49 protein-coding genes (1 of these 49 only partly in view) are annotated in these 57,003 nt (G+C 61.1%); 31 read left to right on the top strand and 18 right to left on the bottom strand.

Annotated features, from left to right (window positions below):
• The 4 genes from chvE to ACT3UQ_RS11995 form a co-directional block, all read left to right on the top strand.
• Positions 1–331 carry the 3' portion of a multiple monosaccharide ABC transporter substrate-binding protein gene (gene chvE, locus ACT3UQ_RS12010; RefSeq protein ID WP_105553990.1) on the top strand. 836 nt of this gene lie to the left of the window's left edge, so 331 of the gene's 1,167 nt are visible here — the last part of the coding sequence; its start codon lies off the left edge, out of view; the stop codon is at positions 329–331.
• Between the two features lie 99 nt (positions 332–430).
• Complete coding sequence (gene mmsA, locus ACT3UQ_RS12005; protein WP_105553989.1) at positions 431–1,969, top strand: multiple monosaccharide ABC transporter ATP-binding protein; 1,539 nt, start codon at positions 431–433, stop codon at positions 1,967–1,969.
• Positions 1,966–3,147 carry a multiple monosaccharide ABC transporter permease gene (mmsB, locus tag ACT3UQ_RS12000; RefSeq protein ID WP_105553988.1) on the top strand — a complete coding sequence of 394 codons (1,182 nt, stop codon included), beginning with the start codon at positions 1,966–1,968 and terminating at the stop codon, positions 3,145–3,147. The genes mmsA and mmsB overlap by 4 nt, the downstream gene beginning before the upstream one ends.
• Positions 3,148–3,239: 92 nt before the next feature.
• Positions 3,240–4,184, top strand: coding sequence for an aldose 1-epimerase family protein (locus tag ACT3UQ_RS11995; protein WP_105553987.1), 945 nt, complete (start codon positions 3,240–3,242; stop codon positions 4,182–4,184).
• A gap of 21 nt (positions 4,185–4,205) precedes the next feature.
• On the opposite strand, the gene ACT3UQ_RS11990 is transcribed toward ACT3UQ_RS11995, so the two are convergent.
• Genes ACT3UQ_RS11990 through ACT3UQ_RS11975 form a run of 4 tightly spaced genes read right to left on the bottom strand, consistent with a single transcriptional unit; the run spans position 4,206 to position 10,472 of the window.
• Positions 4,206–7,334, bottom strand: coding sequence for a glycoside hydrolase family 2 TIM barrel-domain containing protein (locus ACT3UQ_RS11990; protein ID WP_170947786.1), 3,129 nt, complete (start codon positions 7,332–7,334; stop codon positions 4,206–4,208).
• Positions 7,331–8,206 (bottom strand): carbohydrate ABC transporter permease, encoded by an 876-nt coding sequence (locus ACT3UQ_RS11985; RefSeq protein WP_105553986.1) that lies wholly within the window; start codon positions 8,204–8,206, stop codon positions 7,331–7,333. Before ACT3UQ_RS11985 ends, ACT3UQ_RS11990 begins: the two co-directional genes overlap by 4 nt.
• Positions 8,203–9,120 (bottom strand): carbohydrate ABC transporter permease, encoded by a 918-nt coding sequence (locus tag ACT3UQ_RS11980; RefSeq protein WP_049862759.1) that lies wholly within the window; start codon positions 9,118–9,120, stop codon positions 8,203–8,205. Before ACT3UQ_RS11980 ends, ACT3UQ_RS11985 begins: the two co-directional genes overlap by 4 nt.
• An 11-nt stretch (positions 9,121–9,131) precedes the next feature.
• A complete protein-coding gene (locus tag ACT3UQ_RS11975) occupies positions 9,132–10,472 on the bottom strand; it encodes an ABC transporter substrate-binding protein (RefSeq protein ID WP_013350643.1) in 1,341 nt (446 codons plus the stop codon).
• Between the two features lie 181 nt (positions 10,473–10,653).
• Here ACT3UQ_RS11975 and ACT3UQ_RS11970 point away from each other — a divergent pair, with 181 nt between their 5' ends.
• From ACT3UQ_RS11970 to galE, 5 genes are all read left to right on the top strand, one after another.
• A complete protein-coding gene (locus ACT3UQ_RS11970) occupies positions 10,654–11,256 on the top strand; it encodes a TetR/AcrR family transcriptional regulator (RefSeq protein WP_105553985.1) in 603 nt (200 codons plus the stop codon).
• 298 nt (positions 11,257–11,554) lie between these two features.
• Positions 11,555–12,346, top strand: a complete 792-nt coding sequence (locus ACT3UQ_RS11965; protein WP_096282740.1) for a DeoR/GlpR family DNA-binding transcription regulator — start codon at positions 11,555–11,557, stop codon at positions 12,344–12,346.
• Positions 12,343–13,458, top strand: coding sequence for a galactose-1-phosphate uridylyltransferase (galT, locus tag ACT3UQ_RS11960; protein WP_105553984.1), 1,116 nt, complete (start codon positions 12,343–12,345; stop codon positions 13,456–13,458). The genes ACT3UQ_RS11965 and galT overlap by 4 nt, the downstream gene beginning before the upstream one ends.
• A complete protein-coding gene (gene galK, locus ACT3UQ_RS11955; RefSeq protein WP_105553983.1) occupies positions 13,455–14,651 on the top strand; it encodes a galactokinase in 1,197 nt (398 codons plus the stop codon). The genes galT and galK overlap by 4 nt, the downstream gene beginning before the upstream one ends.
• Complete coding sequence (galE, locus tag ACT3UQ_RS11950; protein WP_105553982.1) at positions 14,648–15,610, top strand: UDP-glucose 4-epimerase GalE; 963 nt, start codon at positions 14,648–14,650, stop codon at positions 15,608–15,610. The genes galK and galE overlap by 4 nt, the downstream gene beginning before the upstream one ends.
• A gap of 12 nt (positions 15,611–15,622) precedes the next feature.
• Here galE and ACT3UQ_RS11945 read toward each other — a convergent pair whose 3' ends face one another.
• Positions 15,623–17,263, bottom strand: a complete 1,641-nt coding sequence (locus ACT3UQ_RS11945) for an amidohydrolase (RefSeq protein WP_105553981.1) — start codon at positions 17,261–17,263, stop codon at positions 15,623–15,625.
• 112 nt (positions 17,264–17,375) lie between these two features.
• On the opposite strand from ACT3UQ_RS11945, the gene ACT3UQ_RS11940 reads away from it, so the two are divergent.
• Positions 17,376–18,041, top strand: a complete 666-nt coding sequence (locus ACT3UQ_RS11940) for a TetR/AcrR family transcriptional regulator C-terminal domain-containing protein (protein ID WP_096255231.1) — start codon at positions 17,376–17,378, stop codon at positions 18,039–18,041.
• Between the two features lie 348 nt (positions 18,042–18,389).
• A complete protein-coding gene (locus ACT3UQ_RS11935) occupies positions 18,390–19,751 on the top strand; it encodes an APC family permease (RefSeq protein WP_096255233.1) in 1,362 nt (453 codons plus the stop codon).
• A 59-nt stretch (positions 19,752–19,810) separates the two neighbouring features.
• On the opposite strand, the gene ACT3UQ_RS11930 is transcribed toward ACT3UQ_RS11935, so the two are convergent.
• Complete coding sequence (locus ACT3UQ_RS11930; protein WP_096255235.1) at positions 19,811–20,605, bottom strand: carbon-nitrogen hydrolase family protein; 795 nt, start codon at positions 20,603–20,605, stop codon at positions 19,811–19,813.
• Between the two features lie 151 nt (positions 20,606–20,756).
• Positions 20,757–21,788, bottom strand: coding sequence for an aldo/keto reductase (locus ACT3UQ_RS11925; RefSeq protein WP_096255237.1), 1,032 nt, complete (start codon positions 21,786–21,788; stop codon positions 20,757–20,759).
• 105 nt (positions 21,789–21,893) lie between these two features.
• Between ACT3UQ_RS11925 and ACT3UQ_RS11920 the strand changes: the two genes are divergently transcribed.
• A complete protein-coding gene (locus tag ACT3UQ_RS11920; protein ID WP_096255239.1) occupies positions 21,894–22,580 on the top strand; it encodes a TetR family transcriptional regulator in 687 nt (228 codons plus the stop codon).
• Between the two features lie 14 nt (positions 22,581–22,594).
• Here ACT3UQ_RS11920 and ACT3UQ_RS11915 read toward each other — a convergent pair whose 3' ends face one another.
• A complete protein-coding gene (locus ACT3UQ_RS11915; RefSeq protein ID WP_105569360.1) occupies positions 22,595–23,182 on the bottom strand; it encodes a TetR family transcriptional regulator in 588 nt (195 codons plus the stop codon).
• Positions 23,183–23,265: 83 nt separating this feature from the next.
• Between ACT3UQ_RS11915 and ACT3UQ_RS11910 the strand changes: the two genes are divergently transcribed.
• Positions 23,266–24,042 carry an SDR family NAD(P)-dependent oxidoreductase gene (locus ACT3UQ_RS11910; RefSeq protein WP_105553979.1) on the top strand — a complete coding sequence of 259 codons (777 nt, stop codon included), beginning with the start codon at positions 23,266–23,268 and terminating at the stop codon, positions 24,040–24,042.
• Between the two features lie 546 nt (positions 24,043–24,588).
• On the opposite strand, the gene ACT3UQ_RS11905 is transcribed toward ACT3UQ_RS11910, so the two are convergent.
• From ACT3UQ_RS11905 to ACT3UQ_RS11890, 4 genes are all read right to left on the bottom strand, one after another.
• Complete coding sequence (locus ACT3UQ_RS11905) at positions 24,589–25,521, bottom strand: 3-keto-5-aminohexanoate cleavage protein (protein WP_105553978.1); 933 nt, start codon at positions 25,519–25,521, stop codon at positions 24,589–24,591.
• Positions 25,522–25,537: 16 nt separating this feature from the next.
• A complete protein-coding gene (locus ACT3UQ_RS11900) occupies positions 25,538–26,314 on the bottom strand; it encodes an SDR family oxidoreductase (protein WP_105553977.1) in 777 nt (258 codons plus the stop codon).
• Between the two features lie 33 nt (positions 26,315–26,347).
• Complete coding sequence (locus ACT3UQ_RS11895) at positions 26,348–27,670, bottom strand: MFS transporter (protein ID WP_105553976.1); 1,323 nt, start codon at positions 27,668–27,670, stop codon at positions 26,348–26,350.
• A 78-nt stretch (positions 27,671–27,748) separates the two neighbouring features.
• Positions 27,749–28,807 (bottom strand): LacI family DNA-binding transcriptional regulator, encoded by a 1,059-nt coding sequence (locus ACT3UQ_RS11890; protein WP_105553975.1) that lies wholly within the window; start codon positions 28,805–28,807, stop codon positions 27,749–27,751.
• Positions 28,808–29,696: 889 nt separating this feature from the next.
• On the opposite strand from ACT3UQ_RS11890, the gene ACT3UQ_RS11885 reads away from it, so the two are divergent.
• From ACT3UQ_RS11885 to lhgO, 11 genes are all read left to right on the top strand, one after another.
• Positions 29,697–30,368: a GntR family transcriptional regulator gene (locus ACT3UQ_RS11885; RefSeq protein WP_219843940.1), complete on the top strand. Its 672-nt coding sequence runs from the start codon at positions 29,697–29,699 to the stop codon at positions 30,366–30,368.
• A 320-nt stretch (positions 30,369–30,688) separates the two neighbouring features.
• Positions 30,689–31,885 carry an iron-containing alcohol dehydrogenase gene (locus ACT3UQ_RS11880; protein ID WP_181148327.1) on the top strand — a complete coding sequence of 399 codons (1,197 nt, stop codon included), beginning with the start codon at positions 30,689–30,691 and terminating at the stop codon, positions 31,883–31,885.
• A gap of 28 nt (positions 31,886–31,913) precedes the next feature.
• Complete coding sequence (locus ACT3UQ_RS11875; RefSeq protein WP_105553973.1) at positions 31,914–33,365, top strand: aldehyde dehydrogenase family protein; 1,452 nt, start codon at positions 31,914–31,916, stop codon at positions 33,363–33,365.
• Positions 33,366–33,392: 27 nt separating this feature from the next.
• Entirely contained in the window at positions 33,393–34,151 is a 759-nt protein-coding gene (locus ACT3UQ_RS11870; RefSeq protein ID WP_105553972.1) for an SDR family oxidoreductase, read from the top strand.
• A gap of 50 nt (positions 34,152–34,201) precedes the next feature.
• Positions 34,202–35,470, top strand: a complete 1,269-nt coding sequence (locus tag ACT3UQ_RS11865; RefSeq protein ID WP_444637167.1) for an ABC transporter substrate-binding protein — start codon at positions 34,202–34,204, stop codon at positions 35,468–35,470.
• Positions 35,471–35,486: 16 nt separating this feature from the next.
• On the top strand, positions 35,487–36,374 hold the full coding sequence (locus ACT3UQ_RS11860) for a branched-chain amino acid ABC transporter permease (protein ID WP_105569362.1): 888 nt from the start codon (positions 35,487–35,489) through the stop codon (positions 36,372–36,374).
• The gene (locus ACT3UQ_RS11855; protein ID WP_105553969.1) at positions 36,371–37,387 is read left to right on the top strand and encodes a branched-chain amino acid ABC transporter permease; all 1,017 of its coding nucleotides are present in this window, start codon (positions 36,371–36,373) and stop codon (positions 37,385–37,387) included. The genes ACT3UQ_RS11860 and ACT3UQ_RS11855 overlap by 4 nt, the downstream gene beginning before the upstream one ends.
• A gap of 5 nt (positions 37,388–37,392) precedes the next feature.
• A complete protein-coding gene (locus tag ACT3UQ_RS11850; protein WP_219843939.1) occupies positions 37,393–38,121 on the top strand; it encodes an ABC transporter ATP-binding protein in 729 nt (242 codons plus the stop codon).
• 21 nt (positions 38,122–38,142) lie between these two features.
• Positions 38,143–38,835 carry an ABC transporter ATP-binding protein gene (locus tag ACT3UQ_RS11845; protein ID WP_258133616.1) on the top strand — a complete coding sequence of 231 codons (693 nt, stop codon included), beginning with the start codon at positions 38,143–38,145 and terminating at the stop codon, positions 38,833–38,835.
• Positions 38,825–39,964: a zinc-dependent alcohol dehydrogenase gene (locus tag ACT3UQ_RS11840; RefSeq protein ID WP_105569363.1), complete on the top strand. Its 1,140-nt coding sequence runs from the start codon at positions 38,825–38,827 to the stop codon at positions 39,962–39,964. Before ACT3UQ_RS11845 ends, ACT3UQ_RS11840 begins: the two co-directional genes overlap by 11 nt.
• A complete protein-coding gene (lhgO, locus tag ACT3UQ_RS11835; protein ID WP_105553966.1) occupies positions 39,957–41,171 on the top strand; it encodes an L-2-hydroxyglutarate oxidase in 1,215 nt (404 codons plus the stop codon). The genes ACT3UQ_RS11840 and lhgO overlap by 8 nt, the downstream gene beginning before the upstream one ends.
• 303 nt (positions 41,172–41,474) lie before the next feature.
• On the opposite strand, the gene ACT3UQ_RS11830 is transcribed toward lhgO, so the two are convergent.
• Entirely contained in the window at positions 41,475–42,077 is a 603-nt protein-coding gene (locus ACT3UQ_RS11830; RefSeq protein WP_444637166.1) for a CHAD domain-containing protein, read from the bottom strand.
• Between the two features lie 486 nt (positions 42,078–42,563).
• A complete protein-coding gene (locus ACT3UQ_RS11825; RefSeq protein WP_105553964.1) occupies positions 42,564–43,337 on the bottom strand; it encodes an IclR family transcriptional regulator in 774 nt (257 codons plus the stop codon).
• Positions 43,338–43,554: 217 nt separating this feature from the next.
• Between ACT3UQ_RS11825 and ACT3UQ_RS11820 the strand changes: the two genes are divergently transcribed.
• Genes ACT3UQ_RS11820 through ACT3UQ_RS11805 form a run of 4 tightly spaced genes read left to right on the top strand, consistent with a single transcriptional unit; the run spans position 43,555 to position 48,718 of the window.
• A complete protein-coding gene (locus tag ACT3UQ_RS11820) occupies positions 43,555–44,940 on the top strand; it encodes an NAD-dependent malic enzyme (protein ID WP_105553963.1) in 1,386 nt (461 codons plus the stop codon).
• Between the two features lie 55 nt (positions 44,941–44,995).
• Entirely contained in the window at positions 44,996–46,624 is a 1,629-nt protein-coding gene (gene aceB, locus ACT3UQ_RS11815) for a malate synthase A (protein WP_105569364.1), read from the top strand.
• Positions 46,621–47,874, top strand: coding sequence for a DUF6986 family protein (locus tag ACT3UQ_RS11810; protein ID WP_105553961.1), 1,254 nt, complete (start codon positions 46,621–46,623; stop codon positions 47,872–47,874). The genes aceB and ACT3UQ_RS11810 overlap by 4 nt, the downstream gene beginning before the upstream one ends.
• A 10-nt stretch (positions 47,875–47,884) precedes the next feature.
• A complete protein-coding gene (locus tag ACT3UQ_RS11805) occupies positions 47,885–48,718 on the top strand; it encodes a bifunctional allantoicase/(S)-ureidoglycine aminohydrolase (RefSeq protein WP_444637165.1) in 834 nt (277 codons plus the stop codon).
• Between the two features lie 97 nt (positions 48,719–48,815).
• Here ACT3UQ_RS11805 and ACT3UQ_RS11800 read toward each other — a convergent pair whose 3' ends face one another.
• Positions 48,816–49,514 carry a maleylpyruvate isomerase family mycothiol-dependent enzyme gene (locus ACT3UQ_RS11800; RefSeq protein ID WP_105569365.1) on the bottom strand — a complete coding sequence of 233 codons (699 nt, stop codon included), beginning with the start codon at positions 49,512–49,514 and terminating at the stop codon, positions 48,816–48,818.
• Between the two features lie 155 nt (positions 49,515–49,669).
• Between ACT3UQ_RS11800 and ACT3UQ_RS11795 the strand changes: the two genes are divergently transcribed.
• On the top strand, positions 49,670–50,239 hold the full coding sequence (locus ACT3UQ_RS11795; RefSeq protein WP_105553959.1) for a plasmid pRiA4b ORF-3 family protein: 570 nt from the start codon (positions 49,670–49,672) through the stop codon (positions 50,237–50,239).
• Between the two features lie 107 nt (positions 50,240–50,346).
• Here ACT3UQ_RS11795 and ACT3UQ_RS11790 read toward each other — a convergent pair whose 3' ends face one another.
• From ACT3UQ_RS11790 to ACT3UQ_RS11780, 3 genes are all read right to left on the bottom strand, one after another.
• Complete coding sequence (locus ACT3UQ_RS11790) at positions 50,347–51,420, bottom strand: Fic family protein (RefSeq protein WP_105553958.1); 1,074 nt, start codon at positions 51,418–51,420, stop codon at positions 50,347–50,349.
• Between the two features lie 471 nt (positions 51,421–51,891).
• Entirely contained in the window at positions 51,892–52,062 is a 171-nt protein-coding gene (locus ACT3UQ_RS11785) for a hypothetical protein (RefSeq protein ID WP_170947924.1), read from the bottom strand.
• Between the two features lie 387 nt (positions 52,063–52,449).
• The gene (locus ACT3UQ_RS11780; RefSeq protein WP_444637164.1) at positions 52,450–52,938 is read right to left on the bottom strand and encodes a DUF2975 domain-containing protein; all 489 of its coding nucleotides are present in this window, start codon (positions 52,936–52,938) and stop codon (positions 52,450–52,452) included.
• A 519-nt stretch (positions 52,939–53,457) separates the two neighbouring features.
• Here ACT3UQ_RS11780 and ACT3UQ_RS11775 point away from each other — a divergent pair.
• Positions 53,458–55,143, top strand: a complete 1,686-nt coding sequence (locus tag ACT3UQ_RS11775) for a formate--tetrahydrofolate ligase (RefSeq protein ID WP_444637163.1) — start codon at positions 53,458–53,460, stop codon at positions 55,141–55,143.
• Positions 55,144–55,237: 94 nt separating this feature from the next.
• Positions 55,238–56,989 (top strand): plasmid pRiA4b ORF-3 family protein, encoded by a 1,752-nt coding sequence (locus tag ACT3UQ_RS11770; protein ID WP_444637162.1) that lies wholly within the window; start codon positions 55,238–55,240, stop codon positions 56,987–56,989.
• Positions 56,990–57,003 lie beyond the last annotated feature (14 nt).

Below are 57,003 nucleotides of genomic sequence, written 5' to 3'. Positions count from 1 at the left end.
CTACGGCAAGTCCATCAAGGACGGCCTGCCGATCATCTCCGGCCAGGACGCCGAAATCGCTTCGGTGAAACTGATCGACGACGGCGTGCAGTACGCGACCATCTTCAAGGACACCCGCAAGCTGGCCTCCCAGGCAGTGACCGCCGTGAAGTCCTACGCCGAAGGCACCGAGCCGGAAGCCAACGACACCGAATCCTATGACAACGGCAAGAAGGTCGTCCCGTCCTTCCTGCTGGACTCCGACATCGTAACCGCCGATAACATCGAGTCGCTGCTCGTTGATTCCGGGTACTACACGGCCGAAGAGGTCAAGGCAGGACAGACCAAGTAGCAGCCGGTCTTCGCTGCGTCGGCGGGATCGCACCGCGCCCCGCCGACGCAGCAGCAGCGCTTCACGCAGTACACAGATCATGACAAGGACGGCTGCACTATGGACAGCACCATCCTGCAGATGCAGGACATCACCAAGACATTCCCCGGGGTCAAGGCCTTGGACGGAGTAAACCTTTCCGTCCAGCAGGGTGAAATCCACGCCATCTGCGGCGAAAACGGGGCCGGGAAATCCACCCTTATGAAGGTGCTTTCCGGCGTCTACCCCCATGGCAGCTATGACGGGAAAATTCTGTTCAACGGCCAGGAGCTGAAGGCCTCAAGCATCAAGGATTCCGAGGCCCAGGGCGTGGTGATCATCCACCAGGAATTGGCCCTCGTGCCCTATCTGTCGGTGGCCGAAAACCTCTTCCTAGGCAACGAGACCAAGCGCGGGGTATTCATCGACTGGAACGAAGCCAACCAGCGGGCGGCCAAGTTATTGGCCCGGGTGGGATTGGCCGAAACACCGGTCACCCCGGTAGGCCAGCTCGGCGTGGGCAAGCAGCAGCTGGTGGAGATCGCCAAGGCGTTGAATAAGGACGTCAAGCTGCTCATCCTCGATGAGCCTACGGCCGCGCTAAATGATGATGACTCCGCACACCTGTTGAATCTGTTGCGTGAACTGCGCGAGCAGGGAATCACCTGCATCATCATCTCGCACAAACTCGGCGAGATCGAAGATATTGCCAACAACACCACGATCATCCGTGATGGGCAGACCGTGGAATCCCTGGATATGGCCGACCCCGCCTCGACGCAGAGCCGCATCATCCAGGGCATGGTGGGCCGCGAGCTGTCGGCACGCTACCCGGAACGCGAACCAGAGATCGGCCAGGTGGTCTTCGAGGTTCGCGACTGGACCGTACGCCACCCCACCCAGCACGATCGCATTGTCGTCGACAAGGCCTCGCTGGACGTGCGCGCCGGCGAAATCGTGGGCATCGCCGGGTTGATGGGCGCCGGACGCACGGAGCTGGCCATGAGCGTATTCGGCCACAGCTACGGCCGCGGGATCTCCGGCACCGTATTGATGGACGGGCGCAAGGTGGACACCTCCACCGTGGGCAAGGCCATCAAGGCGGGTATCGCCTACGTGTCCGAGGACCGCAAGAAGTTCGGCCTGAACCTCATCGAGGACATCCGGGTGAACACCACCGCCGCCGGGCTGGGAAAGATCTCCTCTGCCGGGTTCGTCAACGGCAATAAGGAAATCCAGATTGCCGAGCACTACCGCAAATCGATGCGGATCAAGGCACCGAGCGTACTGGCGAAAACCGGAAACCTCTCCGGCGGCAACCAGCAGAAGGTTGTCCTGGGCAAATGGCTGCATACCGCCCCCGAGCTGCTGATCCTGGATGAGCCGACCCGCGGAATCGACGTCGGCGCGAAATACGAGATCTACACGATCATCAATGAGCTGGCGGCCTCCGGCAAGGCGGTCCTGGTGATTTCTTCCGAACTGCCCGAATTGCTGGGTATCTGCGACCGCATCTACACCCTTGCCTACGGCCGGATGACCGGCCAACTCCCGCGAAGCGAAGCCACCCAGGAACGCCTCATGGAGCTTATGACCATCGAGAAGGAAAACGCCCGATGACACTGAAATCCGAGCTGAAAGACATTTTCACCAAGAATCTGCGCACCAGCGGCATCTATATCGCCTTCGTGCTCATCGTGGTGCTGTTTACCATCATGACCGACGGGTTGCTGCTCAGCCCGATCAACCTGACAAATATCATCCTGCAGTACTCCTACGTGCTGATCTTGGCCTTGGGCATGATCATGGTAATTGTCGCCGGGCATATCGACCTCTCGGTCGGCTCGCTCGTGGCGCTGACCGGCGCGGTCTCCGCGGTATTGGTCATCAAAACCGGGGCCCCGTGGTGGGTAGGCATTCTCGCCGCGGTAGCGGTGGGCGCGCTGTGCGGTGTGTGGCAGGGATTCTGGGTGGCTTATGTAGGCATTCCGGCTTTCATCGTCACCTTGGCCGGCATGCTGCTCTTCCGCGGGTTGACCTATGAGGTGCTGAACAACGTTTCACTTTCCCCCTTCCCTGGCGAATACCAGGAGGTGGCCGGTGGCTTCCTCAATGGCTTGCTCGGCGGCTACGGCTTCGACATGTTCACCGTGCTCATCGGTGTGGTCGCGGTGGCCGGTTTGGTTTGGTCCCAGTATTCCACCCGCCGTGGACGCGTGAAGTTCGGCCAGGATGTCGAGTCGATGGCCATGTTCATCGCGAAGAACGCACTGGCCGCCATCGTGATCCTCTGGTTCTTCTGGCAGATCTCCATCAGCCGCGGCATGCCGATTGTGCTGATGATCCTGGGCGTGCTGGTGATCGGCTACCACGTGCTGACCACGCGGACCGTCTTTGGCCGCCACATCTACGCGATCGGTGGCAACCTCTCGGCCGCGCGCCTTTCCGGCGTGAACGTCAAGAAGGTCAACTTCTGGATCTTCGTGAATATGGGCATGCTCGCCGGTATCGCCGGTGCGGTGTTCTCCTCGCGTTCCAACGGGGCGCAGCCCGGCGCGGGCAATATGTTTGAGCTTGATGCAATTGCCGCCTGTTTCATCGGTGGCGCCTCGACCACCGGTGGTGTGGGCCGGGTGACCGGCGCGATTGTCGGTGGCCTGGTGATGGCGGTGCTCTCCAACGGCATGCAGCTGATGGGTGTTGGCGCTTCCACGCAGCAGATCGTCAAGGGCCTGGTGCTGCTGCTCGCGGTGGCCTTCGACATCTACAACAAGCGCCGCGCAGGTGCGGGCAACTAGCATTTGATTAGCGCCAGGGGCCCTCTCGCACGCAATTGCGGGAGGGCCTGTGCGTGCCCGATGGTTTCCCAGCACAGCAGAAGGATGACGAAATGGATCGCCAAGCAATGCCGCAGCAGGACACCGCCAACGGAACGGTGCTCACGCTGCGAGCCCACGGCTTCACCGCGCAGCTGGCCACGGTGGGCGCCACACTGGTGTCCCTGGACTACGGTGGCCGCCCGCTGGTGCGCGCCTTCGATCCGCATGGCGCGCGCCCGGTGTTCTCCGGCGCCATCCTGGCCCCCTGGCCCAACCGGGTGATCAACGGGGCCTACCACTGGGAAGGCCAGGAGCTGCAGTTGCCGATCACCGAGCCGGAGCGCGGCCACGCGCTGCACGGCCTGGTGGCCGATACCAGCTTCGAGATCACCGGGCGCCGCGGCAGCTCCGCCCAGTTGCGCACCGTGATCGCCCCGAACCCCGGCTACCCCTATGAGGTGCAGCTGGTGATCGACTACCGGCTGGAAGCCGGCGGGCTGCGCACCATCGCCACCGCCACCAACCTCGGGCAGGGCACCGCGCCCTTCGCCTGGGGTTCGCACGCCTACCTGGTCGCACCGGGCAAGAAGGCGGATGAATGGACTTTCACCCTGCCAGCCGGCAAGGTGCAGCTCACCGACGGCGCGCGCCTGCTGCCGCGGGAGGTGGTTCAGGTGGCTGGCACCGAGCTGGATTTCCGCACCCCGAAGCCGATCGGGGACCTCTTCATCGATCATGCCTACACTTCCCTGGCCGCCGACGCGGACGGCTCATTCAGCGCATCGATCACCGACACCAAGGGCCTCGGGTCGCAGATCACCTGGGACGAAGCCTGCCCGTGGGTCCAGATCCACACCGCAGACCGCGATGATCCGGCGCTTGACCGCACCGGGCTGGCCATCGAGCCGATGACCTGCCCGCCCGGCGGCTTCAACTCCGGCCAGGACGTCATCGCGCTGGCCCCGGGCGCCAGCCATGAAGCCAGCTGGCTGATTGGCCCGGTCCAGCCGCGATGAGCGGCAGGGAAGTTCGCGGCGCTACCCGCTCCGCGAGGTTTCGTTCCCTGTCAATCCGGTGATCCGCAGGAGCAAGGAGCGCGCCTCGGGGCGCAGCGCGTCTTCCGGCCAGACATCGGGACCACAGGCCCGGGAACCTACGCCATGCTGGGCCGCATCCAGGTACAGCCAGGAGTTGGTTGGTTCCGGCAGCTCGTGCGGATGGGCAGCGCCGGCAAGCTGCTGTGCCGTGTGGCGGCTGAGCGTGAAACCGGGGCGACGGTCCAATCCGTCGGGCCAGGCCTCGATGCGCAGCCACGGCGCACCGCCCACGCCGAGCTCCAATTCGCGCAAATCGCTGCGGTGCCCTGTTTCCTGCGGACGTGCGTATTCGACCGGCAAATCGTCAATGCTTGCACTGTAGCGGCCTACTCGTGCCGCCAGACGGCTGTCCGGGTAGGATTCGTGCGGGCCCAAGCCGTACCAGGATGCCGAATCGACCTCCTTGCCCAGTTGGAAACGCACGCCGAATCGGGGCCACACCGATGTCCAGCCTCGGCTTGGAACCATATCGATGCGAAGCCACAGGCCGGACTCGTCCAGGCTCCATTGCTCGTCAACTCGGATGGAGCAGGCCTGGTCCGCTGCTGAATACCTGGTCGCCACCTGCACACGGCCCGGACCGGTAGCGACACTGAGCACCCGCGCCTTCAGCCGGTCCAATCCGGCCGCCGTCCAGAGGTCCGCATTTGACGGACCGGGTTCTCCATTGCCCGGGACTCCGTGCTCATCTTCCTGCCAGGGATCAGAATGGTTATAGCTGCCGAAGTGTGCGCCACGGTCATTGTCGGTGGGTGCGCGGAACAACTCCAGCCGCGGCCCATGCACCGGCTGCCCGGCCAACTCCATGAGCTTGCCCTCGGCGAAAACTGCGGCACCAAGCTGCATCCGGCCATTGTCCAGAGGGATCGATGCTCCGCCCGCATCAGCCGAAGAGGGCAACCGTGCGGGTCGCGGCCCCGGCATTGCGGTGGATGGAGCAGCTATCGGCCATTGGGCGCTGGCCACCTCATGGCCCGCGGCCGCCCACGCTGCATCCTCGGCCAGCCGCGCCTCCACGGTTAACCAGTTTTCGCCTGCGGGCAGGGGGTACGGCAAGGCGAGTTCAACCGTGGCAGTTTCGCCAGCTTCCAGCGCGTCGTCAGAGCCGGATACCAAGAATTCTGCACTAGCGACCGGATGCCCGGCCGCTTCCAAGCGCCAGCTGAATGCGAGGTCGCCGCTGTCGGCACTGTGGCGGTCATTCCGGATGCCCAAGCGCACCCGGTGTCCGTCCACGGAGGACAGGGAGAACTTGATCGGGGCGACTACATGCTTGAACTCATGGAGCCCCGGTGAGGCAGTGGAATCGGAGAGGACCAGTCCGTCCATGACGAAGGTGCCATCGTGGAGCTCCTCGCCGAAATCGCCGCCGTAAGCATAGAAGCTCTTGCCATCCGGTGTGCTGGCCTGCAGCCCGTGGTCACGCCATTCCCAGACGAAGCCTCCATGCAACCGGGGATAGCGGTCCACCAGATCCGCATACCGTTGCAATCCTCCGGGCCCATTGCCCATGGCGTGCGCATACTCGCACAACAGGAAGGGCCTGGTCCGCTGGCGCGCGGCCTCTGCGGTGGTGCATCCCAGCAGCGGAGCGGTCATCCGGTCCTCTCCAATTGTCTGCACTTCGGGGAACGAAGCGTACATTCGCGAATACACATCGGTGTATTCTCCGGTGTAGTCGCCTTCATAATGCACCGGGCGGCTGCTATCCCGCGCATGGATCCATGCGGACATCGCGGCAAGGTTGGCCCCGGTGCCGGACTCGTTGCCAAGCGACCACATGATGATTGAGGGATGGTTCTTGTCCCGTTCGAAAGTCCGCTCCATCCGATCAAGATAGGCACTTCGCCAGGCCGGGTCGTCACTGGGATTGCCCTGCCAGCCGTGACGTTCAAATCCGTGGGTTTCCAGATCGTTTTCGAGTATGACCCAGAAACCGAGCTCGTCGGCCAAGTCCAGGAGCCGCGGATGCGGCGGATAGTGGCTGGTGCGAATGGCGTTGACATTGAAGCGCTTCATTAGCATCAGGTCTTCTCGTGCGAATTGCTCATCGAACGCCCGGCCGAGGAGCGGGTGGGTTTCATGCCTGTTCACCCCGTTGAAGACCACTTTGCGATCGTTGACCAGGAACTGGTCGCCTGCAATTCTTACCGTGCGGAAACCTAGCCGCAGGCTGATGGTCTCGCCAGTGCTGGAAACGGTTGCTCCATAGAGTTTTGGCCGCTCAGCGCTCCATGGGGAAACGGCGGGCACTTCCACCTCTCGGATATCCTCGCGGCTTTGCCACACTTCGTCGATTTCCAGTTCGGGAACAACGAAACGTAGCGGGAACGCATCGTCAGCGGCCATGATTTCCGGTGTAATGATTCCGGTACCGGAGGAATAGCCGGTTTTTATCCAGAGGTCGTCAATGCTGCCGTGCGGACGGGCCTTGAGCGTTACCGATCGGAAAATTCCCGGGAGCCACCACTGGTCCTGGTCCTCGACGTAGCTCGAAGCGGAGAATTGGTGCACGCGGACAACGATTGTATTTTCACCGGCGGCTACGGCCGAGCTCACATCGAATTCCTGGGCAAGGCGGCTACCGGTACCCCAGCCAATCATTTGCCCATTGACCCATACCTTGTATCGGGATTCAACGCCGTCGAAGCGCAGCACCAGCCGCTCCATTCCGGAAGTCCAGCTCTGGGGCACTTCGAAGGTCCGCCGGTAGTCGCCGGTAGGATTCTCATCCGGTGGATAGGGCGGGTCGCAAGGGAAGGGAAATTGGACGTTCGTGTACGAAGGGCGTCCGTAGGCGCCATCGGCCTGCAATACCCAGTGCCCAGGGACTGCGATGCTGTCCCAGCTCGAGTCGTCATAGCCAGCATCTGCCATGGACTCGGGAAGCTCGCCTGCCGGCAGCAGTCCGCGCCCTCCGGGCGTGCCCGGTACGCCAGGGAGCCAGCGGAACTTCCACTGTCCATCGAGGCTCAGTTCAGGGGCATCACTGTGGGTCCAGGACGTTGCCGGCAGGCGCCGGCCTCCGCCCGGGGCGGTATCGGACAGATAGGCTGTTGGGGAAGTCATTTAACGGATCCTTCGGTCAGGCCCCCGCGCCAGAAGCGCTGCAGGACGATCATGGCAATGGCCAAGGGAATAGTGGACAGCAAGACGCCGCCGGTGGTCAGCTCGTAGAATTCTGGCAGGCGGTCAACCTGTCCCAGCCAGGTGTTCAGGCCCAGGGTAATTGGATAGAGATCCGAATCGGACAGCATCACCAGGGGAAGGAAATAGTTATTCCAGATTCCGACAAGCTGGAACAGGAATACCGTCACCAGAGCAGGGGACAGGACTCTGAGTCCTATCGTGTGGAAGATCCGCAGTTCGCTTGCGCCATCCAGGCGCGCGGCTTCGAGTAACGCGCTATCCACGGTGCTGGAAGCGTAAACGCGGCAGAGGAACAGGCCGAACGGGGACACCAATGATGGCAGCAGGACACTCCAATAGGTATTGGACAGCCCCATTTCGCTGAACAACAGGAATAGGGGCAAGGCGGTTGCGGTTCCAGGCACGAGAACGCCTCCCAAGACCACACCGAAGACCAGATTGCTTCCGCGGAAACGGTACTTGGCCAGGGCGTATCCGCCAGCTGCAGCAAGGTAAGCGGCAATCAGCGCCCCTGCCCCCGCGTATAGCAACGAGTTCATGAACCAGCGCAGGAAAATTCCGCCGTCATAGGCCAGAACCTGGCCCAGATTTTTCCATAGGACGAAGTCACCGGAGAGGAGGAAACCATTTGTGCTAAACAAGTCCTGGGTCGATTTCGTTGCTGCAACGACGACCCAGTAGACCGGGACCAGGAAATACAATGCGGCTATGGTCAGCAAGGCCGTGACAATCAGAGTCGCTGGTTTTGAAGAGGCGGGCTTTTCGAAGGACTGGCGGCGGATCAGGGTCATGAGGACTTCCTATTGGTCAGGCGCAGGAAGGCGAATGAGAGCGCGAATGCGGCCAAGGCAATGAGAACGGATTGCGCAGCCGCAACATTGTAGTCGTTGTAGGCGAACGCGGTTGTGTAGGCGGAAAGGTTAGGGGTGTATTGGCTGTCGATGGCGGGTGCGACACTCATGAGAACTTGCGCTTCGGCGAAAAGCTGCAAGGTGCCAATGATGGAGAAGACCGTGGTCAAGACCAGTGCCGGGCTGATGAGCGGCAGCTGGATATGCCATGCCACACGCAGTGGACCCGCCCCGTCCAAGCGTGCGGCTTCGTAGATCTCGCCGGGAATTGCCTTGAGCTGCGCGATGACGATCAGCATGTTGTAGCCCGTGTAGCTCCATGTCACGATGTTGGCGATGGACCACAAGATGCTCTGTGGCCCGAGGAAATCGACTTCCAAGCCGACGGCTGAGGCGGCATCGATGATCGGGCTCAGGCCGGGAACATAGAGGAATGACCAGAGGATAGTGGCAATGACCCCCGGCACGCCGTAGGGCAGGAAGTACGCCGCCCGGAAAAAGGCCGGCCATTTGGCGCTCGCCGACTCAAGCAGCAGAGCCAGGACCGTGCAAAGAAGGATCATGATGGGAACCTGCACGATGCCGAACACGATCATGCGGCCAATCGAAGCAACGAAGGCTTCGTCTCCCAGGGCTTGCGCGTAATTGCCGAATCCAGCGAATTCGCTGTGCACGCCGGCTTCTCCGAACAATCCGCGCCGTGTGATACGGGTGAAGCTGGCTTGTATGGCTGCAATGATGGGCAAGATGAAAGTCAGGGTGAAGAGCGCGAGGAAAGGCGCGAGCAACAGCCACGGGGCGAGCTCAAACCTGCTTGGTGAGGGACCACGTTTTCTCCGGGTGCCTCGGGTGATGGTCGGCGTGCTCACGATGCCTCCTTGCGGATCTTCAGGCCCTTGTTGCGGAATGCCGCAATGATTTCCTGCTCTGCGGATACCACCGAATCGACCAAGCTGGTTCCGGCGGCTTTCCGGCGGAATCCGTCGGAAAGGATATTGAAGGATTGCTGGGTGACCGGCCACCAGCTCCAATTGGGATTCTGCGATTTGCTGGCTGGGACAATGACTTGCTTGTTGTACGATTGCCCGCCGAAGAATTCGGAGGGGCCTTCGCGCGACTCGCCGATGATGCCCGGAACCGGTGACCAGCCAATGCCGCTGTGCGCGATTTCGTTGCTGATCCCGGCTTCCGTGGACGTCATCCAGGCGGCGAACTCCAAGGCCTCATGCGGATGGCGGCTATTAGCCAGAACCGCAACCGTCGATCCGCCCAGGTAGCTGGAGCCGTATCCGCCCGGGGTCCACTTCGGCATCGATGCGACCCTCCATTTGCCCTGTCCGCCAGCGACAGAGCTGACAAGCGCATCAGCCCAGTTCCCACTGGTGACAGAGGCGAGCTGGCCGGATGCAGCCGCAGCATACCAAGACGGGCTGAAGGGCGAGATCGCGGTAGTTACGACATCTTCGTCGATGGCCCGGTCGAAGAACCTGGCGACTTCCAGTGTTGCGTCGTCGGTCATATTAATGACCCAGCCGTCGTCGGATGGCCGAAGCCATTGGGCTCCTGCTTGTGCCGCGTAGGACACGAAGTAGGAGGCATCACTGAGGGAGAAGCAGTCGATGTAGCTGTTGGCTTGACGCAGTTCTGACCCGATCTCGGCCCATTGCGCCCATGTTTCCGGGGCGACGGCGCCGACTTTGTCCAGAGTTTCTGGCTGGTAGAACATTGCCATCGGCCCGGAATCCTGAGGCATGCCGAATATTCCGTTGGGAAAACTGACCTGGCCCCACAGTGACGGATCATATCGGTGAGCGTACTGCTGCGCACCGTACGCCGCGAGATCCACGACGCCATTGACGAGCATGAACTCCGGGAGGGTGCGGAATTCGATTTGGGCCAGATCGGGTCCTCCGCCTGCTGCGAGAGCAGAGTAGAGCTTTGGGTATCCGCCTTGATTTCCACTGGGGATCCAAACCGCCTCAACATGGATATTCGGATGCATGGCGTTGAAAGCATCTGCGACTCGCTGGATATCCTTGAGCCAGCTCCAATATGTCAGCCTGACTTTTTCTCCTGGGGCGGCCGGCGCAATGGTTGGCATGGCATCTGCAGACCGGGGGCCTGCGGTGCCGCATGCAGTCATTACGCCCAGGGCGGCGGCGCCCAGGCCGGCCTTGAGAAGGCGGCGTCTTGTTGTCAATGGCATCCGTGCTCACTTAAAAGTAGTTTTCTTTATGGTGCCCGGGACGAGGGCATGTGAAATAGGTTACTGCAAAAATAGAGTGATTACTCAGTTTTGGTCAAATTTCTTGTTTGCCGATCATGCTGGCTTGCTAGGCCGATGCATCATTTTCGAATACTGCTGGGCCTACCTACACTGAGTAACTGTGACGAGCAATGAATCCGGCCGCCGCCGGCGCGGTCCATATGCCAAATCTGCAGCCCGAAGGGAACAGATCGCCCAGGCTGCCCTCCAGGTATTCGGCGCGCGGGGGTATCGCGGCGGAACTGTGCAGGATGTTGCCGACGCGGCAGGCATGAGCCAAACCAGCGTTTTGCACCACTATCCGAACAAGCAGGAACTTCTCATTGCCGCTCTCAAGCGCCGCGACGCCGTCACCGACGGCACGCCGGGCACTGGTGAGCGCTTTGCCCAGTCCATTGTCGAGCAAGCGCAATTCAACGAGGGTGCCGCGGAGTTGATCGAGCTCTACGCAGCCCTTTGCGGGGAATCAACCACTTCTGATCATCCGGCGCGCTCGTATTTCGAGGCCCGCTTCGAGCGCTTGCGCGGCGAGTACGGCGCTGAATTCGAATTCATGAAGAGCATTGGTCGGCTGCGCCCCGGGGTGGACCCGCATGTGGCGGGAGCGTCGCTGCTGGCCCTGTGGGACGGGATCCAAGTGCAGTGGCTCTTGTCTCCCGACGATGTTGACATGGCTGGCACCCTCAAGGCGTATCTGGACCTGGTCATTTTGCCTGAATCATGAGGGGTGTTTGCCGAAATTGGCTCCGGGGCGCCGTAGCCGCGCGAAAATCCAGCTCCCCACTGCGCGCGGACTTGGCGCAAGCAGGGCGAAGCACTTGCAGCGGCACGCCGGAGCGATGATCCCGAAGTATTTTCGGGGCTGATATCTACGTTCTCGGGCTGCCCGGCAAGTGGACGGTTCTGGTTGAAAATATGTTCAAATATGTTCAAATGTGTTCAAATATGTTTGAGTGTGTTTGAATTAGGGTTGTATCGCTTTACGGAGCGTGTTATTTCAACCTGTCTGCCAAGGAGTCCCGATGAGCGAGAACTTCCCAACCCAGCGTCGACGGCGGATTCTGGATAGAGTTCGTGCCAACGGTGCAGTCAAGGTAGCCCAGTTGGCTGAGGAATTTGGCGTTTCGCACATGACAGTGCGCCGTGACCTGGACCGCCTGGTCAAGGACGGCGAATTGCATAAGGTCCACGGAGGCGCACTGCTCCAGGAATCTGCGTCTGCTGAAGAGCCGGGATTCCAGCGCAAGTCAACTCTGCAGTTGCCGCAGAAGGCGGCCATTGCCCGTGCGGCGGCGCAAATGGTTGAACCAGGAATGTCCATCTCCCTTACGTCGGGGACTACGACCTATGAGGTGGCCCGTCTGCTGCGGGCAGTTCCCGACCTCACGATTGTGACCAACTCTCCGCGCATCGCCGACCTCCTACAAGATGCCCCGGCTGCAGGCCAGACCGTGCAGCTCACCGGTGGCCTGCGAACGGTATCCGACGCGTTGGTCGGTCCACTGGCCACTGCGGCCCTGCGGACACTGCACGTCGACCGATGCTTCATGGGGGTCCACGGGTTCAGCGTCCAGGACGGAATCACGACACCGAACATGCTCGAGGTGGAAGTCAATCGACTTTTCCTGGAACGCTGTGACAGCCGCGTGGTCGTCGCGGATTCCAGCAAATGGTGCTTGGCCGGTTTGTACTCCAGTGCTCCATTGCACGAAATCGACACACTCGTCAGCGACGACGGCTTGGACGAGACGGCCGTCGAGGAACTCCGCCAGCACATCGAGAACTTGAAAATTGAAAAGGTGGTCGAATCATGAGCGTTACCGGCAGGATCCCTTCTGGCCTGATATCACACCGGGTCCATCACCTGGCCGATGGCCGCGAGGCGATCTTCTTCGCCGATGCCAATGCCATCGCCCCCGAACCGGCACCCGACACCAGGGCGCTGGATCCGCGCGGGGAACCTGGACAGCTGCGCTACGACCGGTTGACCGGAGACTGGGTAGCCGTCGCGGCCCACCGGCAGTCGCGCACCTACCTTCCGCCCAAGGAAGAATGCCCGCTGTGCCCTAGTACCCAGGGCCGCCACAGCGAGATTCCGGCCGAGGATTTCCACGTGGTGGTTTTCGAGAACCGCTTCCCCTCGCTGGGACCGGATCTGGGCCGGATCCCGGCTGCTGCTCCGGTGCAGGTTCCTGCCCCGGCCTACGGCCGCTGCGAAGTCGTGGTGTTCACCCCGGAGCACGAGGGTTCCTTCGCCTCGCTGGATGATGCCCGGGCGCGCACCGTCATCGACGCGTGGGCGCAGCGTACCGCGGCCCTGTCGGCGATGGAAGGCATTGCCCAGGTGTTCCCATTCGAGAACCGAGGCCAGGATATCGGCGTGACCCTGCACCACCCGCACGGACAGATCTACGCCTACCCCTACCTGACCCCGACCGCCACCAAGATGGCCGCCCAAGCGGTGGCCCACCTGGAGAAGACCGGACGCACCCTGATGGGCGACATCCTGGACTTCGAACGCAAGGAAGGTACGCGCATGGTTGCTGCCGGCGAGCACTTCTCCGTGTTCGTGCCCTTCGCTGCACGCTGGCCGTTGGAAGCGCACCTGGTGCCGCATCGCCACGTGCCGGACTTCGCCGCGCTCAATGAGGCGGAGAAAGACGAGCTGGCCGTGGTGTACCGCGATCTGTTGCGCGGATTCGATGCCCTCTATGAGACTCCCACCCCGTACATTTCCGCCTGGCACCAGGCGCCGGTGGCAGGCAAGGAACGTGAAGCTTCCCGCCTGCACCTGCAGCTGACCAGCCCGCGCCGGGCCGCCGACAAGCTCAAGTTCCTGGCCGGCTCCGAAGCGGCCATGGGTGCATTCATCAACGACGTTCCAGCCGAGCAGACCGCGGCACGACTGCGCGAGGTCATGCCATGAGCATCAGCAACTCCAAGGAAACCACGCAGCGCATGGCCGCTTTGCACCAGAAGTTCGCCAAGATCTACGGGCACCAGCCAGAAGGCATCTGGCGCGCCCCGGGACGGGTTAACCTGATCGGCGAGCACACCGACTACAACATGGGTTTTGTGCTGCCCTTCGCCATCGACAAGAATGCGCTGGTGGCTGTGCGCCGCAAGACGCAGCTCGACGCGGATCGCCAGACACTGGATTTTGCGTCTACCTACGGGTCAGGGGAACACCCGCCGATCACCTCCATCACCTTCGATGAGCTGGTGCCGCGCGCGGTTCCCGGTTGGGCAGCGTACCCGGCGGCCGTGCTCTGGGCGCTGAACCAGCTCGACGGGGTGGAACTCGGCGGGATCCAGCTGCTGGTGGACTCCGATGTTCCGGTGGGTTCGGGACTGTCCTCCTCGCACGCCCTGGAAGTGGCAACCATCGTGGCGTTGGATGACCTCTACGAGTTGGGCCTGTCCAAGGTGCAGATGGCGCAGTTGACCCAGCGCGCCGAGAATGAGTTCGTCGGCGCCCCGACAGGCATCATGGACCAGAGCGCCTCGCTGATGTCCCACGCCCAGCACGCCCTGTTCCTGGACTGCCGTTCCATGGAAACCCAGGCGGTGCCACTGCCGCTGGCACAGCACGATGCGGTGGTGCTGGTGATGGACACCCGGGTGGAGCATTCGCATGTTGATGGCGGGTACGCCGCCCGGCGAGCCAGCTGCGAGCAGGCCGCCGCCGCCTTGGAAGTCCAGTCGCTGCGCGAAGTCACCGTCGTGGCCGAGCTTGAAGCCATCGAGGATCCGGTAGCCAAGCGGAGGGCCATGCACATCGTGACCGAGAACCGCCGCGTGCTGGACACCGTCTTCGCACTGCGCGAAGGGGACCTGGACGCCGTGGGCAAACTGCTGTACCAGTCCCACGAATCCATGCGCGATGACTATGAGATCTCCAGTGAGGAACTGGACGTTGCCGTGGAAGCTGCGATGGCCGCCGGAGCCATTGGCGCGCGCATGACCGGTGGAGGTTTTGGCGGCAGCGCCATCGCATTGATCAAGCGCGAGCACATCGATAAGGTTAGCCAGGCGGTGCGTGAAGCATTTGACCAGGCCGGCTATGTTGAACCGGCTATTTTCACCGTGATCGCAGACGAGGGAGCAGGAAAAGCATGAGTTGGCTAGTGACCGGCGGAGCCGGGTATATCGGATCGCATGTGGTTCGCTCGCTGTCCGCTGCGGGCCTTGACGCGGTGGTCGTGGACTCGATGGCCAGTGGCGTGCGCGGCTTCGTGCCCGATCAGGTTCCGTTCTACCAGCTGAACATCCTGCAGACCGAAAAGCTCGTGGAAATCATGAAGCGCCATGACGTTTCCGGGGTCATCCACCTGGCCGGCTACAAGTACGCGGGCGAATCGGTGAAGCACCCGTTGCTGGCCTTCGAGCAGAACGTCACGGGCACCGCGCATCTGCTGGAAGCCATGGAGAGCTCCCGCGTGCACAATATGGTCTTCTCTTCTTCGGCCGCCGTATACGGCACCCCGGATGAGGACCTGGTTACCGAAGCCACCGGCACCTTCCCCGAATCCCCGTACGGGCAGAGCAAGCTGGTGGGCGAATGGCTGATTCGTGATCAGGGCGTTGCCGCCGGGCTGAAGCACACCTCGCTGCGCTACTTCAATGTGGTCGGTTCGGGCAGCGACGAGCTCTACGACGCCAGCCCGCACAACCTGTTTCCACTGGTCTTCCAGGCATTGAATGCGGGGAAGACTCCGAAGATCTTCGGCACCGACTACGGCACTGCCGATGGCACCTGCGTGCGCGATTATGTGCACGTGGCAGACCTCGCGCTGGCCCATGTCGAGGCCGCGAAGAAGCTTGAGGCGGATGCGCCGCTGGAGCCGGTCTACAACCTGGGTTCCGGCGATGGCGTTTCGGTGCGCCAGATCATGGACGCGGTGGCCAAGGTGACCGGCATCGAGTTCAGCGCCCTCGAAGAGGCCCGCCGCCCCGGGGATCCGGCGCGCATCGTTGCCGATGGCACGTTGGCCGCCCGCGACCTGGACTGGAAGATGCGCCATAGCCTTGAGCAGATGGTGGACAGTGCCTGGCGGGCCTCGGCGCATCGGCGCTGAGCAGGTGCTTACCTAGCTCGCGCTCGCCGGGAGCGGTTCGGGCGAATCGAGTTCCGCATGGGTATCCACTCGAACGCCGTCCAGGTAGGTTCCAAGCACCTCGACGGTACACAGTTCCTCGGGGGAGATCGCCAGCGGATCTGCCGCGAAGACGGAGAGGTCTGCTGGCATGCCCAGAGTCAGGCGCCCGCCGGTCGTGCCGGTGCTTTCATAGACGTTGGCGGTGTAGCCTTCCAACGCCTCTCGTGCCGAGAGCCGGTGGCGTGGTTGTGCGCTGTCGCTGTCGGGCACCTCGGTACGCCGGCGGGTCTGCGCATCGGCCATGATCAACCGCGGGTCAAAGGGGGCGATAGGCCAGTCGGAGCCCAGCGCCAGCACCAGTCCGGCGTCCTTGACGTCGCGTAGCCGGAATGCAAACTGCGCGCGGCGCTCACCGAGGCGCCGGGACCAGGCGTCCGAGCCGTCGGCGCGCACAAAATGGGTGCAATGCGTAGGCTGCATGCTGATGGTTGCGCCCGAAGCCTGCAGCCGGGCGAAGTCCTCATCATTGATTTCTTCCAAATGCTCAATGCGGTGCCGTAATCCATCCTTGGGCAGGGCGGCAATCGCCGAAATGACAAAACCGATGCCCCGATCCCCAATGGCATGCGTGGTGGTGGTAATTCCGGCCGCGGCTAGCGCATTGAGATTCCTGAGGTACTGCTTCGGATCCAAATACAGTGAATCCATGGATTCGCCTTCGGTATCCGGTTCGTAGAGCCACGCGGTGCCGTTGTCCACGGTCCCGTCAATCATGAGCTTTGCGCCGCGCACCTGCCAACGCCGGCCGTGTTGTCCCTGTAGCTCGATGATCCGTTCCAGCGCTTCGGCGCCGTCGCTCGCCATCAGCCAAGGCGCAATCCGCAGCTTGATGGGAAGATCGCCGTACTGTTCGAGGCGTCGGAAGACCTCTAGGGAATCGGGGTCGGCAAAATCGAGCATTTCTCCGCCGGTCAGCCCGCTGGCGGCCATCTCGCGCAGCAGCCGGTAGACGGCGTGCACCTTGTCGTCAATGCTCAAAACGGGCAGGGAGCTCTCGACAAGCGCCATGGCAGCAAACTCCCGCAGGAAGCCGGTGGGATTGCCCTGCAGGTCAACCACGACGCTGGAACCGTCGGTAAAGCTTTCCGTGCCGCTGATGTCCGCAAGCTGAAGCATTGCCTGCGAAGCGAGAGCCGAATGGGCATCGAAGCAGGTGACGTAGCTTGAACGGCCGGGTGCTGCCGCTTCGAGAAACTGCCCGTTGGGTTCGGCCGATCCGAAGATCGCCACATTCAGCCCATGTCCCAAAAGGATCTGATCGGATTCTCGCGTGCGTGCATACTCAGCGAAAAGGTGGGTCGCTTCTTCCACGGTTCGGGCATCGCCGAGGAAAATTCCGCGGGTGACAGACTGACCGAAAACCGGGTGGATATGCGCATCGACGAGCCCCGGGGTGATGGCGGCATCGCCGTGGTCGATAATTTCCGTATCGGCGGTGAGCCAATCCCGCGACTGGTCACGGTTGCCGAGATGCGAGATCACTCCGTCGGTGATTCCCAGTGCGGTTATTTCCTGCTCCTGAGTCAGCGTGTGTATGGTCGCTGCGTACAGCACCGTCTGGGGTCCGTGCATGGTTTCACTCCAAGATATTAATAGTGTTAATTATTTTTGAGTCTAACCTCGGAACCACCGAGTGTCCATGGTTGGATGGAGGTGGAATTGTCGAAGAATCGGGATGGTCTGAATGTCGCAACGAGTCGCCGGCCGGCCGGCCACGCCAATCCTGTCGCAGCAGGGAATTGTCGATGCCGCTTTCGCCCTGCTTCAAGACGTGGGGCCGGAAGAATTTTCCATGGGGCGGCTGGCCCGCGCCTTGGATGTGCGGACACCGGCGCTGTATAACCACGTGGAGAATCGGCAGCATCTGGTGAACCTGATGCGTCGAGACATGGTGCGTTCCATCGACCGAAGCATGCTTGCCGACCTGCCCTGGACCGAAGCGCTCTTCCACTTTGCGGTGTTATTCCGCGAAGCCTTGCTCCGTGTTCCCGCAGCCGTTGAGCTGATTGTCGCTACACCGATCTCCGAAGAGTCCGAATCGGGAGTGATCTACGAAGAGATGGGACGGCTCCTGCGCCGTGCAGGTGTTGCCGTGCCGAGAATCTTGATGGTGATGGTTGCCATTGAGTCGCTGGTGGTCGGCGCGGCATTGGACATCGTGGCACCCGGCGCGCATGTTGCCGCGCTACCCGAGCAGGGCGGTGAAGGCGGTGGCAACAGCCACGGGGAAGTCATGGAAAGCGGGGAAAAATATGCGCGGCAGGCTCGATCCACGGTTAGCGATCAATCCTTTGAATTTGGGCTACGTGCCATGATTGCTGCCATCGAGCGGGAAGTCGCCCAGCCTTAGTCTCGGTCGGGTTGAGCTGTCGCCATGTTTCAAACAAATTAATCTTATAAATTTCTTTTGAACATCGAGGTTGACTGAATGGGCTTCTTCGAGTTTTCCGAGTGATCAAAAAGTTCCAAGTCATTCTGCCTAAGTTGGCCGTAATTGCAGGGCTCAACTCGTTCTCCCGGTCGATCTCATGAGCTTTGAACGCCTTGCTGGCCACTATGACCCCCTTGCTAATGGTGAGGCCTATCACTACATTAAGTGAACGGTCTTCATTATTTTCGATGGTGCGCCTTCGCGTGCTGGAAAGTCCGTCGCTTCACGCGGCGGCAGCAGCGGGGCACCTGCAGAGAGGTAACGGTCATGAAACAGGCTCAGCAATATACGGAGGGCGTGACGGAGGCACCCACGCAGATGAACCGGGTACTGGGGCTTCCAAACCTCGTGCTCTTCGGCATGGTCTACATGGTGCCGCTGACGATCTTCAGTACCTATGGAATCGTCACGGAAATTACCGGCGGGCGGTTGCCGGTGGCCTATCTAATTACCCTGATAGCTATGCTGTTCACCGCCCGTTCCTACGGGCTGATGTCACGGGCATTTCCCGTCGGGGGTTCCGCGTATGTTTATGCACAGCGGTCATTCGGTTCAAATATCGGGTTCATGGCCGGTTGGGCATTGCTGCTTGACTACCTCTTTTTACCCATGATCAACTACCTGCTCTTGGGGATCTACCTCAACGAGTTTTTCCCGTCGATACCTCCGTGGGCCTTCATGCTAGCCGGGATGGCGCTGGTTACCGTGCTGAACATTATCGGCATCGTCTCGGTGGCCCGGACAAATATCGTGATCATCGGCTTCCAGTTCCTGTTCATCATCCTCTTCATCGGATTCTCCCTCGCGTACCTGCGGGGTCAAGCCACGGTAGATCTGTTTGCGCCCCTGCGGGGGACCGGGGACCCGGGTGGCTTTGCTCCGCTTGCCGCGGGAGCGGCAATTTTGTGTCTCTCGTTCTTGGGGTTCGATTCAATCACGACGTTCGCGGAAGAGGCACGCAATCCCAAGCGGGATTTGCCAAGGGCCATCGTGCTCACCACCCTGATCTGCGGATTTCTGTTCGTGGTGCTGGCCTACGTCTCGCATCTTGTCTACCCCAGCCACGAATTTACGAACGCTGATTCCGCTTCCATCCAAGTTGTCTTCGCGGTCGGCGGGCAATTCCTGTCGATCTTCTTCACGGCTGGTTTCATTTGCGGTGCAATGGGTTCTGCCTTGGTATCGCAGGCATCGGTGTCACGGATCCTCTACAGCATGGGCCGCGACGGGGTGCTGCCGCGCCGAGTATTCGGCTATCTTCATCCGCGGTTCAAGACTCCAACATTTGTCATCCTGATCGTTTCCGCCGTCTCACTCACCGCGCTTTTTGCCAGCCTGGAAATGGTGTCCGCCATGATTAGCTTCGGAGCGCTGGTGGCGTTTTCGGCCGTAAACCTCTCGGTCATCAAATATTTCTTCCTGGCCCACCGGCACCGCGGATTGGCAGCCACCATTAATTATCTGGTGCTGCCGCTCATTGGCGTGGCGCTGACTATTTGGTTGTGGACCAGCCTCAGCGCATTGTCCTTGACGTTCGGTCTGGCTTGGATCGTTTTGGGGCTGGGATATCTCGCCTATGTAACCGGTGGATTCAAGCGAAAAGCGCCGATGCTGGATCTTGCCGAGTAAGTCTTGTCTGGCAGGCCCGATCCTTCTGGTTCATGCCAGGAGGAAGCCCGGCCGCCGGCCTACAAGTCCACAGCGTTGGCGAGTACGGGCAGTTGCTTTCGAGCGTGCGCGACCTGATCCAGATCAAGGTCAACTACCAGCAGCTGCGGTTCTGTGCCCGCCTGGGCAATGATCCGGCCCAAGGGGTCCACCACCACGGAATGCCCGACTCCCAATGGTGCGGCGCCCGTAACCTGCCGGCCAATGCTGGCAGGGTCGGCCTGGTCAACGGCCACCACAAAAGTCGTGGAATCCAGGGCTCTGGCCTGAGCCAGAGTGGTCCACTGTTCGGCCTTGCCCTCGCCCTGGCCCCAGGAGGCGGCGACGATATTAACCTTGGCTCCCGCCCGGGCATGGTGGACGAACAATTGGGGGAATCGCAGGTCATAGCAGGTGGCCAGTCCGACAATGGTGCCTTGGTGGTCAAACTGCACCGGAGTGTTTCCGGCGGTCACGGTATCCGACTCGGAAAAACCGAAGGCGTCGTAGAGGTGGATCTTGTCGTAGTGCGTATCGACACCATTGCCTGCGACCAATAAGGTGTTCCGCACCCGGCCTTCTTGGCCCGGGGTGAACATGCCCACGGCGATGGTGATGCCGATGTCGCGGGCCTGCTGGCGGACTAACGTAGCCCACGGCCCGTCTAAACGCTGGGCAAAGTCGGCTAGCGGGTGGCCAAAGGACACCTGCATGGCTTCGGGAAAGACCACCAATGTTGCGCCGGCTGCTTTCGCTTGCCGCGCATGATCACGGATGGTCACCAAGTTTCGCTGCGGATCTGCGGTGCTCAATACCTGAGCCAATGCGATTCTCATGGTGGGCTAGTCCTTCCTCGCCAAATACTGGAAATACCCTACGCTCGAAACTCTACGCAGTAGCGGTGATAAGCGGAAACGGGTGGCAGAGCTGAGCGGTTGAACAGCCAGTGCGGATGAATGCTCCGGGTTTAACCCGCGGGGCTCAGCACTATAAGTTCGCCATCTGCTGTTCTTCGCGGCCCTTGGAAACAGAATAGATGTCTCGTTGACGTTCGCCGTCGACTTGAGCAGCCAAGGCATCCAACTCGTTCATTGATAGTTCGGAGAGCCGAATGTTCAGCGCCTCCAAGTTGTCATCAAAATGGGCACGGAAGCGGGTGCCCGGAATTGGTGAAACGGCCACGCTGTGGCGGTCAGCCTGCTCGTAGACCCAGCTCAGCGCCACCTGCGCCGTGGAGAATCCTTCACGTTCGGCCACGGCCTCGATGACCTTTCGCAGCCGCAGATTCCGCTTCATGCTCGTTGGTTCGAAGCGTGGGAAATTATGCCGGATATCGCCGGACTCCAACTGCTCCAGCGAGTCCACCTGTCCGGTGAAGTAGCCGCGGCCCAGCGAGGCATAGGGAACCAAACCGACCCCGAGCTCGCATGCCGTCGGAAGCAGCCAGCGCTCAATATCCCGGCTGAAGATCGAGTACTCCATCTGAATTGCGGTGATCGGGTGGATTTGATGTGCCCGACGAAGCTCGTTGGAGGTTACCTCGGATAATCCGATGTGTTTGATCTTGCCGGCTTGAACCAGTTCAGCGTAGGCTCCGACGGTCTCCTCGATCGGCACGCGGCTATCAACCCTGTGGTAGTAGTACAGGTCCACTTCGTCGACACCGAGTCGTTGCAGGCTCGCATCGAGACATTCCTTGATGAAGGCCGGATCGCCATTGGCTCGTGGATCGCCCGGGTTTTTTGGGCGAACAATGCCAGCCTTGGTGGCCAGCGTAACTTCATCGCTGCGCGTCTTGAGCACCCGGGACAGCAGGGACTCATTATGTCCTTCGCCGTAAATGTTGGCGGTGTCGAGGAAAGTAACTCCGCTATCGATGACGTGATTTAGGGTGCGCAGAGATTCGTCATCCTCGGCCGAGCCATAGGGTCCGCTAAGTGACATGCTCCCGAACCCTTGACCGGTTATCTGCAGCCCTTGCCCGAGCTCGATGGTGCCTACCTTGATGTCCTGTGCCATGCGAATCCCTCATGTCTGCATTGTTATCTATTATCGAGCCTAACTAAGAGGTCCTAAGTATGACGTCAAAACGGGTTGATTGTTGAGATTCGTTAACTTGCCTCTATGCGACACGCCGAGAATAAATTGTCCCTGATATGGGCGAAGAGACTGAGTCTCAAAAGAGGTCGATCATCTCAGAGTAAAGTTTTTGCCATGGTCCCTGCGGTGCGTGAACGAGTGCGCGAGAAGATGAAGGTCGAGTTGGCAGAACAGATCTATACCCTGTTCGCCGAGCAAGGACTGGAGAACGTTACTGCACAGCAAGCCGCTCAATCAGTGGGCATTTCCCGGGCTACCTTCTTCAGGTATTTCTCCTCGAAGGAAGATGCGGTGATCACCGCCCTAGGTTCGCTGAATGTGCATTTTTCTGAAGCGTTGGCGTCCATGGCCTCTCATCCCGGAGAAAGCCTGCTGGAACTTTTGCGCCGAAGCTTTGAATCGACGGTCGTGGCCGCAGAACAAGACCCAGAAGCCCTACGGGGACGAATTCAGCTGGTGTGGGGGAGTCCCGCGTTGCGCGCCAGCTGGCAAGAATTTAGACGTGAGCAGCAGGCTTCCCTGGCGCAGGCATTATCGTCATTTTGCGCCAACGTTCGTCGGGCGGAAACCTCTGCGCTGCTGGCCATGGCGCTCTATGACCACGCGTTAGTTCGCTGGGTTAGCGCGCCCGAAGAAAGCTTGCGCGAAATCCTAGATGAAGCATTCGACTTTGCCGCCATGATCGATGATCAGTGGGCCGGCGCGAAATAGCTTCCGCAGTGGGGCTACGGCAGGCGAAGAACTTTCATGGCGTTCGTGAGGAACTGAGCGGGGCTGAGTTCGTTGGATTGCGCCCAGCGGATCCACGCAGAGAAGGTGACGCTGCCAAAGGCCACCGAAAGGTAGTGGGCCTCATCTACGCTGAGTCCGCCGTCCACTAGATGCTGCAGCATTCGTCCGTTTTGCGGGGCCATCCGCAGGGGTGCCTGGGCCAACAGTTCGGGTTGTTCTGCGATTAGACGAAGCCGGCCGCGGGTGACTTCCAAATCCGGTAGCGATCGCAGGGCGGCTTGGATTGCCTCATGCATGGCGTCCAGCAACCGCATGTCAGAGCCTTGTGCGACATCCAATGCCTGTTCCGAAATTTCAGCAGCTTCGAGCAGTCCTCCCCACACCAGATCCGCCTTGGACGCGAAGTAGCGGTAGAGGCTTTTGCGTCCAATTCCCGCCTCTTCGGCAATTTGCGCCATGGAGACCGCGCCGTAGCCGTGTTTGGCAAAAAGTTCTAGGGCGGTGCGGGCCACCGATTCCGGATTAATGCTCTGCGGGCGTCCGGAGAGGCGTGTGGTGGAGAGATCCTGAGTGTCCGGCATATCTCAAGTATGACCCATTGAGTTATGACACTCTGTGTCATAATATGAAGTTACTATTGTCTAAGTAATCAGAAAGAGCGGTCATGAGCACGGAAAACGTTTGGCAGGAAAAAATCACCCCGGCACGTTTTGACGGCAAAACCGTCATTGTCACCGGCGCGGGTTCAGGCATCGGCAAGGCGACCGCCCTGCGCGTGGCACAAGAAGGCGGCAAGGTGATCGCGGCAGATATCAGCGGTGAGCGCCTCGGCGAATTGGTCGCAGAAAACCCGGAGCTGAGCATCGTTGCGGTAGCCGGTGACATCACCGATCAGCACGTCGTTGATCGGATCGTTGCCGCTGGCGAAGGCAAGGTCGATGCCCTGGCCAACGTCGCGGGCATTATGGACAAGTTTGAGCCCATCCATGAGGTGGAAGACTCCACCTGGGAGCGCGTGTTCAACGTCAATTTGAATTCGATCCTAAAGCTGACCCGGTCCGTAGTGCCCCTGATGCTAGAGGCCGAAAGCGGCACGGTTGTGAACGTCGCCTCGGAAGCGGGGCTGCGCGGCTCGGCAGCAGGCGTTGCCTACACCGCCTCGAAGCATGCGGTGGTCGGCATGACCAAAAACTCAGCCGTCATGTACGGGAAGAAGGGGATCCGCTTCAACGCAGTCGCCCCTGGTGCGGTGCAGACCAACATCGAGGCGCCGATGGATTCGGCATATGCCCAGCAGGTGATTGCGCCGCTGATGAGCATCATTCCCGGCATGGCAACCGCGGCTCAGTTGGCAGCTTCCATCACCTTCCTGCTCAGCGACGACAGCACCAACATCAATGGTGTGGTGCTTGCCTCGGACACCGGTTGGAGCGCCATCTAGTTTCGCAGATCTAATGCCCCAGTGCCGCTTTAGTACGCAGCTAGTAGGCGCCGGGCTAGGTTGCTGGCCAGAATTGCGAATTTGACCCAGGTGGGCAGAACCACTGAACCGGTGCTTGTTCAACTCGGAGGAGGTCCCCGAGAAATCTTAGTTCCTTGGATAGCAGCCTAATCTTAGGTACCGGTGGGTGGGGTAGACATTGATCCAAAGATCCACCCAGCGCTGCGCCTGGAAATGGCTGCCAAGCGCCCCGCTGGCTGGATCATTGTTCGTACGGTCTTCCACGACAAATCCAATCACAGAGTTTGCCGCGTTTTTAGCTTTGGGGCGCCAATACCGGCAAGAACTTGCCCCATTGAATTTGGGATTCCCCGCGTTGCCCATCGGCGACCGCCGCGGCCTCTTTGAGCGAGGTGGTGACCATACTGAGCGCCGCGCACCTAGGTTGTCCAGCCACTGTTGTTTTGGATCGTCGCGTGACCCGGGTGACGGGCTACGTTCAACCAGACACTGTCGGAGGTTCTGAAAATCACCGGTTCGTGAATCCTAGAATCCGACGTTTTCACGGCCCTTTAGCGTCAACATCTCGCGGGCCTCGTCGGGGGTGGCGACTTCGAAGTTCAGTGCCTCGAGGATGGTACGGATACGGGTTACTTGCTCGGCGTTTGAGGCGGCAAGTTGGCCGGGCCCGATCCATAGCGAATCTTCTAGGCCAACGCGGACGTGAGAGCCCATCGCCGCACCTATGGTGGCCAGTGGCATCTGATTTTTACCGGCACCCAGGATCGACCACTCGTAGGAATCGCCGAAGAGCCGGTCGGCGGTCCGACGCATGTGCATGAGATCCTCGGGGTGCGCCCCGATGCCGCCGAGCAGCCCGAAGACAGACTGGACGAAGAGCGGTCCGCGGGCCAAGCCGCGTAATTGGAAGTGCGCGAGGTTGTTCAGGTGCGATATGTCGTAGCACTCGAACTCGAAGCGGGTGTCGTTCGTATTCCCGATCTCCAAGATCTTTTGGATGTCGGCGAAGGTGTTTTTAAAGACGAGATCCCGGGAGTTCTCCAGACCTTCACGTTCCCACTCGTGGCCAAATTCCTTGAAGCGATCAAGCATGGGGTAAAGCCCGAAGTTCATCGATCCCATGTTCAGCGAGGCGAGCTCCGGTTTGAACTCGATTACCGGGCGCATCCGCTCTTCCACGCTCATATGCGGTGATCCACCGGTAGTGATGTTGATGATGGCGTCGGTGTTGGCCTTGAGCCTGGCCAGAATGGGCTCGAAGTGGGCGGGTTCCTGCGAAGGGCGCCCATCCTTCGGGTCCCGTGCATGCATGTGCACGATCGAGGCCCCGGCCTCGGCGGCACCGATTGCGGCATCGGCGATCTCATCGGCTGTGACCGGCAGATAAGGGGACATGGTGGGGGTGTGGATGGCGCCGGTAACGGCGGAGGTAATGATGACCTTGCGTGATGTTGCCATGATGGTGTCGATTTCCTTAGTAGAGCTTTTCGGTGTTGCCGTCAACTGCCATGGCCTGGCCATTGACGCTGCGGGCAAGGGAACTGGACAGGAACACTGCCATGTCGGCGATGTCGCCGGGTTCGGCAAGCTGGTTCAGCGAGGACTGGCGGTGGTAGAGATTGGAGACTTCCTCAAGCGGGCGATCGAGCATGTCTGCCTTGGCCTTGATGACGGCTTCGATGCGCGGTCCGTTCACGGCACCTGGGCAGATGGCGTTGACGCGAATGCGCTCGTCACCCAGCTCGATGGACAGTGTTTTCGTCAGCCCGATCACTGCCCATTTGGAAGCCGAGTAGGGGCTTCGCCCGGCCATGCCCAGTCGTCCCGCGGCCGAAGAGAGATTGACGATCGAGGCCTCAGACCCCTTGCGCAGCAGTGGTAGCAGGTGCTTGATGCAATAGAACTGCCCGTGCACGTTGACGTCGAAGGTGGCCTTCCAAGCTTCGGCATCGAGAGTCTCGACCGGTCCGGTGGGCCCGGCGATTCCGGCGTTGTTGACCAGCACGTCCAGTCCGCCCAGCTCTTTGCTGACCGTGGCGGCGAGTTCAATGACCTGGGATTCATCAGACACGTCGCTTACTGCCGCAGCGAATCCTGCCTTGCGGGCCGCCTCGACGGCCGCCGGATTTATATCCGTGACGAACACGGACGCCCCGAGGTCCTTGAATGCGGTGGCGATGGCCAAGCCAATACCGGCGGCTCCCGCCGTGACCAGCACCCTGCGCTGGGTAAAATCCAGTTTGTTCTCCATGGTGGTGTTTTTCTTTCTTGGTTCGTGGGAAATCTAGTGTGCGGCGACGGAGGACTTTGCAGGGTCTTCGGTACCGCGCTTGAGCTTGCGGGTCAAAAGAGCGCCGATGGTGCACATGGCGACAATGAACCAGAGGCCTGAGATCTTGCTGCCGGTGGCTTCCTCCATGAAGCCCATGACGTAGGGGCCGAGGAACCCGCCGAAGAGGCCGATGGTGTTCACGAAGGCGATGCCGCCTGCCAGCGCTGCACCGGAGAGGCGCGTTGCCGGGTACGTGAAGAGGATCGGCTGCAGGGCGAAGAAGTTGAAGGCGGCCAGGCAGAAGCCGATCATGCCCAGGATCGGGCCTCCGATGGCCCCGAGTGTGAAACCGGCGACGATACCGACCATTGTGGAGGTGGCGATCAATCGGGAGCGGGATGCGTTGGTGGCCAGTCGCGGCAACAGCAGGGCGCCGGCGGCGGAGAAAATCCATGGAATGGAGGTCAGCAGGCCGATCTGGATAGTGTTCAAAGCGCCGTAGGTGCCGATGATCGAGGGCAGGAAGAAACTCAAAGCGTAGACGGCAATCTGGTGCGTGAAGTAGATGGCCACGACCAGCAGGATCTGTTTGTCCTTTAGCACGTGGCGCAGCTTCGAGTTTCCGGAGGCCTTGGCCCCTGCGGTCTCCTCTGCCAGGATGCTTGCCTCGAGGTCCTCGGCTTCCTCCCGAGTGAGGAATTTGGATTCGGTGGGCTTATTGGGCAGGCACTTCCAGACGACGAAGGCAAGGATGCAGGCGGGGATGCCCTCGATGATGAACATCCACTGCCAGCCGTGCAGGCCGCCGAGTCCGTCAAGGGTTAGCAGTACGCCGCCCAGCGGGGCTCCGACGATGTTGGCGATGGAAACTCCGAGCAGGAACATGCCGTTGGCCTTGGCGCGGTCCTTGACCACGAACCACTGGGTGATGAAGTAGATGACGCCGGGGAACAGCCCAGCCTCGGCGATGCCCAGCAGCATGCGCAGGATGTAGAAGGACCATTCGCCTTGTACGAAAGCCATGCAGGCAGAGAGGATTCCCCAGGTGATCATGATGCGCATGATCCAAAAGCGGGCACCGACCTTGTGCATGATCAAGTTCGAGGGGATCTCAGAGAGGGCATAGGTCAGAAAGAACAGCCCGGCGCCGATGCCGTAGGCTGTGGCGGAGATTCCGAGGTCGATTTCCATCCGGTCTTTGGCCATGCCGATGTTGGTCCGGTCGATGAATGCCATGACGTACGCGGCAATCAGCAGCGGCATGATGCGCCGGAAAATGATCTTGTTGACGACTTCGGGGGACCGTTTTGTGGTCGTCTTTGCTTGTTTAGACATGTCAATGACTTTCTGGATCGGGCATGGCGGAAGAAGGCGGGGCGAGCGTCAGGGGATCAAGATTTTAGAGAGAATGGTTTATTGGGCGCCAAGGTCGGCTTGGCAGCCGCAGGTGCGACCGGTATGCAGTCGGTGACCGCATACCGAATGTTTGTAGGTGCTTCGCGGACGGGTGATCTGGTCAAGGAGGAGTTCGAAGGAGCGCTCAGCCATTTCTTTGACGGGTTGGACGATTGTGGTCAGCCCGATTAATCCGGAACGGCTGTGCGGCAACCCGTCGCTTCCGACCACCGCCACGTCATCTGGGATGCGCAGTCCGAGAGATAGCGCATGTTCCATAACGCCAATGGCGATCTCATCGGAGCCGCAGACAATTGCTCGTGGAGGATTCGGTGAGCCGAGGAGTTTTTCGGCGGCTACACGGCCGCCGTCTGAATTCAGCCTGGTACTGATCTTTCGCTCCCCGGTGATGAGCACGCCGACGGCTGCGGCCGTGCGCACGAAGGCATGTTCACGGGCCAGCGACGCGGTTGAAAAACGTGGCCCGATGACTGTGGCTATGTCCGTGTAGCCGTGGCCCAAGATGTGGTTCATGAGATCGGTGGCGGCGGCATCGTCGTCGATGCCTACGAAGTCGCCGGGAAGGTGGTCCGAGCGACGGGAGAGGCATACATAGGGGATGCGCTTTTGGCGCAGCGTTCGCAACGCCCTGGAGTCTTCGCGTAGCGCGGCGGCGGAGATGACGCCATCCACGTTCCTAGCAGCTAGAGTTCCGGCGACCTGGGCGAGCGATTCGGGCTCGTCCTGGGTGGTAGCTACGAAGACCTCGAAACCCTCAGCGGCCGTGGCATTAATAATGTGCTGCGCCCAACCCGTGTACATCTGATTGACGATGTTCGGAAGAATTAATCCCACGACCCGAGTCAGCAGCGGATCTCGACCCGCGATGTTCCTTGACGGGCGGAATCCCATTTCATTGGCAATCTTCACGACGTGCCGCCGAGTCTCCAAAGAGGCTCCGGGGCGCCCATTCATGATGTAGCTGACAGTGGCCGTGGAAACGCCCGATGCACGGGCTACCGCGGCGGCTGATACGCGGGCCGGACGGACTGGTGGGGTTTCGGTCGTGCTCGGCATCTTTGCCTCCTTTTGCGGTGTCGCTTCTAAAGCGTGTTATTCCTTGGCGTGTGATGACCATTACAGACCTGAGATTTACGTTAAGCAACGTTAAGCGACCGGAGCCAGGGCGAATTCCCCCTTTTGATTGGAACCGGAACGATCCTTCGCCCGGTCATCAGCTGATTCATAAACTACGAAAGAAAGAGCGCATAAAGTTTCTTACTAAAGCCCATGCCTTGATTCTGACCTCGAGTGCCTGAGGCGCAGGCTGAGTGAAACCGCAGCAATGCGCACAGCCGTCGCAATGGGCGGTGAAATCTAAAGTAGATATTCTGGATGTCGTCGGTGCACGGTCTCGGTTTCTTTGTCCGTAGGAACTCGTAGACAGACTAATTTTCCGCGAACTTCGAATCTCGGCACAGTCAATCTGCCGTGAGAGTGAAGGCATCGCAGGCCTACTGCCACACGTACACGCCCGTACCGGATGGTGCAGATTCATGGAATGTGCGCGAATTTATGAGGTGATCTGCATACTGGACACGTGGCTCATCTTCCAGAAAAAGGGGCGAGGAATCCGCGACCCGGGTATGAACAATGCCTGGACCGCGGGACACTCGCATATTGGTCATCGAGCCAGCAGAATCGTCTGCGGATTCACGTGAGCGAGGAATTGGATCCGGAAAACGAAAAACAGCGACTCCTGGCCACTCTCTATCGGTGGCAAGCTAGGGATTGGATCCATGTTCGTGCGATGATTGTTTTAAATCTATCCCCGCGAGAGGCAGGGGGGTTGGCCGCCACTCGGCGGAAAAATTCTCGAATCGACACACCACCCTAAAGGCTAGACTGCGCAGCAGGAAGCCCAGAGGCGACGGAGTGTACTTTCGACAGACAAGGAGGACCCAAGGTGCTAGGGGAATTACCATCAGCCATCAGTGGGCAGCGAGTCGCCGACGAATTGCGGAGACTGATCCTCGAAGGCGAATTCAAGCCGGGGCAGCGTTTAGGGCAGGAAATGTTGGCCGATCGGTTCAATGCGAGCCGAATGCCGGTTCGCGAGGCCTTGCGCCAACTTGAGGCCGAGGGGTTAGTCTCGATCGTCCCGCATAGCGGCACCTGGGTGGCTAAGCTGGATGCCTTCGAATTTGATCAAACGTACAAGATGCGCGAGGTTGTCGAACCACTAGCTGTCCGCGAGAGCATCCCCAACCTCTCAGATGCTCAAATCGACCGGCTCGGCGAGTTGGTCGAGGAAATTGACGCGACTGCAGGACCGCATCGCGACGTAGAGGGATTCCTTCGCTTGGATCGGGAATTTCATTTGCTCACGTACGCAGGTGTGCGCCACCAACCGCTTCTCGATTTAGTTCTGCGGCAGTGGAACACTACGCAGCACTATCGTCGCCTGCTTGTACACCGTCAGTCGGTGGAGGATGTCGTCGCAACGAATCTGGACCACGCGCTGATTCTCGATGGAATCCGACGCCGGGATCCGGAATCTGCCGCCGCCATGGTTCACCTGCATATTCGACGGACCAGGAATACCTTGGTTGACCCTACAGATGACACATTCGTGTAATTGGATCCAAATCTGAGTTTAGTGTAAATATTAATTACCCTCACGCCGCTACCAACGCAGGTAGCGGCGTTGTTATTTTCCCCGTGTTTACTGTATTTTTTGGGAAATCTATTCTTGCATCGTAATGTCCGATGCTGTAGACGCTGGTAGTTTGATGAAGTGTTTTCTCACGATTGGATACAATTTACTTGACCTGAGTCACATGCCTGTGTTTATCTGGAACCTATTGGATCCAATCTTGAATCTTGGATCTCCGGGTTACCGAACGCTCCGGCGTCGGAGAGCCCCAAAAATACGTACTTATGAAAGGCAAGACGACGATGTCAAACCCATGGTGGCCTTCGGCTTCTGCTGATTCGGTGTTCCTCTCCCCGGCAGCCGTGATCGGCGGAGCCGGAGCGGTGCGCAATCTCTCGGAGATTCTTTCCACCCAGCTCGCAATCAAGACTGGATCCATTTTGCTGGCCGTGGATGACGCCGTGGCAGCCGCCGGGCTCATCACTCCCGTCGAGGACGCACTGCGCGAGGCGGGCTACGAAGTCCACACCCGCGGAGGATTCGGTGCCGAACCTTCGGCAGAGATCGTTGATGCAGTGGCCGCCGAAGCTCGGGCGGCTGGTATTTCCGCGGTCGTTGGCATCGGTGGCGGTTCGGTTTTGGATTCGTCCAAGATCGTCGCCCTGCTGTTGCGCAACGAAGGCGGTTCGGGGGACTGGACCGGAGTGGTGGCCCCCGAAAATGGGGTGGCACCACTGGTACTTGTTCCCACCACCTGCGGCACCGGCTCGGAAGCCACTCGCATCGCTATGGTCACGGTGGAGGGTAGCAAGCGTGCTTCCAGTTGCGCCCTGTATGTCCCGCGCGTCGCGGTGATAGACCCCGAATTGGTGTCTTCGCTGCCTAAATCCGTGATCGCGGCTACCGGGATGGACGCTCTGGCCCACGCCATCGAAGCGCTCATGTCGACCAGCGCCTCCGTGCTCTCCTCCCACCACTCCCTGCGCGCCATCGAGCTGCTGGTCGGCAACCTGGAAAAGGCATACAACGGGGACAAGGATGCGTTGGCCAATGTCCTGTGGGCCTCGCATATCGCGGGCCAGTCACTGAACGCGGGCGTAGTGCTCGGCCACTCGCTGGCCTACTGCCTCGCGCACGAGCAGCCCATGCCTCACGGGGTGTCCTGTGCGATCGCCCTGCCTTACTGCATTGCCTACAACCAGAACCTGGAACCTGGATTGGCCAAGCTCATCGCCTCGGCGCTGACCGGCGGGCAAAGCGAGGACCTGCGAGTCGCCGCTACGGAGGTTTCGGAGCTCTCTGGTCGCATGGGACTTCCGCGGACGCTTGCCGAAGCGCGCATCAACCCCGACTCCGTCCCGGAAATGGCGAGATTGTGCGCGACCGACTATCCACGTCCCACTAACCCGGAGCCCTTCGACGAGCAGCTCCTTGCGGATCTTTTCCGCTCCATGGAGTCCGGCGATTTGGATCTCGCCTTCGCCGCCACCGCCCGCTGACACATCCTCAGAAGGAAAGACTTTAACCATGACTTACGGACTACTGAAGAACCTCGTCAACGGGGAATTCGTGGCCTCCGATTCCGGAGCCCAGATTGATGTCTACAACCCCGCAACCGCCGGGGAAAAAGTCGGCTCGGTGCCGGCCATGAGCAGCGATGAGGTCGCCCGGGTCTTCGCCGCCGCCGAAGCCGGGGCGAAGACCTGGAAGAAGACCAACCAGCTTCAGCGCGGACGTGTCCTGCTCAACGCCGCGGCGTTGATCCGTGAACGCAGCGATGAGCTGGCCTCGCTGATCGTCACCGAAATGGGTAAGACAAAGGCCGAGGCTACCGGAGAGGTCGGCAAGACCGCCGAATTCTTCGAATACTACGGTGGCATGGGCCGCGACAGCTACGGCGACTTCCTCGCCGACGCCCGCCCCGGAACCTTTGCCGCGCGCATCGTCGAGCCGCTCGGCGTAGTCCTGCTCATCACCCCGTGGAATGACCCCTTCCTGACCCCGGCCCGCAAACTGGGTCCGGCGCTGATCTCCGGCAACGCGGTGGTCATCAAGCCCGCCACGGTAACCCCGCTGATCACCCTGCGCCTGGCCGAAATCCTGCACGAGGCTGGTCTGCCCGCCGGCGTGCTGGGCACGGTTACCGGCCGCGGTTCCGAGCTGGGCGACGCACTCTTCGACTACGCCGGACTTCGCGCGGTGTCCTTCACCGGTTCCACCGCGGTGGGCAAGGGCATCCAGGCGAAACTGGCCGGCGGCGGCATCCGCGTGCAGACAGAAATGGGCGGAAAGAACGCGGCGGTCGTCCTAGACGACGCCGACCTTGACCTGGCCATTCCGACCATTGTCGCGGGGGCCTTCGCGCAGGCTGGACAGCGTTGCACGGCCACCAGCCGACTGATCGTCCAGAAGGGGATTGCCCTCGATGTGCGCACCCGCATTGCCGATGCCGTGGCGAAGCTGCGCGTCGCGGCCGGCTCTGGTGAGCAGGTTGACCTCGGACCGGTAGTGGACGAGGGCGCGCAGAGCACGATCCGCGGCCACGTCGAGAGAGCCATCACGCAGGGTGCCGAGGTGATTGCCCGCCGCGAGCTCGAAGGCGAGGCCGCCACCGCGGGCGCCTTCGTGGAGCCTACCTTCCTGGGCATCACCACCGAGCATGACATCTGGAAGGAAGAGGTCTTCGGGCCGGTGCTGGGCATGGTCGAGGTGGATTCGCTGGACGAGGCAATCGCCGCGGTCAACGACTCCGCGTACGGGCTGTCCAGCGCAATCTTCACCCGCGATCTGGCCAACGCCTTCCGCTTCCTCGAAGAGGCTGACACCGGCCAGATCTCGATCAATCAGCCCACCACCGGCTGGGACATCCACCACTCCTTCGGCGGATTCAAGGATTCCGGCTCCGGGTACAAGGAGCAGGGTCGGGACGCGCTGGCGTTCTACACCCGCATCAAGGCCGCGGCAATCCGCACGCACTAGGGCAGAAACTTCGAGAGGAAACGCACCATGAACAACGAACTCTTTTCCTTGACCGGCCGACGCGCCGTCGTCACCGGCGGCGGTCGCGGGTTGGGCAAGGCCATTGCGGCCGGTCTGGCCTCCGCGGGCGCCACCGTGGTGGTGGTCTCCCGGACCGCCGCGGACGTCGAATCAGCTGCTGCGGAACTGGGCGCCAATGTTCATCCGCTCTCCCTCGATGTAGCCAGCGGCGCGGCCGGGCAGATGGTTGACGCCATGGAAAAAGCAGCTGGCGGGGCCATAGATATCGTGGTCCACGCGGCCGGGGTCCAGCACCGCCAGCCGGCCGAGGAATTCGACGCCGAGGCTTGGGATCACGTGTTGCGAGTCAACCTCACCGCTCCCTTCGCGCTCAGCCAGGAAATCGGCCGACGCCAACTCGCGGGGGAGCGGGGCGGCAGCCACATCTTCGTCGGATCGCTCACCAGCCTGATCTCGGTTCCGGATGTGGCCGCCTATACGGCTAGCAAGTCCGGAGTCTATGGGCTGGTACGCAACCTCAGCACCGAATGGTCCTCGCGCGGCATCCGGGTCAATGGGATCGGGCCCGGGTACTTCCGCACCGCGCTGACCGAGAAGGTCTTCGCCGACGAGGCGCGCTACCAGAAGATGCTGGACCGAATTCCCATGGGCCGCTTCGGCAATCCGGAGGAATTGGCCGGCACCGCGGTATTCCTCGCTTCGGATGCTGCCAGCTACCTCACCGGCCAGCTGCTGATGGTCGACGGCGGCTGGACCGCCTCCTAGGCGCCAGCCATTCGACCACCCATCACTCACACCGAACATCGGAGACAAAGATGTCACCCACCGAGCGTGGATTTAACCGGAGGTCATTTCTCCGGTACTCCGGAGCGGGTCTGCTTGCCTTGGCTGCGGCTCCCGCACTGGCCAGTTGCGCCTCCCGCGGCACGGACGCAACCATCCTGCGACTGGGGGCCATGTACCCTGTATCGGGCACTAACGCTCTGCTCGGCGAGGAATCATGGCGCGGAGTGCAGATCGCCACCGACCTGCGCAACGCAGGTGGAGGTGTCGCTGGCAAGCAGATCGAAATGGTGTTCGCCGACGTTCCGGATGTGAACACCGCGGCCTCGGAGGCCCGGCGCCTGGTGTTCAACAAGAACATCAAGCTCGGCTTCGGCACCTACAGCTCGTCGCTGGCTCTGGCGGCGACCGAAGTCTTTGCCCGCACCGGAAACGCCTACGTGGAGCTCGGCGCGGTCTCCGAGGCAGTGACCACCCGAGGCTATGACAAGGTCTTCCGACTGAACCCCACGGCCGCGGACATGACCGGACTGCACATGGACTTCATCCAGAACTACCTGGCCGGAGCGCTGGGCAAGCCAGTGAAGGATTTACGCGTGATGATGCTCCACGAGGACTCCTCCTACGGGCAGTCCATCGTTTCGCTGGCCAAGGCAGCGGCTGACAAAATCGGCCTGCAGCATTTCGAAGCGGAACCCTACAGCGCCAAGTCCACCGATCTGTCATCCACCGTGCTGCGCATGAAGTCGCAGGAGCCCGACATCGTCCTGGCCGTGTCCTATGCCGCGGACGCGGTCCTGCTCGGCCGCCAAATCCGCGACAACAATGTCAAGCTCGGCGCCTTCGTGGGCACCGGTGGCGGCCACAGCCTGGCCAGCTTCCAGAAAGCGCTCGGCGATGCGGCGGACGGGGTGTTCGACGTCGACTTCACACAGATCCACGTCAACCGCGACTTCACGCCGGGCATCGAGGACTTCATCTCCGAATACCGCAAACGCTGGAACGCGGAACCGGCCTCCGGACATTCGCTGAGCAATTTCACCGGCGCCCAGATGCTCTTCGACATCCTGGAGACCACCGGGGGAAACGACGATCCGGAGGTGTTCGCCGCCGCGGCGCGAAATTACCACCGAGAGGCCGGGACTTCGGCCGCCGGGTGGGGCTACGAGCTCGACGCGCAGAACCAGAACCAGCAGGGAAGCATGTACGTCATGCAATGGTCCGGCTCCAAGCTGGAGACCGTCTACCCGCCCGAGGCCGCCGTCCGCGCGCCGAAACTCATCACACCATTCGGTTTGTGACCGATAGGAGCCTCTGATGGATTATCTCTTGCAAACAATGGTCGCCGGGCTAATGCTCGGAGGCGTGTACGCCCTCGTGGCGGTCGGACTGAACCTCATTTTCGGCGTCGTGAAGATCATCAACTTCGCGCATGGCGAGCTCGTCATGGCGGGCATGTACCTGACCTGGTGGCTGTGGAGTGCTTGGAATATGAACCCCTACGTGTCGCTGGTCATCGTCACCCCGGTGATGTTCTTGGCCGGCATCGCGATCCAGAAGTTCATCCTGAGCCCGATGCAGAATTCCTCCCCGACCATGAAGATCTTCGTGACCTTGGGGTTGTCGGTGTTCTTGCAGAATCTGGCCCTCTGGATGTTCGGCGGCCAGTTCCGCGCGGTGAACTTCCCCTGGGCCGAGCAAAACCTGAGCCTGCTGGGCATCAACGTGACCTACGGCCGGCTCACCGCGTTCATCGTGGCGCTGGCTCTGGTGCTGGCGCTTTTCTACCTGATGAAGCGCACGCTCGTGGGCAAGGTGCTCAACGCGCTGGTCGAGGACCGCGAGACCGCGGGCCTGATCGGCATCCCGGTGAAGAAGTACTACCTGGCGGCCATGGGCATCGGAATTTCCCTGGCCGGCATCGCCGGCACCCTGATCATCCCCTTCCAGGCCGCCTACCCGCTGGTCGGCGCGCACTTCACCCTGCTCGCCTTCGTGGTCGTGGTGCTCGGCGGACTGGGCAACATGGCCGGCTCGCTGCTCGGCGGGTTGATCCTTGGAATCGTTGAAACCCTCGCCGGGACCTACGTCGACCCGGCTCTCCAGCAGGTGGCGGTCTTCGTCGTCTTCATCATCGTGCTGATCGTCCGCCCGCAAGGGATCTTCGGCGGCTCGGCCCGGAACGCGGAAGTTGGATTGAAGTGAAAAAGCTCAGCCTTCCCTGGATCATCATCCCCACGACAGTGGCCCTGCTCTTGCCACTATTCCTGCGGGACCAGTACTTCCTGCACATCAGCGTGCTGATCCTGATCTACACCGGGGTCACCGTCGCTTGGAACATCATGTCCTTCGGTGGCGTGCTGTCCCTGGGCCACGCGGCCTTCTTCGGCATCGGCGCCTACACCGTGAGCATCCTCTACGTGGATTACGGGGTCAACCCGTGGCTGGGCATCCTGGCCGCCATCATCTTTGCCGCCGTCGGCTCGCTGGTGCTGGCCATCCCGCTGCTGCGGCTGCGAGGGCCATTCTTCACCCTGGCCACGCTGGCCTATGTAGAGGTGCTGCGCCTGCTGGCCATCTGGGCCGTGCCCGTGACCAACGGTTCGGTGGGCATCACCACCCCGCCCACCCAGGGCCTGGCCTACATCTCCTTCGAGTCTCGCCAGCCGTACTACTACATCGCGCTGGCCTTCACGTTGGCCGCGATTGCGATCTCCATCTGGATCTACCGCTCGAAACTGGGCTACCACCTGCGGGCAGTGGCTACCGACGAGGACGCCGTGCGCGCCTTGGGTGTGCGCACCAACCGGGTCAAGCTGGGGTCGCTGCTGATCAGCGCCGGCATGACCGGAGCTTTTGGAGCTTTCGCGGCCCTGTACTTCTTCGTCATCGAGCCGGACACGCAATTCTCCGCCACGCTGTATTCCATCCAACCGGCACTGAACGGCATCATCGGCGGCATGGGAACCATCGCCGGCCCGATCGTCGGCGCGATCATCATGACACCGCTAGGCGAGTGGCTGCGCGTGACCTTCTCCGGTGCCAGCCAAGGCGTGAACTTCATGATCTACGGCGCGGTGCTGATCATCATCGTCCGCCTGATGCCAGGCGGTTTGGTTGAGGGCTTCAGGGCCATTGCCCGCAAGACCCGCCGCGGCGGCAAAGGACGCGGCGGAAAACGCTCGGCCGATGCGAAGACCACCAAGGAAGGAGAGTAAAGGCGATGGGCAACTCACTGCTTAGCGTAGAGAATGTCACCAAGCGATTCGGCGGCATCCAGGCGGTCGGCGGCGTCTCGCTGGAACTGGGCCATCAGGAAATCATCGGGATCATCGGACCCAACGGGGCCGGCAAAACCTCCTTCTTCAACCTGCTCTCCGGGATGTTCATCCCGGACACCGGCAAAGTCACCTTCGACGGCAAGGACATCACCGGCACCGATCCGGCGACCCGGGCCCGCATGGGTGTAGGTCGCACCTTCCAGGTAGTCAGGCCTTTCAAGGGCATGTCCGTCGCGGAAAACGTAATGGTGCCGCTGCTGGTCAACGACCCGGGGGTTTCCAAGGCGCACCGCAAGGCCATGGAATTGCTCGGCGACCTGGGCATCGCGCAGCTCGCCGACACCCCGACGGAAGCATTGACCCTCGCCCAACGCAAACGTGTCGAAGTGGCCCGGGCGCTGGCCACGGAACCGAAGCTGCTGTTGCTGGACGAGGTGCTCGCCGGGCTGAACAGCCGCGAGGTCATCGATGTGCTCCCGTTCGTCACCACCGTGCGGGACCGCGGCGTGAGCATCCTGATGATCGAGCACATCGTCTCGGCCGTGATGGAAGTATCCGACCGCATGATGGTTCTGGATCACGGGAAGGTGCTTGCCGTGGGCGACCCGCAAACCGTGATCAAGGATCCCAAAGTCATCGAGGCATACCTCGGTTCCGATGAGGAAGAGTGAGGCAAGACCATGCTTGAGGTAATGAACATCTCCGCCTACTACGGCGACGCGCAGGCACTGGAAGACGTCACCCTGAGCCTTCCGGCGCACGGCGTCACGGCCTTCCTCGGTCCCAACGCAGCCGGCAAATCCACCACGCTGCGTGTGGTCAGCGGGCTTATTCCGGCAGCGACCGGAACCATCGAATTCGAGGGACGGGACATCACCGGCACATCGCCGCAGGAGCGTGTGGCGATGGGCATCGTGCACGTTCCCGAGGGTCGGCGGCTCTTCAACACTATGACGGTGGAGGACAACCTGATCCTCGGCGGCTACACGAAGCGCAAGGATCGCAAGACCGCCGCGCGGCTGGACGAGATCTACGACCACTTCCCGAAGCTGGCCGAGCGACGCAAACAAGAAGCCGGGCTGATGTCCGGCGGCGAGCAGCAGATGTGCGCCGTGGGACGCGGGATGATGGCCGGGCCCAAAGTTCTGATGATCGACGAAATGTCTCTGGGACTCGCACCCGTGATCGTCAAGCAGATGTTCGCGATCGTCAAGGGCATCGCAGCCACCGGCATGTCCGTCCTGCTGGTGGAGCAGCATGTGAAGAACGCGCTGGAGGTGGCCGACTTCGGCACCATCATCGACGGCGGCATTACTCGCGCCACCGGAACCGCGGCCGAACTGCGCGAAAGTGACGTGGTGCGGGAGTCCTACCTTGGGCACTAATGCCGGAACCATGGTGGCGCTGCGCAAGCGAAGCGGAACGCCTAGGGACGTCGGCTTGGAACGAGTTCCAGTTCCGGTACCCGGCCCCGGACAGGTGCTGGTGCGCTCCGAGGCAGTGGGACTGTGCGGCTCGGATGTCCACGCGATGCGCGCCGATACGGGCTACGAATGGGTGCCGACCCCGGTGACCCTGGGCCACGAGGTCTGCGGCACGGTGCTCTCCGCTGCGGATGCAGCCGGGGAGTCGCTCGTGGGTTCCCAGGTGGTAGTTATCGCGATCGACGGTTGCGGGCAATGCGCCCAATGCCTGGCTGGCCGCGGAAACTATTGCGCCAAGCGCACCTGCTTCGGCCTACATAACGACGGCGGACTTGCCGAATACTTTGTTGTCGAAGCCACCCGGCTCTGGCCGGTTGGCCAGGGTCTGGAACCCGCGTTGGCGGTGTTGATCGAACCTGCGTCCATCGCCCTCCAGGCACTGCGCGTGCTGGACGCGGATCTGAACGGTGTGCGGATTGGGATCTCCGGCCCGGGAGCCATTGGGCTGCTGTGCGGACTGGAATGCGTGCGCCGCGGCGCGGATGTGGTGATCTACGGTCCGGAATCCGGTGCGGAGACCCGGTTGGATTATGCCCGCACACTAGGGCTACGGATTGGCGATCCGGAGGGCGCCCGCGAAGCCGCAGATCATTGGGTCGAGGCTTCCGGGTCCGGCGGCGCGCTAGCAGGGGCAATCGCCGCGCTGGGCATGCGCGGGAAGATCGTGGTGCCTGCCATGTTCGGGCGGCTGCCGGAGGTGGACATGAACCAGATCGTGCGCAAGGGGCTGTCGCTACACGGATCCTACGGCTACATCCGCGAAGACTACGCCGCGGCCAGCAAATTGGTCGCCGAGCATCGTGAGGCGCTAGGTGAAATGTTCGAGGTCTTTGCCCTGGACCAGGTGGTGGACGCCATGTGCCGCACCGAACGTGCCGAGATCATCAAGGCGGTGGTGCTTCCCACGCTCTCCGCGGACCCGGAAGCGCAGCCGGGGATCCCAAATGTAAAGAGAATTGACGGCGCACAACCGGGCAGCTCGCTGCCCGGCGAGAGCGCACCGATAAAGGAAGAGAATAGAAATGTCTGAACGAATTGGCATCGTTGGCGGCGGCATCCTTGGTGTAGCGATCGCGCGCGCCCTCATGAACTCCGGTGACTTCGAGGTCACCGTGTTGGAGAAGGAAAGCCGGGTGGCCGCGCACCAGACGGGGCATAACTCCGGCGTGGTGCATGCCGGCTTGTACTACCAGCCCGGCTCGCTCAAAGCCACACTCTGCGCCCAGGGGCGCGAGCTGACCCGAGATTTCTGCCAGGAACGCAACCTTCCCTACCGGGAACTGGGCAAGCTGGTCGTCGCGGTGACCGAGGACGAACTGGGCAAGCTTGATGACATCGAGCGTCGCGCGCGGGAGAACAAAGTTCCGGGCATCAAGCGACTAGACGCCAAAGAAATGCGTGAGATCGAGCCGCACGTGGCCGGCGTCGCCGCGGTCCACTCCCCGGAAACGGCGGTGGTGGACTACTCAGCGATCACCGAGGCCATGGCCGAAGACGTGCGTCGCGCCGGAGGCAGGATCCTGCTGGGCCAAGAGGTAATCGCGGTGAACAACGCCTGCGGAACCGTGAACGTTTCGACGACTGCGGGGGCCCATACCTTCGACCGGCTGATCGTCTGCGCCGGGCTGCAGTCCGACGTGGTTGCCAAGATGGTTGGCGCCTCGCCGTCGCCCAAGATCCTGCCCTTCCGCGGCGAGTACTGGATGATGGCTACCGACAAGCGCGATCTGGTTAAAGGCATGATCTATCCGGTACCGGATCCGCGCTTCCCATTCCTGGGCGTCCATTTCACCCGCGGCGTCTACGACGAGGTGCACGTGGGCCCTAACGCGGTGCCAGCGCTGGCCCGCGAGGGCTATACCTGGGGTCAGATCTCGCTGAAGGACACCTTCGAATCGGCATCCTGGCCCGGCGCTCCGGCGCTCGCCAAGCAGCACTGGCTGATGGGCGTGCGCGAGATCTCCTCTTCACTGCTCAAACCGCTGTACTACCAGCAGGCCCGCCAGTTCGTGCCGGAGCTGAAATCACGTGACCTGACGGCGAAATCCGCCGCGGGCGTGCGCGCCCAGGCCTGGGACAAGGACGGGTCGCTGCTTGACGACTTCGCGGTGGATCAGGTCGGAGCGGTGACGCTGCTACGCAACGCGCCGTCGCCAGCCGCGACCTCGGCCATGTCCATTGCCGACTACGTATTGGAGAATTACCTCAAGGTGCTGCCGAAGAAGACCTTGTCATAATCAGCCAGACGAGTCATCGCCGGGACAGCTTATGAACTTTGCCGCCCCGCGATGAGTCGAGTCTGAATGGTTGCGCTGTCGGTTGCCTTGAAAAAGGGGCGCACGTCAGTGATGCATGTGAACGCTGCCTGAGGTGGATCCGAAACGCATCGGAGTCAGCGGCGAAATCACAGATCCGGGAAATTCCTCCGGACTTGGAGGTACTGTCTCTCCGCTGCTTCCGCAATGCGTCGTTCCACGCTGATTATGCGTTCGCTGGCCTGCCCAGTTTCCGGAGGAAGATCGGGATCCGGGACGACTTTCTCAAGATACGCGCGGGTCATCACGCTGTCCTGATAGTTGCCTAGGATGCGTTGCAGTTTGCGGACCCTGTGGCCCAACGCGATCGCATGTTTGGAGTGGAGTGGCGTGCAGCAGTCGTTTAGCGTCCTTGCACAGCCGGTGCAATGTTTCCTCGCGCCCGCGTCCGGATTTGCCTCGCAGCGTGGGTCGGAACGAGGGATCCGCATGCTGGGCCTGGTTGTTGACTAAAGTTGCGATCCTGACGCGGGCTGGCCGGACAACCGGGCCGGCAGCCGGGGGATGATCTCGAAAATGTTCGAGATTCTTCAGGATACGGCGGTAGCGTTTGGAACTCAACTGGTTCCGTGTCCGCTCGTGCCCGGTGGTGTAGGTCGTGTGAAAACCATGTTCGAGTGCTTCGGTAATTTTCGTAGTTTGCCATTCGGCTGGCAGTTCGTTAATGCGCGTGCGAAGCCGATTGAGGGTGACTTCAGCATCCAGGGCGTGGCCCAGAATGCCGGAAAGCCATTTCAATTCCTGACTCAGAACTTGGCAGGGGCCCGTTTCGAAAAGGTTCCCGTAGATTTCTAGGCCCGAGCGCAGACGCCGCGTTGCGGTTCGCATGTCGTGAACTGCCTCGGGGTCTCCAGAATGCGCTATGGGTTATTGGATGCAGAGTTCCGCGAATTGCTTGTGGAAATATAGCCGTGCTGCCCCAAGCATCGATGGCTCTTCTATGTCCGGGAGGTCGGTGCCGCGTGGCCGCACGTGGAGATTCTTGGGCAATGGGAGATTGGACATCAACAGCTCCCCTCACGAGTCCTCGGTCGATAGTCCCAATTCTAGCTGGCGGACATGAACACCGTGGGACTGGGGCCATCGCCTCGAACTATGAGCCCGGGATGATGCCTTCTGGCGTACCAGTCGTACCCGGTAAATCGGCCCCGGCTGTCGACCTTCCGTTCAGGCGAGCCGACCTGATCAGGGAAGATGTCAGGGTTTTTGGGTGCCGTATGCGTGGCGAATCGCTCGCCCAAACCGGCAGCTGCTGCGAACCCGGGTTCGGGTGCTTGCCGACTGAAGAAGAGGCTGCCCCCGAAGGAGTACGGATTATTCCGCAACGGCGACCAGCTGCCGGCCCAGCTCGCGGGCGGCTTCCTGCAACTCCGGCACGGCTGATTTGATAAAGGCTTCGTCTACACGGGTGACTGGCCCGGAGACCGAGATGGCCATCGGAGTCGGTGCCCCCGGGACCGGCACGGCGATGCATCGGACGCCGAGTTCCTGTTCTTCTTCATCGATGGCGTACCCGCGCTCGCGGGTGGCTTCAACATCGGTAAACAACTTGCCCAAGGTAGTAATGGTATTGGCCGTTTTTGGCGGCATTCCGGCCTGGGCGACCAAGCGCTGTACGCGCTCATCATCCAGTACCGAAAGCACCGCCTTGCCGACTCCCGAATTGTGGAGCATGGCGCGCCGGCCTACCTCGGTGATCATCCGCATTGAGTGGGGGGACTGCGCCTGGGCAATATAGGTGACCATGTCGCCGTCGAGTACCGCAATATTGGCTGATTCGCCCAGCTTGCCTACCAGCTCCTTGAGTACCGGGGAGGCCAAGGCGCCAAGTTGGCGATTGGCCACTTCGCCCAGGCGGATCAGCCGCGGGCCCAGCGAGTAGCGGCGGTTGGGCAGCTGGCGGACATAGCCGACGCCGACCAAGGTGCGCAGCAGGCGATGGATGGTGGGCAGCGGCAGGGGAGTGTCCGCGGCCAGCTCGCTGAGCGCCGCCTCGCCTCCGGCGCGGGCGATGACTTCCAGAAGTTCAAAGGCTCGTTCAACGGACTGAACTCCACCGGTAGTGGACTTGCTGGCGGTCTGCGTCATCTGCTGCTCCTTCTAGGGTACTGATTTTGGAAGTAGCTTACGTTTTAGTTCTACGATGCGAAATCCTAGCCCCAAGAATACCCCGAAAACCCCATTTTCTTCCACGATCCGAAAATTAGTGGATAAAAAATCGTGCTTCAGCACACAAAAACCTCTTGCATTTTCATTTTGAGGATAATAGTATCCACTATACGGAAAACTTTTACAGGAGGATCTGATGGCAGCACCAAGCCCGGGATATTCATTGACGCTTCGCGTGGAGACCCCAGCATCGATAACCGCGACCAGTGAACTGGCTGCGGCAGTAGGCTCGGCCGGTGCGCACATCACGGCCTTGGACGTCACCGAATCGCACCATACCCACATGGTGGTCGACGTTTCCTGCAACACCACCGACGTCGCCCACGGCGACACGGTTCGCGATGCCCTGAACAATCTTGACGGGGTGAATGTCCGCAACGTGTCGGACCGCACCTTCTTGATGCACCTTGGCGGAAAGCTCTCGGTGACGCCCAAGGTGGCGCTGCGCAACCGCGATGACCTCTCCCGGGCCTATACCCCGGGTGTTGCCCGCGTCTGCATGGCAATCGCAGAGAATCCGGCAGATGCCCGAAACCTCACGATCAAGCGCAATACCATCGCCGTGGTCACCGACGGTTCGGCCGTCCTGGGGCTGGGCAATATCGGCCCGGCCGCCGCTTTGCCGGTGATGGAAGGCAAGGCCGCGCTGTTCAAGCAGTTCGCCGACGTCGATGCCTGGCCGGTCTGCCTCGACACCCAGGACACCGACGAGATCGTCAACATCGTCAAGGCACTAGCCCCCGTCTACGGCGGGGTTAATCTCGAAGACATCGCCGCCCCGCGCTGCTTCGAGATCGAGGCCCGCCTGCGCGAGGAGCTGGACATCCCGGTCTTCCACGACGATCAGCACGGAACCGCCATCGTGACGCTGGCCGCCCTGGTCAATGCGGTGAAGGTAGTGGACAAGAAGCTTGCGGACCTGCGCATCGTGGTTTCCGGTGTCGGCGCCGCCGGCAACGCCATCATCCAGCTGCTCAAGGCGCGCGGTGCAAGCAATATCGTCGCCTGCGGGCGCAACGGAGCGATCAACCGCAACGAACAGTACACCGATGCGCACCGGACCTGGTTGGCCGAGAACACCAACCCGGAGAACTTCACCGGAACGCTGAAGCAGGCCGTAGTCAATGCCGATGTGTTCATCGGGGTTTCGGCACCGAATGTCCTGGACGAAGAAGATATCGCCGCGATGAACGAACGCGCGATCGTCTTCGCCATGGCCAACCCGGATCCCGAAGTGGATCCTGCGGTTGCCGGTCGCCACGCGATGGTGGTCGCCACCGGACGCAGCGACTTCCCGAACCAGATCAACAACGTGCTGGCCTTCCCCGGATTCTTCCGCGGATTGCTCGACGCTGGCGTTGCCGATATAACCGACGCCATGCTCTTAGCCGCGGCAGATGCCATCGCCGCCCGGGTTGCGCCGGAAGAGCTGAATCCCGGGTTTATTGTCCCTTCGGTCTTTGACCCGCTGGTAGCCGGGAACGTGGCGGCAGCGGTGGTCCAAGCAGCCGGAAAGCAGTAAAACCCACACGTAAATATTGTCGCTGGAACACGACACTGACAGGTTAAGGAGCACCATGACCATCTCAATTACACGAATCCCAGAGGTAAGCGGCGCGGAAGCGATCCTCAGCGCCGAGGCGCTGGCATTCATTGAAAAGCTGCACGAAAAGTTCGCCGGCACGCGCAACGAGCTGCTGGAAGCACGCGGTGAGCGCCGCCAGCAGTTCTCCAAGGCACGCGCCATCGACTTCGACCCGGAAACCGAGGCGGTGCGCACCGGGGACTGGAAGGTCGCCGAGGCCCCTGCAGCCCTGCGCGACCGCCGCGTGGAGATCACCGGCCCGGCAAGCCCGGCCAAAATGGCCATCAACGCGCTGAACTCAGGGGCCAAGGTCTGGCTTGCGGACCTGGAGGACGCCTCGACGCCGAGCTGGTCCAATGTCATCGACGCGATCGCCAACCTGAACGCGGCGGCTCGCGGGGAGCTGTCCTTCACCTCGCCGGAGGGCAAGACCTACGCGTTGCGCACCGACGCGCCACGCGCGGTTGTTGTGGTCCGCCCCCGCGGCTGGCACCTGCCGGAGAACAATGTGCTGATCGACGGCAAGCCGGCGATCGGTGCGCTGGTCGACTTCGGCCTGCACTTCTTCCATAACGCCAAGGTGCTGGCAGAATCGGGCCAGGGCCCGTTCTACTACCTGCCGAAGATGGAGCACTACCTGGAGGTGCGCCTCTGGAACGAGGTGTTCACCTTCGCACAGGCCGAGCTCGGCATCGACTACGGCACCGTGCGCGCCACGATGCTCATCGAAACGATTCCCGCGGCCTTCCAGATGGAAGAGTTCCTCTACGAACTGCGCGACCACGTCTCGGGCCTGAACGCCGGACGCTGGGATTACCTGTTCTCCATCATCAAGACCTTCCGCGAGGCGGGAGACGCGTTCATCATGCCGGACCGCTCGGCCGTGGCCATGACCGCGCCGATGATGCGCGCCTACACCGAGCTGCTGGTGAAGACCTGCCACAAGCGCGGGGCTTTCGCCATGGGAGGCATGGCCGCCTTCATCCCGAACCGCCGTGAACCAGAGGTCACCGCCGCGGCCTTCGCCAAGGTCCGTGAAGACAAGAACCGCGAAGCCACGGACGGCTTCGACGGCTCCTGGGTTGCCCACCCGGACCTGGTGGAAATCTGCAAGGAAATCTTCGACGGCGCATTGGGTGATAAGCCAAACCAGATCGACCGCCAGCGTCCAGAGGTTGAGGTCACCGCCGCGCAGCTGCTCGACGTAGCCAGCGCCCCGGGCGAGGTCACCGAGGCTGGCGTCCGCGCCAACCTGTACGTCGCGGTGAACTACGTGGCCGTGTGGCTTTCGGGCAATGGCGCGGTAGCCATCCACAACCTGATGGAAGATGCCGCGACCGCGGAGATCTCCCGCTCGCAGATCTGGCAGCAGATCCGCAACGAGGTCGTGGCCTCCGACACCGGCAACACCATCACCACGCAGTTGGTCTCCACGATCCTCGCCGAAGAGGTTGAGCGTCTGCGTTCCGAAGTGAACAACGAGGAGCAGTTCGCCGCCTTCTACCAGCCGGCAGCCGAGCTGATCGCGAAGCTGACCAGCGGCAAGGATGAGGACTTCGCTGACTTCTTGACCACCCCAGCGTACGAACTATTGGATAAGGAATTCGTGACCAAGCCATGAGCAATCTCTTCGATGAGTCAACCCTAGCGGCCGTGGAAGCGCGGCTGGCCGACACCGACAGGCTCCTCGCCCACGGCTACCCGGGGGAGAGCGGAGCGCGCCAGCCGGTGCACACCGTGTATGTTCCCGGGGACCGGTTCACCGGCGAGCTTGCCGCGCAGTGGGGCGCCGCAGCCCTCGCGGTCGCCGGCGGTGCCGCGGGACTCGGCGAGCTGGCGGCCACGCTGGGACTCGCCGAGCCCGAGCGGCTCGGTGCCTTGGTGGCGGCCAAGCTAGAGGTTGAACCCATCGAAGATCTGCGCCTCGACTTCGAGGATGGCTACGGCAACCGGCCGGACGCCGAGGAGGACGCGCACGCACTAGCCGCCGCCGACTCGGTATCCGCCGCCGTAGCCGCAGGGCAGGCACCGGCCTGCCTGGGCATCCGCTTCAAATGCTTCGAGGCCCCTACCCGGGCACGCGGCATCCGCACCCTGGATCTATTCATCTCCCGGCTGCTTGAAAACGGTCCGCTGCCCGCCGGGCTGCGGCTGACTCTGCCCAAGGTCAGTACCGTAGCTCAGGTCGAGGCGATGGTATTCCTCGCCGAGAAGCTGGAGCAGAATCATGGGCTCGAAGCCGGAGAGATCCGCTTCGAGGTGCAGGTAGAGACGCCGCAGGTGATCATCGCGGCCGACGGCAGCCACCCGGTGGCGCAGCTGATCCACGCCGGCCAAGGCAGAATTTCCTCCCTGCACTACGGCACCTACGACTACTCGGCCTCCCTTGGCATCGCAGCCGCCTACCAATCGATGGAGCACCCGGTCGCCGACTTCGCCAAGGACGTCATGCAGGTGGCGGTCGCGGGCACCGGGGTGGAGCTATCGGACGGCTCCACCAACATCATTCCGGCCGGAGACCCGGAGAATATTGCGGCGGCCTGGGCTCTGCATGCCCGACTGGTGCGCCGCCACCTGGAACGCGGGATCTACCAGGGCTGGGATATGCACGCGAATCAGCTGCCCACCCGCTACCTGGCCACCTTCGCCTTCTTCCGCGAAGGATTGCAGGCCGCAGCGACGCGGCTGCGCAACTACGTCCACCGGATCGACTCGGCCATCATGGACGAACCGGCCACCGCGCGAGCCCTGGCCCGCTATATCCACCGCGGCGTGAGCTGCGGTGCGGTGGGCGAAGAAGAAGTCCAGGAACTAGCCCAAATCACAACCGCCGAACTCGAAGCAATCGCGCTAAACCGTTCACATGCCTAGGAGGAACATCATGACCGCAGCAGCCGCACAAAAAGCCGCGTACTACACCAACTTCGGCGGCCACCCGCCGCAAACCGACCTGTTGACCGATCGCGCGATCGTCACCGAGGCCTACACGGTCATTCCCAAGGGGGTGCTGCGCGATATCGTCACCAGCGTGTTCCCCGAATGGTCCAGCACCCGCGCCTGGGTGATGAACCGCCCGGTGGCCGGGGGCGCCACCACCTTCGCCCAGTCGATTCTCGAAGTCTCTCCCGGCGGAGGAGCGGCCAAGCCGGAACCTCAGGCCGAGGTGTCGGGCTTCATCTTTGTGCTGGGCGGCGAATTGACCCTGGTGATCGAGGGCCAAGAGCATGTGCTCGCCGATGGCGGCTACGCCTACCTGCCGGCCGGAGCCAGCTGGTCCGCACGCAACGACGGCGCCGAGGTGGCGAATTTCCACTGGATCCGCAAGCGCTACGAGCCGGTGGCCGGCGTGGCGGCACCGGGGCCGGTAGTGGGCAACGAACGCGACGTGGAACCGGGCGAGATGCCGGGCACCGACGGCAAATGGCGCACCACCCGGATGCTCGACCCGAATGACATCGCCTTCGACTTCGGGGTGAATATCGTGACCTTCGAGCCGGGAGCCTCGATTCCCTTCGCCGAAACCCACGTGATGGAACATGGCCTGTATGTCCTGGAAGGAAAGGGCGTCTACCGCTTGAACGGGGACTGGGTCGAGGTTGAAGCCGGGGACTACATGTCACTGCGCGCCTTCTGCCCACAGGCTTGCTACGCCGGAGGGCCGAGCAACTTCCGTTACCTGCTGTACAAGGATCAGAACCGCCAGGTCGCGTTGTAGGGCATTAAAGAACGCTGGCTGCGGAACTCGTTGAGTTCCGCAGCCAGCGTGAGCCTTGGGCGTGCCGGAGAGAAGTCCCGGGTGCGCGTGGGGCTTGCTACCAAGCAGGCAGGGCCGGGATCGGCCCATCTGCCTCAATGTGCCGCGACTGGCCGCGGGCGAGCCATTCGATGAGGCCTTCGCGGTCCGAGCGGACCTTCAGCGCGCCGTCGCCGATAACCCATTCGTCGCCTTCTTCGGTGACCAGCGTCATGCCCGGGGCGTTCTTCACGCGCATGGTGCGTACCGCGGCCTCCACGGCGTTTTCTTGTGAATCCGGGTCCGCCTCCTCGATGGTCCAGGCGGTGTCCAGATCGTGGTGGTGGATGACGATCTCCGCGATCCGAAGCGCCACGATGGAGGTCGCCGGGATGATCTTGCCGTGCAGATCCACCTCTTCGACCACTAGCTCGCCGGTGAGACGCTCGGACTGCTCGGCAAAGAACGTTGCCGCGTCGCGGAAACCCGCGAGCAGTTCTTCGCGGGGCAAGGCGGCAAGCTCGGCGATTTCTGCGTTGCGCGCCTCGGTGGACGCATAAAGCTGCTGCGGTTCGCCGGTAATGGCCCAATCGATGAGCTTGACCAGGGTGCGGCCGTTGGATGCGAGGTGGGCGATGACATGCGCTCGGCTCCAGCCCTCGCAGAGAGAATCGGCGGCCAGCTCATCGGCGGACAGGGTGTCAATCGTGGCCATCATCATCGAGGTTTCACGGTTGAGTCGGGAGAGGTCTGAATGCAATCGGGCGGTGTTGATCATGCTGTCACCCTACCAATGGGTGGTTTGAAAATGACTCGGAAAACCGATCTATATCGAACGAGTATCGCCGTACCCGTCAGAAGTTTCAGTGCTTGGAGCCTAGCGCTGCAGCTGGATTTGAGTATAAGAAGTCGAAGTTTCAGGAGTAGGGGCTGATGAGTTCATACGCTTCGGTATTGCAATTGAAATTCAGAATCAGACGTACCAGTCCGCCGATCTGGCGCAGGGTTTTGGTTCCAGGTTCGATGCGGCTGGACCAATTGCATCAGGTGATTCAGTACAGTTTCGGTTGGTACGACGCGCACCCGCACCAGTTTGAGCTCAATGGTGTTAATGGGGTGAGCTTCGGTCCGGCTGGTTCCGAGATTAGATCCGATGTTGATGAGTCCACGGTATGCCTCGACGAACTGCTAAGTCATGGGCAGGGCAAGCTCGATTACGTCTATGACTTCGGTGACTACTGGGAAGTCCGTATCGAGCTGGAAGGACTGCCACCGGTCGACGCTGGCCCGTTGCCGCGGTGCATTGGCGGGCGCAGGATGGCTCCACGGGAAGACTCGGGAGGGCCGCTTGGGTGGGCCATGGTGATCGAAGCGCTGAAGGACCCGGATCATCCGGATCAAGCGGAGTACCGAGAATGGCTCTTCCTGCGCGACGGTGAGCAGTTCGATGCTTCGCTTTTCGACAAGCAGCGCGTCAACGAAATGTTTGAGTATGCCCGCTAGCTGCTGACCGGACACATTGAGCCCCTCAGGTAAACGTGTAAAAAATTGGGCGCATTTTTCACGCGTTTACCCGACATGTAAAAAACCTTTACATGTCTTCTTGGGTTCTAGCCTGCCAGTAGCTCGATGAAGCGATGATTGATAAATAGCCACTCACGGCCTAATTTGATCTGTCTTAGTCGCTGATTGGAGCTAAATTCATTCAGCCATTTTGTCGCAGTCGGGCGCGAGATTCCGCAGCGGCTGACTACGTCATTGATTCGGCAATAAGGCTTTTCGAATAAAAGATCAAGCAGTTCCGCATTCGGTCCTGCTGAGGATTCAGTTCGCAGCTCGTCGCGCATGACTAGTTGCAACTCTTGGATGCTGTCAATTAGCTGCAGAGTCTCGTCGGCTGTTACTTGAATGCCCTTGAGCATGTATAGCAGCCAGCCCTCCCAGTCATTGTCCTTGGTGACGGCTAGGAGCCTAGTGTAGTACTCCTCTTTGTTGCGGATGATGTATCGCGATAAGTAGAGAACCGGCTCCCTTAACAGCTCGACTTCAACGAGTAGGAGGATGTTCAAAATACGCCCGGTGCGGCCGTTTCCATCTGAGAAGGGATGGATCGCTTCGAATTGATAATGAGCGGCGCTCATAATGACCAATGGATCAATGTCTGGGTTTTCGTGAATGAAGCGTTCCCACTCGGCCAATTTTTCTTTGATCCGATCCGGGCCTTCGGGTGGTGTGTACCGGGCTTTGCCAGTCACAGGATTTCCAATGTAGGTGCCCGGAAGAGCGCGAACGTCCATGTCGCGGCCCTTGATATTTGTGCAAACTTCAAGCGCGGTCCGAGTCGTCAACGGACGGCTTTCGATGCTTTGAAGTCCTGTGAAGAGTGCCTCGCGGTAACGCAGAGTTTCTTTGGTGTCGGAGGATGCATGAACTTCTGAATCCGCTGCTAAACGAAATAGGTCGTCGGTAGTCGTTACGATATTTTCAATCTCGGAACTCGCTTGTGCTTCGAGCAACGGCAGCGAGCTTATGAGCACACCGGGATTAGGTATACGAAGGACGGCTTGATTCATGGCGGCCAGTGAAGCCCGGGCCTTAGTTGTCGCTTTGAGTACCGGCCGGGTTTCAAGCTCACTTGCGGGAGGAGCTGCTAGATCGTTGAACGGTAGTTCTGCTTTCCACATAGGGACAGTCTATCTAAGCCATCACGAAACGTGTAAAAAAATGTACGTATTTTTTACACGTTTATCTGATATGTAAAAACCTTTACACGTCTTCTCGGCAATTTCCCCGCTGTAGGCCGAATGCCTGGTTTGTCTTGAGACATGGGCCTTTGGGCACACGCCTCCGAGGAGATGTAATGGCTGAGCGAAAAATTTGAGGTGCCGGATTCAATCGCCGCTGCGGCATCGGGCAGACGCTAGATGCGGGCGAACTCGAGCAGATGGCGCTGGCCGAGGTGATCGGGCTTCCTCGCGCACCCAACGCGAAGTTTTGAGTGCTGGTTACGATGCAGTTGAGCCTGGGTTCTGTGGTGCCAGGGCGATCAAGGAATCGGTCGAGATTTGGTTCAAGGACCAAGGTTGACCGGTAAAAGTAAGACTCCCCAGCAATGGCTTGGCCACTGCTGGGGAGCAAATGCGCTTGTAGGTAGGTTATCGCTGGGTTTCTTCGGGACTGACTTCTGTTGCCGGACCATCGGGGGTCGCCCCGCCTTCGTCGGTCCAGTCATGTCCCGCTTCATCGGAAAGCGCAGGATCCGAAATGTGATCCTCCAGCGTCTTATCCGAAATATCGGTGGAATTCGTTGGGACGTTTTCGTTCATATCTTCTCCCTTTACTCGAACTTCCGCCACCAGCCACTTGCCTGCCAATAATGGCCAAGGACTAAGGGGCCGAGCGATCCTTACTCGGCCAATGTAGCACCAGAAGCGCCGGTACGCGAGCGGTTTGGAGCAAGCTCCCAGCTAACTTATTAAGTACCTTCGGATGGGGCTGGATGATTCCTCTTGGTAAGCGGGCACTTGGGTGCAGAGCGATTTTGCTGCCCCGAGTCTCCCGCGGCTCGGCGCAGGAAGTCGCCGGACTGGCAATCCAGGAAACGGCAACAAGAGACGAAATCGAAAACCTTATCGTCAAAGTGTGGCCGTCTTTGGGGGCGGCTTGAGAAATTTACCTTGGGCTTTTTAGATCCAGCGTTCACCTATCGGTGGTCATGGGTTCTCAACGAGCTCTGCCATCCCGTCTGCAAGATTGGTCGCCCGGCGCAGCAGCCCCTTCATGACCAGCATCAGGAGAACGAACGCGCTTCCGCAAGCCGTGAGGGCGGCGATCGCCAGTGCAACACCGGGGCCGCCCACACCGACCCCTCCGAGTAAGTGGACGCCAAGAGATAGGGCCAGAAATGTGGCCACGGCGATCGACGCGATGATGGTGTTGACCCAGCCGAAGGCCCGCAGGGTGAAGATGGTCCGGCGTTCCACCATGGTCAGCAACTTCCAGATAGCAGCCATTGAGACCTGCAGGCAGGCAATTGCGACTATGACCACCACCGTATAGGGGGTGGCCAGGAATGCGACCTCGGGAAAGAGTGCGGCATTCTGCGCCGCAAGCGTAGGCACAACCCACGCTTGCCACAGGAGTCCGCCGAGAAAGATCAGAATGAGGAATGCTCGAAGCAGGGCAACCGGCAACTTGTTCATAGATTGATTATCAACATTTAACTATCGAATATCAATAGATTTTGTATCCGGGGTACTTCAGCGCCCCGACGAGACTTTGGCTGATCTCGGCGGAGTCGCCGCGTGGGAGAGAGCGGCGGAAATTATCAACGATTGAGGTTTCACATATTTTGAACGCTCGAATGATGGGGATAGAAGCGGAAAAGCGGCCCTCAGTCGCTAGCTCGTCGGTTGATGCGTGAGGCCGCCGTGCCGAGTGTTGCTGATTGATGTCCTGGAGCCTGTTGCCGAACTGACCGGTCTTTGCCGTTCGCAATCGCAAGAGCCGGATTTTCCAAGCTGCTCTGGTGCTGTGCAGAGTCGATGGTCGTGTCCTTGCTCGGCCAATGCCCCTCCGCAAAAGGCACGTGCTCTACTTCGGCCAAGCCGTGCCAGCGCCCGTTATTGCCGCAGTGGTAGCTTGGAGGGAATCAAGGAATACCAAAAACCTTGGTCTTCCTCATCTCCCGGAATACGGGACGCCAGATTAGGGGGCATGCGATGACAGCAACGCCAGAAACCGACATGAGCAATCTTGGGATTGCCTCGCGGGCGGCGCTCAGGCCAATTTCCGAGATCGCCGAGTCGGCGGGGATCCCTGAAGCCGCAGTTGAGTCCTATGGCAGGTACAAGGCCAAGGTCGACCCGTCGCTTTTGACTGCTCGTGGTGTCCGCCCCGGAAAGGTCGTTCTGGTCAGCGGAATTTCCCCGACGCCCGCAGGGGAGGGGAAATCCACCATGGTGGTGGGTTTGGGCGATGCGCTGGCGGCCACCGGGGCCAAAACCATGATCGCCTTGCGCGAACCGTCCATGGGCCCGAACTTTGGCATGAAGGGCGGGGCCACCGGTGGCGGTTACTCGCAGGTGCTCCCCATGGATGAGATCAATATGCATTTCACCGGGGATTTCCACGCCATCACCAGCGCCAACAACCTGTTGATGGCGCTGCTCGACAATCACCTGCACCAGGGCAATGCCTTGGGCATCGATCCGCGGCGCATCACATTCAAGCGCGTTTTGGACATGAACGACCGCGCGCTGCGCCACGTGGTCATCGGCCTTGGCGGAGCGACCGAGGGAGTCCCGCGGGAAACCGGTTTTGAGATTACCGTCGCCTCCGAGGTCATGGCGGTCTTCTGCCTGGCCACCGGGCTAGAGGACCTGCGCGCCCGGCTTGGCCGTATGACCATCGGATACACCTATGACAAGGCTCCGGTCACCGTTGATGACCTGGGCGCCGCTGGCGCCATGGCGATGCTGCTCAAGGACGCGATCAAGCCCAACCTGGTCCAGTCCATGGGCGGCACGCCCGCCTTCATCCACGGCGGGCCGTTCGCCAACATTGCACACGGCTGCAACTCGGCCATCGCCACCAACACCGCACGCGCGCTGGCCGACGTCGTGGTGACCGAGGCAGGCTTCGGTACCGACCTCGGTGCCGAGAAGTTCATGGACATCAAGACCCGTTATGCCGGGTGCGACCCCGACACGGTGGTTATCGTCGCCACCATTCGCGCGCTGAAAATGCATGGGGGAGTTCCCAAGGGCGAGTTGGGCAAGGAGGATGTCGCGGCCGTGCGCGCTGGTTTATCAAACCTCGCGCGGCATGCCTCGAACATCAGGAAATTCGGCATCCAGCCGGTGATCGGGATCAACCGGTTCACCGCGGATACCGAGGCCGAACTGGCGGTGGTCACCGGATGGGCCGAAGCGCAGGGCGTGGAATGCGCGATTGCCGACGTCTGGGGCCAAGGCGGCGCGGGGGCCGGCGACCTGGCCTCCGCGGTCTTGCGGGCCATCGAAGCGCCAAACAATTTCGCTCCGCTGTACGAACTGGAGCTGCCCATAGAGGAAAAAATCCTGACCGTGGTGCGCGAGATCTACGGGGGAGCGGATGTCGAATACTCCGCCGGCGCGCGGCGGATGCTCGAGCAGATCCACGCCAACGGCTGGGACGACCTGCCGGTGTGCATGGCCAAGACCCAGTATTCCTTCTCCGACGACCCCAAGCTCCTAGGCGCCCCGGAGGGATTCACCTTGCAGGTCCACGACCTGATCCCCAAGACTGGCGCAGGCTTCATCGTGGCCATCACCGGGGCGATCATGACCATGCCGGGCCTTCCCAAGGTTCCGTCCGCCATGCACATGGACGTCGACGACAGCGGGAACGCCGTGGGGCTGTCGTAGGACAGCTAGCCGGAGAATGCCCTATTTCCGCTCTGGAAGCGCCTAACCCACGTAGCCTTGAAACAAAGATGTCCAAGCGCGTGAGGGAGACCCGGTGGCCAAGAAGAAGAAAAAGCAAGTAAAGCAGGGACACCCCGGACGGGTTCAGGCACCGGTGGTGTCCATGGGGCGAGTGAAGGTTGACCGCGGGCTGGATGCGCTGTCGCCTGAATTCGTGCGTTGGTATGGCGAGCGGCGGCAAGATTCGGAAACCGCCTTGCTTGCCTTGGCGGCCGTGCGCGAAACGCTGGGCATGTACGCCGAAGTCGTAGGACTGGAATCCGTCACCGAGTTCAACGCACCCAAGCTGTTCGGGGTGTTGAACTCCATGATCGAGTTCGAGGAAGCCGAAGAGCCGGAAGATCTCTCCGGGGAACTGCGCATGGTGCTCTACATGGCCTGGGCAGACTACCTTGATTTTATCGAGGATACCGGCCGCTGGACCCAAGACCTCGCCGAGCTGAGTTGGCTGCGCGGCAATCTGGAGACCGCGGATCCGTTCAGCGCAGACGCTCTTTCCGCGCCCGGGAATCCTGGTGAGCTCGAAGAGCAGGCGCTCGCCGAACTGCGCCAGTTTCCCATCGTGGAATTGGCCTATGGCCTGGCCCGCTGGTGCATTGGGAAGGGCGCCGCCGATTGGGGTGCCGGCCCGGGAGAACAATTCCTGGCTGCCGCCGCCAAGGCCTTGGAGGGCGAACTTCCCAAGGGGCTGGACGAGGCGCAAGCCGAGCTGGTGCTTTCCCTGGCCATTGCTTCGCTCGCGGTGGCCGGCGTCATCACCCTCGAAGCGCACGCGTCGCCGAAAGCCGGTCCGGCCGCCGGGGCATTCCAGAAGTCCGAGGGGCAGCAGGCGTTTTCCGCGAACTATGTTTTCCTGCAGGCATTCCTCGATCTCTTCCTCGAAGCGCCCGAGGACGCCGATGAAGAAACCCTGGAAGCCTGGGGACTGTCTAATCTCTGGTTGCTTGAGGCCATTGAAGGATCCGCGCATCGGGTGGCCGAGCCGCGAGATGAGCAATGGTCGCCGGCGGCCTGGGAACAGGCCCACCAGCGGCTGGGCGAATTGCGGATCCTCGGCTTGGTCGAGGAAGGTGAGCACTACACGCTCCCACGCCTCGTCGCGGCGACTCTCACCGATCTGGATGATGATGAGCTCGATGAGGAAGATCTGCAAGACGAAGAGCTGGACGCGCTGTTCGGCTTCGATTCGGAAGAGCCCAAACGGGACAAGCGTGCCGAACCATTTACCGGCAAGGTGCTGCAGCTGAAGCTGGGTCTGAAAGACGCCAAACCGCCGATCTGGCGCCGGGTGCTGGTGCCAACTGACCTGCACCTGGGCGACCTGCACGACATCATCCAGGCAAGCTTCGACTGGTACGACGGGCATCTGCACGAGTTCCGCTCGGGCGGATACGGCGGCACCAGCTACGGACCCGATATCGAGCAGATGGAGTTTGACGAAGACGAATCAGGCGTCCTGATTTCCGAACTGCTCAAAGCCGAAAAGGACCGGCTGGACTACGCCTATGATTTCGGGGATGGCTGGGAGATCCGCATCGAGGTGGAAAAGGTACTGGAATCCGAGGCCGGGGCGCTGCCGCGCTGCACCGGAGGCCGGCGTATGGCACCGCTCGAAGACAGCGGCGGCACCTGGGGATGGGCGGAAAAAGTCGCCGCCATCGGCGACCCCGCCCATCCGGAGCACGGGCAAGTCATGGAATGGCTCGAAGGCATGGGCCTGGACGAGATTGATCCGACGTCCTTCAGCATGCAGGAGATCAACGAAGCGCTAGACCAGGAGTTCTAGCCCAGGCTCGCTCA

It is taken from the genome of Glutamicibacter sp. AOP12-B1-11, from assembly GCF_052379245.1.
Classification (GTDB): Bacteria; Actinomycetota; Actinomycetes; order Actinomycetales; family Micrococcaceae; genus Glutamicibacter.
Note: the sequence above shows the minus strand (reverse complement) of the source record. Positions and strands in the feature narration are given on the sequence as shown.

What these genes read in the sequence shown, in the direction of transcription:
- ACT3UQ_RS11995 (WP_105553987.1), top strand. Translation starts at nt 3,240, where the DNA reads ATGGATCGCCAAGCAATGCCGCAGCAGGACACCGCCAACGGAACGGTG.
- ACT3UQ_RS11870 (WP_105553972.1), top strand. Translation starts at nt 33,393, where the DNA reads ATGAACAACGAACTCTTTTCCTTGACCGGCCGACGCGCCGTCGTCACC.
- ACT3UQ_RS11915 (WP_105569360.1), bottom strand. Translation starts at nt 23,182, where the DNA reads ATGCCGGACACTCAGGATCTCTCCACCACACGCCTCTCCGGACGCCCG.
- ACT3UQ_RS11825 (WP_105553964.1), bottom strand. Translation starts at nt 43,337, where the DNA reads ATGACGCAGACCGCCAGCAAGTCCACTACCGGTGGAGTTCAGTCCGTT.
- ACT3UQ_RS11830 (WP_444637166.1), bottom strand. Translation starts at nt 42,077, where the DNA reads ATGCGAACCGCAACGCGGCGTCTGCGCTCGGGCCTAGAAATCTACGGG.
- ACT3UQ_RS11775 (WP_444637163.1), top strand. Translation starts at nt 53,458, where the DNA reads ATGACAGCAACGCCAGAAACCGACATGAGCAATCTTGGGATTGCCTCG.
- ACT3UQ_RS11895 (WP_105553976.1), bottom strand. Translation starts at nt 27,670, where the DNA reads ATGTCTAAACAAGCAAAGACGACCACAAAACGGTCCCCCGAAGTCGTC.
- mmsA (WP_105553989.1), top strand. Translation starts at nt 431, where the DNA reads ATGGACAGCACCATCCTGCAGATGCAGGACATCACCAAGACATTCCCC.
- ACT3UQ_RS11810 (WP_105553961.1), top strand. Translation starts at nt 46,621, where the DNA reads ATGAGCAATCTCTTCGATGAGTCAACCCTAGCGGCCGTGGAAGCGCGG.
- ACT3UQ_RS11820 (WP_105553963.1), top strand. Translation starts at nt 43,555, where the DNA reads ATGGCAGCACCAAGCCCGGGATATTCATTGACGCTTCGCGTGGAGACC.
- ACT3UQ_RS11850 (WP_219843939.1), top strand. Translation starts at nt 37,393, where the DNA reads ATGGGCAACTCACTGCTTAGCGTAGAGAATGTCACCAAGCGATTCGGC.
- ACT3UQ_RS11785 (WP_170947924.1), bottom strand. Translation starts at nt 52,062, where the DNA reads ATGAACGAAAACGTCCCAACGAATTCCACCGATATTTCGGATAAGACG.
- ACT3UQ_RS11945 (WP_105553981.1), bottom strand. Translation starts at nt 17,263, where the DNA reads ATGCACGGACCCCAGACGGTGCTGTACGCAGCGACCATACACACGCTG.
- ACT3UQ_RS11975 (WP_013350643.1), bottom strand. Translation starts at nt 10,472, where the DNA reads ATGCCATTGACAACAAGACGCCGCCTTCTCAAGGCCGGCCTGGGCGCC.
- ACT3UQ_RS11790 (WP_105553958.1), bottom strand. Translation starts at nt 51,420, where the DNA reads ATGTGGAAAGCAGAACTACCGTTCAACGATCTAGCAGCTCCTCCCGCA.
- lhgO (WP_105553966.1), top strand. Translation starts at nt 39,957, where the DNA reads ATGTCTGAACGAATTGGCATCGTTGGCGGCGGCATCCTTGGTGTAGCG.
- ACT3UQ_RS11860 (WP_105569362.1), top strand. Translation starts at nt 35,487, where the DNA reads ATGGATTATCTCTTGCAAACAATGGTCGCCGGGCTAATGCTCGGAGGC.
- ACT3UQ_RS11800 (WP_105569365.1), bottom strand. Translation starts at nt 49,514, where the DNA reads ATGATCAACACCGCCCGATTGCATTCAGACCTCTCCCGACTCAACCGT.
- ACT3UQ_RS11930 (WP_096255235.1), bottom strand. Translation starts at nt 20,605, where the DNA reads ATGAGAATCGCATTGGCTCAGGTATTGAGCACCGCAGATCCGCAGCGA.
- ACT3UQ_RS11880 (WP_181148327.1), top strand. Translation starts at nt 30,689, where the DNA reads ATGTCAAACCCATGGTGGCCTTCGGCTTCTGCTGATTCGGTGTTCCTC.
- ACT3UQ_RS11875 (WP_105553973.1), top strand. Translation starts at nt 31,914, where the DNA reads ATGACTTACGGACTACTGAAGAACCTCGTCAACGGGGAATTCGTGGCC.
- ACT3UQ_RS11900 (WP_105553977.1), bottom strand. Translation starts at nt 26,314, where the DNA reads ATGGAGAACAAACTGGATTTTACCCAGCGCAGGGTGCTGGTCACGGCG.
- ACT3UQ_RS11910 (WP_105553979.1), top strand. Translation starts at nt 23,266, where the DNA reads ATGAGCACGGAAAACGTTTGGCAGGAAAAAATCACCCCGGCACGTTTT.
- ACT3UQ_RS11985 (WP_105553986.1), bottom strand. Translation starts at nt 8,206, where the DNA reads ATGACCCTGATCCGCCGCCAGTCCTTCGAAAAGCCCGCCTCTTCAAAA.
- ACT3UQ_RS11965 (WP_096282740.1), top strand. Translation starts at nt 11,555, where the DNA reads ATGAGCGAGAACTTCCCAACCCAGCGTCGACGGCGGATTCTGGATAGA.
- ACT3UQ_RS11805 (WP_444637165.1), top strand. Translation starts at nt 47,885, where the DNA reads ATGACCGCAGCAGCCGCACAAAAAGCCGCGTACTACACCAACTTCGGC.
- ACT3UQ_RS11865 (WP_444637167.1), top strand. Translation starts at nt 34,202, where the DNA reads ATGTCACCCACCGAGCGTGGATTTAACCGGAGGTCATTTCTCCGGTAC.
- ACT3UQ_RS11890 (WP_105553975.1), bottom strand. Translation starts at nt 28,807, where the DNA reads ATGCCGAGCACGACCGAAACCCCACCAGTCCGTCCGGCCCGCGTATCA.
- ACT3UQ_RS11925 (WP_096255237.1), bottom strand. Translation starts at nt 21,788, where the DNA reads ATGGCACAGGACATCAAGGTAGGCACCATCGAGCTCGGGCAAGGGCTG.
- galE (WP_105553982.1), top strand. Translation starts at nt 14,648, where the DNA reads ATGAGTTGGCTAGTGACCGGCGGAGCCGGGTATATCGGATCGCATGTG.
- ACT3UQ_RS11920 (WP_096255239.1), top strand. Translation starts at nt 21,894, where the DNA reads ATGCGACACGCCGAGAATAAATTGTCCCTGATATGGGCGAAGAGACTG.
- ACT3UQ_RS11990 (WP_170947786.1), bottom strand. Translation starts at nt 7,334, where the DNA reads ATGACTTCCCCAACAGCCTATCTGTCCGATACCGCCCCGGGCGGAGGC.
- ACT3UQ_RS11845 (WP_258133616.1), top strand. Translation starts at nt 38,143, where the DNA reads ATGAACATCTCCGCCTACTACGGCGACGCGCAGGCACTGGAAGACGTC.
- ACT3UQ_RS11935 (WP_096255233.1), top strand. Translation starts at nt 18,390, where the DNA reads ATGAAACAGGCTCAGCAATATACGGAGGGCGTGACGGAGGCACCCACG.
- galK (WP_105553983.1), top strand. Translation starts at nt 13,455, where the DNA reads ATGAGCATCAGCAACTCCAAGGAAACCACGCAGCGCATGGCCGCTTTG.
- ACT3UQ_RS11780 (WP_444637164.1), bottom strand. Translation starts at nt 52,938, where the DNA reads ATGAACAAGTTGCCGGTTGCCCTGCTTCGAGCATTCCTCATTCTGATC.
- galT (WP_105553984.1), top strand. Translation starts at nt 12,343, where the DNA reads ATGAGCGTTACCGGCAGGATCCCTTCTGGCCTGATATCACACCGGGTC.
- aceB (WP_105569364.1), top strand. Translation starts at nt 44,996, where the DNA reads ATGACCATCTCAATTACACGAATCCCAGAGGTAAGCGGCGCGGAAGCG.
- ACT3UQ_RS11905 (WP_105553978.1), bottom strand. Translation starts at nt 25,521, where the DNA reads ATGGCAACATCACGCAAGGTCATCATTACCTCCGCCGTTACCGGCGCC.
- mmsB (WP_105553988.1), top strand. Translation starts at nt 1,966, where the DNA reads ATGACACTGAAATCCGAGCTGAAAGACATTTTCACCAAGAATCTGCGC.
- ACT3UQ_RS11940 (WP_096255231.1), top strand. Translation starts at nt 17,376, where the DNA reads ATGTCGCAACGAGTCGCCGGCCGGCCGGCCACGCCAATCCTGTCGCAG.
- ACT3UQ_RS11795 (WP_105553959.1), top strand. Translation starts at nt 49,670, where the DNA reads ATGAGTTCATACGCTTCGGTATTGCAATTGAAATTCAGAATCAGACGT.